We start from the raw sequence: 57,671 nt of genomic DNA, 5'->3' as shown, positions 1-57,671 counted from the left end.
CCGCGGCGACGGCCAGGTCAAGGTGCGCGGCTTCCGCATCGAGACGGCCGAGGTCGAGGCGGCGCTGACCGCCCACCCCGGCATCAGCGAGGCCGTGGTCGTCGCCCGCGAGGTCCCCCAGGGCGGCAAGCGGCTCGTCGCCTACGTCGTGCACATCGGCGAGGGCGCCGTCGGCGACGACGGCGCCGGCGGCATCGGCGACGTCGACGTGCAGGCCGGCGCCTCCGCCGCCGAACTGCGCAGGTTCGCCGCGGCCCGGCTGCCCGACTACATGGTGCCCTCCGCCTTCGTGGCCCTCGGCGCCCTGCCGCTGGGCCCCACCGGCAAGCTGGACCGGTCGGCGCTGCCCGAGCCGGAGTTCCTCGGCGAGGCCTACCGCGAGCCCCGCACCGAGGCCGAGAAGACCATCACCGCGGCCTACGCCGATGTCCTCGGCGTGGACCGCGTCGGCGTCGACGACGACTTCTTCGCGATCGGCGGCGACAGCCTCCGGTCGATCCAGGTGGTCGCCCGGGCCCGCGCCCGCGGCCTGGAGCTGACCACCCGCGCCATCTTCGAGTGCCGCACGGCCGCCCGGCTGGCCGAGGTCGCCGCCGACCGCCGCGACCGGACGCCCGTCCTCGAAGAGCTCGACGGCGGCGGCGTCGGCACGCTGCCGCTCCAGCCGGTGGCCCGGCACGTCTTCGAGCACGGCGGCGGCATCGACCGCTTCGCCATGTCGATCGTCCTCGAACTGCCCGCCGGCATCGACGAGAACGGTCTCGCCGCGACCCTGGACGCCGTCCTGGACCGCCACGACCTGCTGCGCGCCCGGCTCGTGCCCGGCGACGAACCCACCCTCCTGGTGCGCCCGAAGGGCGCCGTACGGGCCGCGGAGCTCCTCCACCGCGTCCCCGTCACCGGCGACTGGGACGACCCGGCCGTCCTGGCGGCGGCGAAGACGGAGCTGGAGGCCTCGACCGGACGGCTCGACCCCCGGGCCGGCACCATGGCCGACTTCGTCTGGTTCGCCGCCGGATCCGGCGCCGGCCGGCTCCTCGTGGTCCTGCACCACCTGGTCGTCGACGGCGTCTCCTGGCGCATCCTCATGTCGGACCTCGCCGAAGCCTGGCAGGCCGTCCGCTCCGGCGGGGAGCCCGACCTCCCCGAGGTCGGCACCTCCGCCCGCCGCTGGGCCGCCGCCCTGGAGGCCGAGGCCCTCACCTCGGAGCGGGAGGACGAGCTCGACTACTGGCGCGAGGTCCTCGAATCGCCCAACCTCCCGCTGGGCGAGCGCTCCTTCGACCCCGCCGTGGACCTGATGTCCACCCTCGACACCGTCCGCGTGCGGCTCTCCGCCGAGGTCACCGAGGCGGTCCTCACCCGGCTCCCCGCCGCGTTCCGGAGCACCGGCACCGACGTCCTGCTCGCCGCCCTCGCCCTCGCGGTGAACCGCTGGCGCGGCGACGACCGCTCCACCCTGGTCCGCCTGGAGGGCCACGGCCGCGAGGAGGAGGCCGTCCCCGGCGCCGACCTCTCCCGCACCGTCGGCTGGTTCACCAGCATGTACCCGGCCCGCGTCGACGTGCGCGACGTCGACCTCGACGAGGTCCTGGCCGGCGGCGCCGCCGCCGGACGGGCCGTCAAACTGGTCAAGGAGCAGTTGCGCGGCGTCCCCGACAAGGGCCTCGGATACGGGCTGCTGCGCCGGCTCAACCCGGAGACCGCCCCGCAGCTCGCCGACTACGCGGACCCGCAGATCGGGTTCAACTACCTCGGCCGCATCTCCGGCGCCGACGTGCCCGAGCACCTGCGCGCCGAGGGCTGGGTGCCCGCTCCCTGGTCCGCCGAGCTGGTCCCGGCGCCCGACCCGGACCTGCCCGCCCTGTCGGCCCTCGAAGTGAACTCGGTCGTCACCGACACCGAGGACGGCCCGGCCCTCCAGGCCGCCTTCATGTTCCCCACCGGCGTCCTCACCCGCGAGCGCGCCGCCGAACTGGCCGACCTGTGGGCCGAGGTGCTGCGCGGCATGGCCGCCCACGCCGCCCGCCCCGGCACCGGCGGCCTCACCCCCTCCGACGCCCCCCTGGTGAAGGTCGGCCAGGACGAGATCGAGGCCTGGGAGGAGCGCTACGGCCGGCTCGCCGAGATCTGGCCGCAGGCCCCCGGCCAGTCCGGCATCCAGTTCCAGGCGGCCCTCGCCGAGGGCACCTTCGACGTCTACCACATGCAGTTCGTCCTGCACCTGTCCGGGCACGTGGACCCGGAGCGGATGCGGGCCGCCGGACAGGCCCTCCTCGACCGGCACCCCAACCTGCGCTCCGCGTTCCTCACCGGCGCCGACGGCGAACCCGTCCAGATCGTCGCCGAACACGTCGCCGTCCCCTGGCGCCACACCGACCTCGGCGGCCTCGACGAGGCCGGGACCGACGCGGCGCTCGACCGGGCGCTCGCCGACGACCGGGCCGACCAGCTCGACCCCGCCCGCCCGCCGCTGCTCCGCCTGCACCTACTGACCTGCGGACCGGAGCGGGCCAAGCTCGTCGTCACCGCGCACCACACCCTCTTCGACGGCTGGTCGTCGCCGATGGTGATCACGGACCTCGTCCGGCTCTACTCCGACACCCGCGGCCTCCCCCCGGTCCGCAGCTACGGCGACTACCTGGGCTGGCTCTCCGCCCAGGACCAGGAGGCGTCGGCCGCCCGCTGGAAGGCCGAGCTCGACGGCTTCGAGCAGCCCACCCTGGTGGCCCCGAACGCCGCCCTGAAGGGCACCGCCTCCGCCCTCGGCCGGGTCGAGGTGCCGCTCTCCATCGACCAGGGACGCGGCCTCGCCCGCCGCGCCGCCGAACTCGGCGTCACCCTGAACACCCTCCTCCAGGGGGCCTGGGCCATCCTCCTCGCCCGGCTCACCGGACAGCGGGACGTGATCTTCGGCGCCGCCGTCAACGGCCGCCCCGCCGACCTGGTCGGCTCCGACGAGATGGTCGGACTGTTCATCAACACCCTGCCGACCCGCGTGTTCTGCCGCCCCGACGACACCATGGGCGAGGTCGTCTCCGCCCTCCAGGACCGCCAGACCGCCCTGCTCGACCACCACCACCACGGACTGGCCGACATTCAGCGCGACGTCGGACTGCCCGCCCTGTTCGACACCCTCATCGTCTTCGAGAACTACCCGATCGACCGCGAGGGCATGATCGACGCCCACGACTCGGCCGGATTCACCATCGACCGGATCCGCCCCTTCGCCGGCTCCCACTACCCGCTCACCCTCAACTCCGCCGACCCCTACCTCCGCCTCTCCCTCGACTACCAGGACAACCTCTACGACCGCGCCGAGGCCGAGGAGATCGCCGCCCGGCTCGTCCGGGTCCTCGAACAGCTCCTCGCCGACCCGGACACCCGCCTCGGCGACGTCGACGTCCTCGACGCCCGCGAACGCGACCTGCTGCTCCACGGGACCAACGCCACCGACGAGCCCACCCTCGAAGCCGGCCTGGCCGAGACCGTGCGGCGGCGCGCCGAGGCCGCCCCCGGCGCCCTCGCCGTCGCGGCCGAGGACGGCACGCTGACCTACGCCGCGCTGGAGGAGCGCGCCAACCGGCTCGCCCACTGGCTGATCGACCGCGGCGTGCGCCCCGAATCGCTCGTGGCCGTGCGGCTGCCCCGCACCGCCGAACTCGTGGTCGCCCTCCTCGCCGTCCTCAAGGCCGGCGCCGCCTACGTCCCGATCGACCCGGAGCACCCCGGCACCCGCATCGACCACATCCTGGAGGACTCCCGCCCGGCCCTCGTGCTCGACGCCGACGCGCTCGCCGCCGCCGACCTCGCCCGCCACCCGGCGACACCCCCACGGGTCGCGGTCCGCCCGGAGAACACCGCGTACGTCATCTACACCTCGGGCTCCACCGGCAGGCCGAAGGGCGTGGCCGTCCCGTACGGCGCCCTGGAGAACTTCCTCGCCTCCATGGCGCGCCGGTTCGCGCTCACCCCCGAGGACCGCCTGCTCGCCGTGACCACCGTCGCGTTCGACATCGCGGGCCTGGAGCTGTACCTCCCGCTGATCTCCGGGGCGGCCGTCGTCCTGGCCGGCAAGGAGACCGTCACCCGGCCCTCGGCCGTCGTCGAGACGGTCCGCCGCCACGGCGTCACCCTCGTCCAGGCGACCCCGGCCTTCTGGCAGATGCTCCTCATGGACGAGCCCGAGGGCGCGCGCGGCCTGCGGATCCTGGTCGGCGGCGAGGCCCTGCCCCCGCAGCTCGCCACCGCCCTGGCCGGGCAGGCCGCCGAGGTCACCAACATGTACGGCCCGACCGAGACCACCGTCTGGTCCACCACCTCCCCGGTCGCGCCCGGCTCCGGGACCCCGTCGATCGGCGCCCCCATCGGCAACACCCGGGTGTACGTGCTCGACGAACTGCTGCGCCCGGTCCCCGCCGGGGTCCGCGGAGAGCTGTACATCGCCGGCGACGGCCTGGCCCGCGGCTACCAGGGCCGGCCCGACCTGACCGCCGGACGGTTCGTCGCCTGCCCGTTCGGCGGGCCCGGGGCGCGGATGTACCGCACCGGCGACCTGGTCCGCCGGGGCCGCGACGGGCGCCTTGAGTACATCGGGCGCAGCGACTTCCAGGTGAAGGTCCGCGGCTTCCGCATCGAACTCGGCGAGATCGAGCACGTCCTCGCCGAGCACCCCGCCGTGGCGCAGGCGGTCGCCGTGGTCCGCGAGGACCGCCCCGGCGACCAGCGGCTCGTCGCCTACGCGGTGCCGAGCGGCAAGGCCGACCCGGCCTCGCTCGACCTCGCCGAGCTGACGGCGCTGCTGCGCGGGCGCCTTCCCGAGTACATGGTCCCGTCCGCCGTCGTCCCGCTCCCCGGGTTCCCGACCTCGCCGAGCGGAAAGCTCGACCGCGGCGCGCTGCCCGCGCCCGACCAGGGCGCGGCGGAGCCCGGCCGCGCGCCGGGCAGCCCCACCGAGGAGACCCTCTGCCGCCTCTTCGCCGACCTCCTCGGCCGGACCGGGGTGGGCGTCGACGACGACTTCTTCGCCTGCGGCGGGCACTCCCTCCTCGCCACCCGGCTCAGCGGCCGGATCCGCAACGAGTTCGGCGTCGACTCCAAGGTCACGATGGTCTTCCGCAACCCCACGGTCGCCCGCCTCGCCGCCCACATCGACGAGCTGACCTCCTCGAACGGCCCCCGGCGGCGGAAGGCCGCCCGCCCGCAGCTGCGTCAGATGACCGTGGAGGAGTACAGCCGATGATCCCGCTGTCGTTCGCCCAACGCCGGCTCTGGTTCCTCCACCGGCTGGAGGGCCCGTCCCCGACGTACACCATCCCGTTCGCGCTGCGCCTGGAAGGACCGCTGGACACCGCGTCCCTGGCCGCGGCCGTGAAGGACGTCGCCACCCGGCACGAGACCCTGCGCACCCTGATCGTCGAGAACGAGGACGGCACCCCCGAGCAGCGGATCCTGCCGCCGGAGGAGGCGGTCCACCCGTTCCGGGTGGTCGACGTCGCGGCGGACGCGGTGGACGCGGCCGTGCGCGAGGCCCTGCGGGAGGGGTTCCGCCTGGAGGCGGAACTCCCCCTGCGGACCACCGTCCTGCGGGTGTCCCCGCAGGAGCACGTCGTCGTGTTCGCCTTCCACCACATCGCGGTGGACGGCGCCTCGATGGCGCCCTTCCTCCAGGGCCTGGTGTCGGCCTACACCGTCCGCCGCCGGGGCACGGCGCCCGACTGGGAGCCGCTGCCGGTCCAGTACAAGGACTACACGCTGTGGCAGCGGCAGCTCCTGGGCGACGAGGACGACCCCGACAGCCTCGCCGCCCAGCAGATCGACCACTGGCGCCGCGAACTCGACGGGGTGCCGCAGCCGGTGCCGCTGCCCCTGGACCGGCCCCGCCCGACGGTCTCCGACCACCGCGGCGGCCACGTCTCCTTCACCCTCGAACCCGAACTGCTCACCGGCCTCGGCAGGCTGGCCGCCGACCACGGCGCCACCGCCCCGATGGCCGCCCAGGCCGCCCTGGCCGTGCTCCTGTACAAGCTGGGCGGCGGCCCGGACGTCACCGTCGGAAGCCCCATCGAGGGCCGCGCCGACGAACAGCTCGACGACCTGATCGGCTTCTTCGTCAACACCTGGGTGCTGCGCGCCGACCTCACCGGGAACCCGACCTTCGCCGGCCTCCTGGAGCAGGTGCGCGAGAAGGCCCTCGCCGCCTACGACAACCAGGACGTGCCCTTCGAGCGCCTGGTCGAACTCCTCGGACCGGAGCGCACCACCTCGTACCAGCCGCTGTTCCAGACCATGCTGGCCTGGCAGTTCGTCTGGCCGCGCATCGAGATGCCCGGCCTGCGGGCCACCCCCGTCGCCGCCGACACCGGCACCGCCAAGTTCGACCTGTTCCTCAACGTCGTCCCGGACGCCTCCGGAGGCGCGTACGGCCGGCTGGAGTACGCCACCGAGCTCTTCGACCACGACACGGCCGAGGGCATCGCCGAGCGCTTCGTCCGCGTCCTGCGGCAGGTCGTCGCCGACCCCGGGACGCGCCTCGCCGGGCTCGACGTCCTCAGCGGGGCCGAACGGGAGCTGCTGGCCGGGCTCGACGGCACCGCCGCGCCCGACCGGACGGCCACCGTGCACGAGCTGGTCGCCGCGCGGGCGGCCCGCACCCCCGACGCCACCGCCGTGGTCTCCGGGCGGACCGTCCTGACCTACCGCGAGCTGGAGGACCGGGCCGGACGGCTCGCCGCCGCACTCCGCGACCGGGGCGTCGGACCCGGCGTCCTGGTCGCCGTCGCCCTGCCGCGCACCGCGGACCTGGTCGTCGCCCTCCTCGGCGTCCTCAAGGCCGGCGGCGCCTACCTTCCCGTCGACCCCGGCCACCCGGCCGCCCGGATCGCCCTGCTCCTCGACGCCGCCGCCCCCGCGCTCGTCCTCACCGACCGCGCCACCGCCGCCGTCACGGCCGGGTCCGGCCGGCCCCTGCTCCACCTCGACGGACTGCCGCTCGACGGCCCCGCGCCCGCGCCGCTCCCCGGACCGGCCGCCCGGCCGGACGACCTGGCCTACGTCATGTTCACCTCCGGCTCCACCGGCACCCCCAAGGGCGTCGCCGTCACCCACACCGCCGTGGTCAACGGCCTGCGGGACCTGCGCCGGACCGTCCGGGTCGGCGAGGGCTCCCGGACGCTCGCCGCCACCTCCGTCACCTTCGACGTCTCCGTCTTCGAGATCTTCACCGCGCTCACCTCGGGGGCGAGCGTCGAGGTCGTCCGGGACGTCCTCGAACTCGCCGAGCGCGACCACTGGTCGGGCACCACCGTCAGCGCCGTCCCCACCGTCTTCGCCGCGCTGCTCGACCAGCTCGGGGACGGGGGACCCGCCGCCGACCGGCTCGACGTGGAGACCGTCGTCCTCGCCGGCGAGGCCCTCCCCGCCGACCTGGCCGCCAGGATCCGCGCCGAGCTGCCCGGCGTACGGATCGTCAACGCCTACGGGCAGACCGAGAGCTTCTACGCCACCACCCACGTCCTCCCGGAGGGGCGGGACGGCACCGGCGCGGTCCCCGTCGGCCGCCCGCTCGCCCACATGCGCGCCCGCGTCCTGGGCCCGGACCTCGCCCCGGTCCCGCCCGGCGTGACCGGCGAGCTGTACGTCGGCGGACTGACCGCCCGCGGCTACCACCGCAACGCCCCGGTCACCGCCGAGCGCTTCGTGCCCGACCCCGCGGGCCCGCCCGGTGCCCGCATGTACCGCACCGGCGACCTCGCCCGGCTCGACCGGGACGGCCACCTGGAGTACGAGGGGCGCGCCGACACCCAGGTCAAGGTGAACGGCATCCGGATCGAGCCCACCGAGATCGAGACCGCCCTCGGCCGCCACCCCGCCGTCGGCCGGGCCGTGGTCACCGTCCGCGAGGACGGCGCCGGGACCGCCCGGCTCGTCGGCTACGTGACCCCGTCCGGCGACGCCGCCCCCTCGCCGGAGGAGCTGCGGCGGTTCGCCGCCGAGCGGCTGCCGGACTACATGGTGCCCGCCGTGCTCGTGCTCCTCGACCGCCTGCCGCTGACCCCCAGCGGCAAGCTGGACCGGGCCGCCCTGCCGGAGCCGGAGTTCGCCGCGACCGCCTACCGGGCCCCGCGCGGCGGGACCGAGCGGATCCTCGCCGAGGTGTACGCGGACGTGCTCGACGCCCCGGGCATCGGCGTCGACGACGACTTCTTCGCCGCGGGCGGCGACAGCATCCGCTCCATCCAGGTCGTCGCCCGCGCCAAGGCGCGCGGCGTCCGGATCGGCACCCGGGAGGTCTTCGAGCACCGCACGGTCGCCCGCCTCGCGGAGCTGGTCGACGGCCGCCGGGACGAGGAGCCGGCGGGCCTCGCCGAGCTGCCCGGCGGCGGCGTCGGCCGCTTCCCGCTGCCGCCCACCGCCGCGCACGTCCTCGAACGCGGCGGCGGCCTCGGCCGGTTCTCCATGTCCGCGCTCCTCACCCTGCCCGAGGAGATCGACCGCGCCGGACTGCTCGCCGTCCTCCGGTCCGTACTGGACCGGCACGACGTCCTGCGCTCCCGGCTCGACCGGGAACGGCGGGAGCTCCACACCGCCCCCGCCGGGGGCGTGGACGCCGCCGCGCTGCTGCGCGAGGTCCCCCACGACGCCGACCCGCGGGCCGAGCTCGACGCCGCCGCCGACCGGCTCGACCCCGACGCGGGCGTCATGGCCCAGTTCGTACGGTTCACCTCCGAAGGCTCCGGGGCTCCCGGGACCTCCGGGACCCCTGAGGCCTCCGGCACGGGCCCCGACCGGCTGCTGATCGTCCTCCACCACCTGGTCGTCGACGGCGTGTCCTGGCGGATCCTGCTGCCCGACCTGGCCGCCGCCTGGCAGCGGGTCCGCCGGGGCCCCGCCCCGGAGCCCGCCGCCCCCGGCACCTCCCTGCGCCGCTGGACGCACGCCCTCGCCGACGAGGCCGCCGCCCCCGGCCGGGTCGCCGAACTGCCCCTGTGGCAGGGGATCCTCGAAGGCGGCGACCCCGTCCTGGGCGCCCGCGACCCCGACCCCGCCGTCGACGTCGCCGCCACCGTGGACACGGTCCGCGTCCGCGTCCCCGCCGACGTCACCGCGACCCTCCTGGACACCCTCCCCACGGTGTTCCGGGGCGGCGTCGACGACGGCCTCCTCGCCGGACTCGCCCTCGCCCTGGCCCGCTGGCACCGCGACCGGGGCCTGACCGGGGGCTCCCCCCTGGTCCGCCTGGAGGGCCACGGCCGCGAGGAGCACGTGGTGCCCGGCGCCGACCTGTCCGGCACGGTCGGATGGTTCACCGCCATGTACCCCGTGCGGCTCGACCTGGACGGCGTCGACCTGGCCGACGCCTTCGCGGGCGGCCCCGCCGCCGGCCGCGCCGTCAAGGCCGTCAAGGAACGGCTGCGGGCGGTGCCGGACAACGGCATCGGCTACGGCCTGCTGCGCCACCTCAACCCCGCGACCGCCCCCGTGCTCGCCGCGCTGCCGGAGCCCCGGATCGGCTTCAACTACCTGGGCCGCTCCTCCGCCGCCGACCTCCCCGAGGAGCTGCGCGGCCTGGGCTGGACCCCGGACCCCGACGGGCGGGACCTGATCGCCGCCCCCGACCCGGACATGCCCGCCCTCTCCGCCCTGGAGATCAACGCGGTGGCCGCCCCCGGCGCCACCGGCGAGGAGCTGACCGCCCACTTCGGCTTCCCCACCGGGATCCTCTCCCGCGAGGAGGTCACCGAACTCGCCGGACGGTGGGTCGAGGCGCTGACCGCCCTCGCCCGGCACGCCCGCACCCCCGGGGCGGGCGGCCTCACCCCCTCCGACGCGCCCCTGGCCGGGGTGGACCAGGCGGAGATCGACGGCTGGGAGGCCCGCTTCGGCCGCCTCGCCGACGTCTGGCCCGTCACCCCCGCCCAGTCCGGCATGCTCTTCCACACCCTGCTGTCCGGGACGTCGTTCGACGCCTACCACATGCAGATGGTCTTCCACCTCTCCGGCGCGGTCGACCCCGAGCGGATGCGCCGTGCCGGACGGGCCCTCCTCGCCCGGCACGCCAACCTCCGCGCGGCCTTCACCACCCGGGCCGACGGCGAGGTGGTCCAGGTGGTCCCGGAGACCGCCGAACTGCCCTGGCGCCACCTCGACCTGACCGCCGCCGGTGAGGACGGGCGCACCGAGGCCTTCGAGCGGTTCCTCGCCCGGGACCGCGCCGACCACTTCGACCGCGAGGCCCCGCCGCTGTTCCGGCTGTCGCTCGTCGTCCTCGCGCCCGACCGGGCCGAACTGGTCATGACCGCCCACCACGTCCTCTTCGACGGCTGGTCCACCCCCCTCCTCGTCCGCGACCTGCTGCTCCTCTACGGCGCCCACGGCGACCCGAAGGACCTGCCGGCCACCCGCGACTACGGCGACTTCCTCGCCTGGCGCGCCCGCCGGGACCCGGCGGAGTCGGACCGCGCCTGGGCGGCCGAACTGGCCGGCCTGGAGGAGCCGACCCTGCTCGCCCCCGGCTCCGGGGAGACCGGCGGGGAAGGGCTCGACGAGGTCGAGGTCGCCCTCCCGGCCGACCTCGCCCGCGCCCTGTCCGACACCGCCGCCCGCACGGGCGTCACCGTCAACACCCTGGTCCAGGGCGCCTGGGCGCTGCTCCTCGGCGGCCTCACCAACCGCCGGGACGTGGTGTTCGGCGCCACCGTCTCCGGCCGCCCGCCCGCCGTCGCGGACGTCGAGTCGATGGTCGGGATGTTCATCAACACCCTTCCCGTACGCGTCGAGCACGCCCCCGGCGACACCCTCGCCGAGGTCCTGCTCCGGCTCCAGGACCGGCAGGCCGCGCTCCTGGACCACCACCACCACGGGCTCACGGACATCCAGCGGGCCACCGGCCTGCCGTCCCTCTTCGACACCCTGGTCGTCTTCGAGTCCTACCCCGTCGACCGGCGGAGCCTGGGCGCCGCCACCGACGCGGCGGACGGCATCTCCTTCACCGGCCTGCGCCTGGCCACCGGCACCAACTACCCGCTGGCCCTGATGGCGCTGGTCGAACCGCACCTGCGGCTCACCCTCCAGTACGCCCCCGGGGTCTTCGACCGGGAGACGGTGCGGGAGTACGCGGACCGCCTCGCGCGCGTGCTGCGCGCGCTGGCCGACGACCCCGGCGCGAGGACCGCCGACCTCGACCTGCTGAGCCCGGACGAACGCCACCGGCTGCTCGGCGCGTTCAACGACACCGCCGTCCCGACCCCGCCGACCACCGTCGACGGCCTCGTCGCGGCCCAGGCGGCCCGCACCCCCGACGCGCTCGCCGTCGTCGCGGACGACGCCTCGCTCACCTACCGCGAACTGGACGCCCGGGCCGACCGCCTGGCGCGGGAGCTGGCCGACCGGGGCGTGGGCCCCGAGTCGCTGGTCGCGGTCTCCCTGCCGCGCACGGCCGACCTGGTCGTCGGGCTGCTCGCCGTCCTGCGGGCGGGCGGCGCCTACCTGCCGGTCGACCCCAAGTACCCCGGAGCCCGTCTCCGGGCGATCCTGGAGGAGGCCCGGCCGAGCCTGGTCCTCACCCACTCCGCGACCGCCGGGGCGCTGCCGGAGCACGACGCCCCCGACCTCCTCCTCGACGCGCTCGACCCGTCCCGGGACGTCCCCCCGCCCGCCCGGACCGCGCACCCGGGGCAGCTGGCGTACGTGATGTACACCTCCGGCTCCACCGGCAAGCCCAAGGGCGTCGCCATCACCCACGCCAACGTGGTCAACGGCGTCCTGCGGCTCGCCCCCCGCGTCGGCATGGCACCGGGCAAGCGCCTCCTCGCGGGCACCTCGGTCAACTTCGACGTCTCGGCCTTCGAGATCTTCACGACCCTCGCCTCCGGCGGCACCGTCGAAGTGGTCCGCGACGTCCTGGTCCTGGGCGAGCGGGACGGCTGGAGCGGCGCCGTCGTCTCCACCGTGCCCTCCGCTTTCGCCGAACTCCTCGACGGCATCACCGGCCGCGTCCGCGTCGAGACGGTCGTCTTCGCCGGGGAGGCCCTGCCCGCCTCGCTCGTCGAGAGGACCCGCCGGGCCTTCCCCGGCGTCCGCGTCGTCAACGCGTACGGCCAGAGCGAGTCGTTCTACGCCACCACCCACACCGCCTCCGACACCACCCCCGCCACCGCCGCCGACCGGGCCGGCAGCGCGCCCGTCGGCACCCCCCTCGGCAACATGCGCGGCTACGTCCTCGGCCCCGGCCTGGCCCCCGTGCCCCCGGGCACCACCGGCGAGCTGTACGTCGCCGGGAACGTGGGCCGCGGCTACCACGGCCGCGCCGGACTCACCGCCGAGCGCTTCGTGGCCGACCCCTTCGGCCCGCCCGGCGACCGCATGTACCGCACCGGCGACCTGGCCCGGATCAACCGGGACGGCCACCTGGAGTACGCGGGCCGGGGCGACGCCCAGGTCAAGGTGCGCGGCTTCCGCGTCGAGCCCGCCGAGGTCGAGGCCGTCCTCACCGCCCACCCCGGGATCGGCCAGTGCGCGGTCGTCGCCCGCGAGACCCCGGGAAGCGGCACGGGCAAACGGCTGGTGGCGTACGTCGTACCCGCGCAGGACGCGCGGGGCGCGGGGAGTGCGGGGGGTGCGGGGGGTGCGGGGGCCCCGACACCGAAGGAGCTCGACGCCTTCGCCGGGGAACGGCTCCCGGAGTTCATGGTCCCGTCCGCCGTCGTCGTGCTCGACCGGCTGCCGCTCGCCCCCAACGGCAAGCTCGACCGGGCCGCGCTGCCCGAACCGGAGTTCACCGGCGCCGCCTACCGGGCCCCCGGCACCCCGCGCGAGAAGGCCCTGACCGCGCTCTTCGAGGAGGTGCTCGGCGTGGACCGGGTCGGCGTCGACGACGGCTTCTTCGAACTCGGCGGGCACTCCCTGCTCGCCACCCGCCTGATCACCCGCGCCCGCACCGAGCTGGGCGTCGAGATCCCCATCCGCAAGATCTTCGACCTGCCCACGCCCGCCGCGCTGGCCGCCTGGTCCGAGGAATCGGCTGCTCCGCCCCGCCGCAGCCTGCGCCCGTTGATAGTCAAGGAGTGAAGCGATGATTCCCCTGTCCTACGCACAGCGCCGCATGTGGCTTCTGCACCAGCTCGAAGGCGGGGCGGCCACCTACAACATCTCGGCGGCGTTCCGGCTCACCGGCGACCTGGACGCGGCCGCCCTCGGCGCGGCCGTGCGCGACCTCGCCGAACGGCACGAGATCCTGCGCACCGTCTACCGCACCGACGAGCGGGGCGAACCGTACTCGGTGCTGCTCTCCCCGGAGGAGGCCGCGCCCGGCCTGCGCCTCGCCGAGGCGGCGCCCGACGACCTCGCCGCCGCCGTCGACGAGGCCGTCGCCCACCGCTTCGACCTGTCGGCCGAACTCCCCCTCAGGGCGAGCCTGCTGCGCCGCTCCGCCGAGGAGCACGTCCTCGTCCTGGTCATCCACCACATCGCCTCCGACGGCAGCTCCAGCGCGCCGATGATGCGCGACCTGATCCGGGCCTACACCGCCCGCAAGGAGGGCGCGGCACCCGACTGGGAGCCGCTGCCCGTGCAGTACAAGGACTACGCCCTCTGGCAGCGCGACGTCCTCGGCGAGGTGTCCGACCCGGAGAGCCTCGCGGCCGCCCAGGTCGAGTACTGGCGCAAGGAGCTCGACGGGGTCCCGCAGCCGATCGACCTGCCGCTCGACCGGCCCCGGCCCGCCGAGGCCGGCTCGCACGGCGACCGGGTCGGCCTCGCCGTCGGGCCCGGGGTGGCCGCCGGCCTCCAGAGGCTCGCCCAGGAGCGCGGCACCTCCCTGTCGATGGTCCTCCAGGCCGCGCTCGCCGTGCTGCTGCGCAAGCTCGGCGGCGGCGACGACGTGACGATCGGCTCGCCGATCGCCGGACGCACCGACGAGGCGCTCACCGACCTGATCGGCTGCTTCGTCAACACCCAGGTCCTGCGCGCCGACCTCTCCGGCAATCCGGTCTTCACCGAGCTGCTCGCCCAGGTCCGCGACAAGTCGCTGACGGCGTACGAGAACCAGGACGTGCCCTTCGACGTCGTCGTCGAGACCATCAACCCCGACCGCTCGGCGGCCTACCAGCCGCTGTTCCAGGTGATCTTCTCCTGGCAGAGCTACGAGAAGCCCGAGCTCGGACTCCCCGGCCTCACCATGGGCTTCGAGCAGGCCATCCCCTCCACCGCCATGGTCGACCTCACCTTCTTCATGGCCCTGGACGCCGAGGGCGCGCTGCGCGGCGACCTCCAGTACGCCACCGACCTGTTCGACCGCGAGACCGCCGAACTGATCGCCGCCCGCCTCGCCCGGGTCCTGGAGCAGCTCGCCGCCGACCCCGGCATGCGCGTCGGCGACGTCGACGTGCTGACCGCGGGGGAGCGGACGGAGCTCGAACGGGCCGCCGGGGCCGCCCCCGCCGTCCCCGACACCACCCTGGTCGAGCTCTTCGAACGGCAGGCGGCGCTGCGGCCCGCCGAGACCGCCGTCGTCTTCGAGGGCGCCTCCCTCACGTACGGCGGGCTCAACGCCCGCGCCAACCGGCTCGCCCGGCGCCTGGTCGCCCGGGGCGTGGGCCCCGAGTCCCTGGTCGGCGTCCGCCTGGAGCGCTCGGCCGACCTGGTCGTCGCCCTCCTCGCCGTGCTCAAGGCGGGCGGCGCCTACCTGCCCGTCGACCCGGACTCCCCGGCCGACCGCGTCGCCCACATCGTCGAGGACGCCCGGCCCGTCCTGTTCGTGACCACGAGCGCCGACACCGCCGCCCGGGACCTCGCCGGCGGCCTGCCCCTCGTCCACCTCGACGAGGACGAGGAGGACGACGACCCGGCCGCGTCCGGCGCCGACCTCACCGACGCCGAGCGCCGCGCGCCCCTGTCGGCCGACCACCCGGCGTACGTGATCTACACCTCCGGTTCGACCGGCCGCCCCAAGGGCGTTCTGATCCCGCACCGCAACGTCGTCGGCCTCTTCGAGGCCACCCGGGACTTCGGCTTCGGCGCGGACGACGTGTGGACCCTCTTCCACTCCTACGCCTTCGACTTCTCGGTCTGGGAGCTGTGGGGCCCGCTGCTGCACGGCGGGCGCCTGGTCGTGGTCCCGTACGACGTCTCCCGCTCCCCGGCCGACTTCCTGCGGCTGCTGGACCGCGAGCGCGTCACCGTCCTCAACCAGACGCCCTCCGCCTTCTACCAGCTCGTCCAGGCCGACGCCGAGGAGCCCGGCCGGGAACTGGCCCTGCGGTACGTGGTCTTCGGCGGCGAGGCCCTCGACCTGCACCGCCTCACCGACTGGTACGCCCGGCACCCCTCCGACGCGCCGGTCCTGGTGAACATGTACGGCATCACCGAGACCACCGTGCACGTCACCCGCGTCGACCTGGACGCGGACTTCGCCGCCCGGCACCGGGCCAGTGTGATCGGCCCGGCCGTCCCCGGGCTGCGCGCCCACGTCCTGGACGCCGACCTCAGGCCGGTGCCCGACGGCGTCACCGGGGAGCTGTACGTGGCCGGCTACGGCCTGGCCCGCGGCTACCACGGCCGCCCCGGACTGACCTCCGGGCGCTTCGTGGCCTGCCCCTTCGGCGCGCCCGGCGAGCGGATGTACCGCAGCGGCGACCTGGTCCGCCGGGCCCGGGGCGGACAGCTGGAGTACGTGGGCCGCGCCGACTCCCAGGTCAAGGTCCGCGGCTTCCGGATCGAGCTCGGCGAGATCGAGCACGCCCTGGCCGGACACCCGGGCGTGGCGCAGTCCGCGGTCCTGGTCCGCGAGAACCAGGACGGCGACAAGCGCCTCGTCGGCTACGTCGTCCCCCAGCCGGACGCCGCCTTCGACACCGCCGGGCTCGACGCCCTGACCGCGTACCTGCGCGAGCGCCTGCCGGACTACATGGTGCCGTCCGCCGTGGTCCCGCTGCCGCACATCCCGCTGACCCCGAACGGCAAGCTCGACCGGCGCGCCCTCCCCTCCGAGGACGCGCACGCCGAGGCCGGCCGGGCCCCGCGCAACGCCTACGAGAAGCGGCTGTGCGAACTCTTCGGCGAACTCCTCGGCCGCGAGAAGGTCGGCATCGACGACGGCTTCTTCGCCCTCGGCGGGCACTCGCTGCTGGCCACCCGGCTCAGCGTCCGCGTCCGCAACGAGTTCGACATCGACATCCCCATCCGGACCATCATCCGCTACCCCACGGCAGCCGAGCTGGCCGCGCTGATGCTCGCCGGCGGCGTCCCCGACGACGACGCCGACTCCTTCGCGGTCGTGCTGCCCCTGAACGCCGACCCGGGCACGGGCAAGCCCCCGGTGTGGTTCTTCCACGGCGGCGGCGGGCTCGGCTGGGCGTACTACAGCTTCGTCCTGCACCTGCCGGACCGGGCCGCCTACGCCCTGCAGTCCCGGGGCTCCGACGGCGTGGAGACGCCGGCGGCCTCGGTGCGGGAGATGGTCGAGGACTACGTCACCCAGATACTCCGGGTGCAGCCGGAGGGCCCCTACAACCTGATCGGCTGGTCCTACGGCGGCTCCGTCGTGCAGGCCGTCGCCGACGCGCTCGACCGGCGCGGCCACGAGGTCGCCCTGGTGGCGATCCTGGACGCCCAGCCCGGCGGCCACGGGTTCGCCGAGGTCCACGCCGGCAAGGACTCCTCGGACTTCCGGGCGGAGCTGGAGGACGACTTCGGCCAGTACATCCGCACCGGGAACCGGCAGGAGTTCCTCGACACCATGGCGCGGATCCTGGCCAACAACACGGCCCTGATGATGGATTACGAGTCGCCCGTCTACCGCGGCGACGTGGTGTATTTCAACGCCACGCTGGAGGACACCTCGTACGCGCACCTGTGGCGCCCGTACGTCCTCGGCTCCCTGGAGGTGCACGACGTGCGCGTCACGCACCACGAGATGCACATGCCGGCCCCGGTGGCCCAGATGTTCGAGGTCCTCGGCCGCAAACTCGCGTAGCCGCCCGGCGAACGACCGAAACGATGGAGAGAGGTGAGCCGGAATGACAGACCCCGGCAAGTCCGCGGAAGACGGGGCCCCGACGCTGCTGTGCGTGCCGTTCGCAGGGGCCGGACCGTCGTTCTTCCACCCGTGGCGCGACCTGGCCGCGGGCCGCTGGCGGGTGACGTCCGTCGAGCTGCCCGGCCGGGAGCGGCGGATCCTGGAGGAGCCGTACCGGAACGTCCAGGAGGCCGCGAAGGGCGCGATCGACGAGATCGTCGCCGACCTCGGCGAGGGCTCCCGGGCCGTGCTGTTCGGGCACAGCCTGGGCGCCGTCCTCGCCTACGAGCTCGCGCACCTGCTGGGCGCGCGCGGCGTGCGCGTCGAACGGCTGGTCGTCAGCGGCTCCCCGGGGCCGTGGACCCAGCGCGAACGGCGGGCCTCGGGCCTGGAGGACGAGGAGTTCCTCGCCCGGGTCGAGGAGTTCGCGGGCTTCCGCCACGAGGCCCTGGACCACCCGGAGATGCGCGAGCTGATCCTTCCGGTGCTCCAGGCCGACTGCGAGATGCACGAGAACTACGTCCCGACCACGGACGACCCGCTCCCCGTGCCGATCACCTCGCTGCGGGGCGCCGTCGACGGCCTGGTCACGTCCGAGGAGGCCCGCCAGTGGCACGCGGCCACCACCGCGTCCTTCGACTACGTCGAGTTCCCCGGCGACCACATGTACCTGGTCGACGCGGGGCGCGAGGTGCTGGACGCGATCGGGGCGGCTTGCGCGGGGGGTCGCTAGGGGCGGCCGGAGGCCGGAATGCCTGGACGGCACGTGGGATCGGATCCCACGTGCCGTCCAGGCACCTGTGCCGGTGCCGTCCACGGACGGCCTTCCGGCGGTCGGGCGCCCGGCCGCACTCGGCCGGGCCCCGGGTCAGCTGAGGGACTGGATGGTGTGCCAGCCGCCGCTGCCGACCTCGACGCTCGAGCCGTCGATCGGGCCGTGGATGTCGGCGCCGCCCTTGTAGAACCTCAGGGTGCCCTCGTTCGTGGTGGTCCACGTGTCGGCGACGCCGTTGCGGTCGGCGTCGGCGGCACCGGCGATCAGGGGCCGGAAGGAGGTGGTGTAGCCGCGGCCGTATTCGGTGCGCTCGCTGAAGTTCTTTCCGTCGGGCAGTCCGGCGTAGTGGTACAGGATGCCGTCACGGGTGTCGCGGGCCAGCAGGTCGACGCGGCCGTCCTTGTTGGCGTCGCCGGGCGCGGCGAGGTCCATGACGCCCCAGCCGCCGGTGCCGATGGTGATCGGGGCGGCGACGGCCGGCTTGGCGCCGCTGGTGCCGTTGTACAGGTAGAGCTTGTTGTCGTAGGCGGCGACGACGTCGGGGTGTCCGTCCTTGTTGACGTCACCGGGAACGACGATCTGGGCGCTGGTGGGCAGGGTGCCGATCTTGACCGGGGCCGCGAGGGTGCCGTCACCGCGGTTGGGGTAGACCATCAGCTCGCCGCCGACGACGGCGACGACGTCCTCCATGCCGTCGCCGGTCCAGTCACCGCGGTGCGCCACCGAGGCGCCGCTCCAGCCGCCGGTGCCGATCTGGATCCGGGCGCCGAGCGCACCGGTGCCGGTGCCGGGGTAGATGAAGAGCTTCCCGGTGTCCTCGACCGCGACGAGGTCGGGCTTGTTGTCACCGGTCATGTCACCGGGGACGAGGTTGGCGGTGCCGGTGATCCAGGTGCGGATGTCGTCGACGCGGGTGGCGACGGCCCCGGTACGGGTTTCTTCCGCCGGGGCACCCAGGCATCCCTTGTTCCAGGACTTGCTGGCGACGGCGATCAGTTCCTGGGTGGTGCCGTTGGTACGCAGGACGGGGCCTCCGCCGTCACCCTGGCAGATGCCGGTGTCGGCAGCGGGGGTGAGAGCGAGATCCGCGGTGCCGTCACCGGTGGCGTTGAACGCGCCGGCGTGCAGCTTGTTGGGGACCCACTCGGTCATCGTGCGGCCGAAACCGGCGGCGGTGACGGCCTGGCTGGCGGTCACCGGGGTGGAGGCCAGAGCGACCGGCTTCACACCGGTCACGCCGGTCGCGAGCTTGACCAGGACAAGGTCCCGGTTGGGGTGCGGAACGAGCTCGACCGCGGCCCGGGTGGCGCCGACTGTGATCTGCGCCAGGTCGGTACGGCCGACGGTGACGGTGGTGGCGATGGCGGGCTTGCCGGCCGCGGGCTTGCCGTTGGCGGCGAAGCAGGAAGCCGCGGTCAGAACCCAGCGCTGGGAGACGAGCGTTCCGGTGCAGGCGGTCTGCTCGCCGACGTTGATCTTGGCGGCGAAGGGATACGGGGCGGCGGTTCCGCCGGAGGCGGGCGCGGTTCCGCCGGGGCCGGTGACCCGGATCTCGATCAGGGTGCTGCGCGGGCCGCCCACTTGGCCCTCGCCGACGCTCGCGTAGCCGTCCTTGGCGATGGCGACGGTCTTGGAGGTGCCGTCGGCGGCGGTGAGTTCGGCGTTCAGGGGCTGATCGGCGGCGTCGATGGCGAAGACACGGTCGAGTTCCAGAGTGAGACGACCGCTGCCGGCACGGGACTCGAAGCAGTAGGTGCCCTGCCGGTTGACGCTTTCGTCCTTGACCGCCATGACACGGATCTGCTCGGCGGACGGGTCACAGTCGGCGAGGGTGATGTTGCCGTCACCGCGAACGAGCTTGATGCCCTTCTCGGCCAGGATCTGGGCGGCGTTCGGGTACGAGCCGTCCTCGAAGGTGAACGGCATGTCCGCCGTCGGAGTGTCGGCGGCGACGGCGGAACCGGCCAAGGGAGCCGTCAGAGCGGCGGCTGCCATGGTCGCGATGGCCATTCTGGTGGCACGAGAGTGCACCTGTTGAATCCTTCCAGAGGCGGCCGTGAGGCCGCAAAAACGGCTGAACACCGCTGCCTGGCCGTACCGGCAGGCGCAGATGCTCCAGAAAGATTTCTTGTTGATTGCCGCGTGTCAAATGAGGTCGAGGTGACGAGGATCACCAGCGCTTCCGTACAACCTTTCCCGGTTTCATAAACGTCCGTGCGCGGATCGAATCGGAAACGAGCGGTAGTGGTTTGGCGGGCTTACTCGACCTCTGATCACCTGTGGCAAGATGCCTGCTCGGACCGGGGGTGTGTGCGGCTGACCACCGCGCGAGAGGTCGCAACGGCCATTTCGACGAGGACGACTGACTTCTCGATGCCCGTGCTGGAACAGCCTGCACGCACTTCCTGAGAAATTCATGAACCCAGTGGCCGTATTCATGCGGCCGGATGACGAGATGAGCTGACCTTGAGGCGAAAAATTCGCCGATCAAATCCGCCACGGACGACACACGGCGTCGTCACGTCGCTCGGTCGTTCCGGGCTGATGCTGGCGCTCGTGGCGGGGCTGCTCGGCACGACACCCGCAGCGGCCGGGGCGGTGGACCTCCCCGCCGTTTCGGCCGACGGAGTTCCGGCTACGCCACGAGGCAGGGTCGTCGAGCTGTGGAAGTCCGGTGGCCCCGGACTCAAAGCCGCCGCCGAGGTGGCCCTGACCGGCACGGACACCCAAGTCCAGCGGTTCCTGGACCAGGTCGCGCCCGAGACCGCCCATCAGGACGATCGTGTGGCCACCGCCCAGATCGCCAGCGTCGGCGGCCAAAGCCTCATCGCAGCCGCGCGGAACGCCTTGGGCGGTACGTCGCAGGACCTGCGGACCTTCCTCACCGAGGGCTGGAAGGCGCCTCTGGAGCAGGACCAACGTGTCCGCGTCGCGCAGGTCATCGACACAGCCGGGCCCATTGAGCAGGAAGAGGGGCGCAAGGCCCTCAAGGGAACGATCGAGGACGTCAGGGCCTTCCTCGACAAGGGGCACTACGACTGGCAGGAGCAGGACGAGCGGGTCCAGCTCGCCCAGATCCTCAGCGTCGGAGGGACCAACGTCCGCACGGCCGGTCGGATCGCGCTCAACGGTTCCGCCGCCGACATTCACGAGTTCCTGATCGTCGGCCAGTTCGTGGCGCGCAACCGTGACCAGGAACACGCCACGGTCGCTGAACTCGCTGCCCTGGCCAAGGAAGCGGGCCGACAGGCCAGGAAGGAGACGCTCGCGGCGAAGGAGGACTCGGCTCAGGCGGTCGAGGCGTCCAAGATGGCGAAGGAGGCCGCCGCGAAGGCGGCGGCCGAGACCCAGGCCGCTCGCGACGACTCCCAGCGAGCCGCCGCTGCCGCCTCCCGCGCCGCTTCCGCAGCCACTCAGGCCGCGAAGGCGGCCGAAACCGCGATCGGTGCGGCCCGCAAGGCCAACAACTCCGCCCGCGTCGCCGCCAACGCCGCCGCCCAGGCGGCCGCCGCCGCCGCCGGGGCTTCCCAGGCCGCCTCGCGGGCGCGCGGAGCAGCCGCCGATGCGGCGACCAACGCCTCACAGGCGTCCGCGTCACGCCAAGCGGCCGAAGACGCACGCAACGCGGCCAAGGGTGCCGAGGAAGCGGCTGAGGCCGCCTATCAGGCAGGCAACGCCGCCAGCGCCGCCGGACAGGCAGCGGATGCCGCCATCAGCGCCGGTACGAACGCCAGCGCTGCGGCGAGCGCCGCCGACGACGCCAGTCGGTACGCCGACGACGCCGGTGTCCACGCGGGCGACGCCTCCGCAGCCGCCTCCCGGGCACGTAAGCAGGCCGCCGAGGCCACCCGCGCGGCCAACGCCGCCAAGGGACTCGCGACCAAGGCCGCCACCGCCGCCTACGAGGCCCGTGACGCGGCGCGCAACGCCGCCACCCACGCCCGTAACGCGGCTGCGGCAGCCGATGAAGCCGCCGAGCACGCCGGCGATTCCGCGACCGCGGCGACCCAGTCCACGGCCCACGCGAATGCCGCCACCGCGGCCGCCGACATAGCCACCGCAGCGGTGGACAAGGCCAAGAAGACCTATGAGCTCGCCCGCCAGGTCGAGACCGAGGAGCTGAACACCCGCACCAACGCCGCAGTCGAGGGCGCCGCGTTCCTCAAGGCCGACGAGGAAGCCCGCATAAAGAAGCGGACCGACCTCGTCAAGCAGGTCGCGGACCTCGAGGACGCCCAACGCCGACTGGCCGCAGAGGCGACTGTGCCCGGAGCTGACGCCGGCGTCATCGCGGCCAAGGCACGTCCGATCGCCATCACCACGATGAAGATCGGTGGTGTCTGGTCGCGTTCCGCCGCCCAGGTCGCCCTTGCTGGTACCGACGCGCAGCTGGCCGAGTACGCCCGCACCGGTTGGGCCAAGGGTGCCGAGGACGACGCCCGTACCGATGTCGAACGTCTCGCCCTGGACTCGCCGTCCGGCAAGATCCGGGCTGGGGCCGAACAGGCACTCCGGACCGGTGGCGCAGCAATGCGCGCGTTCCTCGACAAGGGCCAGTACGAGGTGGCCGCCCAAGACATGCGGGTCCACATAGCCCGGGTCGTCGACGCCGGCGGGCCCGTCGTCAAGGAACGCGGCCGCGCCGCGCTGCTGAGCGACTCCACCGACGCCTACCGCGCCTTCATCGTCGACGGCGAGCGTCTCGCCCGCCAGGAGGACGAGCGCGTTCGCGCCGCCCAGCTGCGCGACGCCGCCCAGCAGGGCGAGGAAGTGGTGGCCGCTGCGCGCGTCGCCCTCGCAGGCCCCTCGGACCTCCTGCACGCCTTCATCCAGAACGGCCAGTTCAAGGCCGATCGCCAGGAGCAGCTCGCCGCGGTGCACCGCGCCCGCGTGCAGGAGCTGATCTTCGAGGGGCAAGCCGTCGCCGCGACCGCGCGAAAGGACGCCGCCCTCGCCCGTAAGGTTGCCGCGCTCGCCCGCAAGGCCGCCGCCGAAGCGGACGAGGCCGCGCGTCAGGCCACAAACTCTGCGAGCGAAGCCTCCGGTTACGCGCAGGACGCCGCCGACTCCGCGACCGCGGCCAAGGCCTCGGCCGACAAGGCGGCTGCCTCGGCCAGAACCGCGGATCGGGCGCGCAAGGACGCACAAAGTGCCCTCGCCCGCGCGGTGTGGTCCGCCAACTCCGCCCAGGGTTCGGCCACCTATGCCCGCTACGAAGCCGAATCGGCGTGGTCGGCCGCCGACCAGGCCCGAGCGAGCGCTACCGCTGCAGGAAAGGACACCGAGGCGGCCGCTGCTGCGGCGACGGAGGCGTTCGATGTCGCGGTCAAGAAGTACCGGGAAGAAGAAGAGACCTTCCGCCAGGTCGAGAAGGAGTGGCGCGAGGCCGAGGCCGAGGCCGGGGAGCCGGAGCCCGAGGTCGATGAGGGCTGGGTGCCCGACTGGCTGCAGGAGAAGGCCAACACCGTCGGCATCTACGCCACTGAGATCTTCACCAACACCGATGTCCTGACCGGTGCCTTCGAGTCCGCCCTCAGCATCTTCGCCATGGAGGCAGGCGTCGGCGGCGTCATCGGCGGCGGAGCCGTCTGCCTCACGGGCGTGGGGTGCCTCGCCGGCGCGCCCGCCATCGCCGTCAGCAGTGGTCTCATCGTCGGCGGTGCCTTCGGCGCAGCCGACGGCATCTCTCGCATCGACGACGGTCTCAACGTCGCCCTGCGCAATGCGAGGAATCGGACTAATTCCTCCCAGAAGGTGCAGACGGGACCTGCTCCGACCCCCAAGGAGCTGCCTGCCTTCCCCGGAGCGAAGCCCGCCAAGAAGAAGACTCCCGTCCAGGGAGGCGGAGGGCTGCGCGCTCGCTGGAAGGACGCCAAGGGCAACATCTACGAGCACGACCGGCAGCACGACACGGTCGAGAAGTACGACAAGAACGGTAAGCACCTGGGCGAGTACGACTACCGCACCGGAAAGCAGACCAAGCCGCGTGACCCCACACGTAAGGTGGAGAAGTAATACCCCTGATGGCCCGGTGCCCGGCCGGAATCGTCACGAGCCGGTAGCAGGCTGATCATAGGAACGGGACCCCGCTCGCGGCCCGGTGCGTCACCCATGACGCACCGGGCCGCGTGGCGTTGTCACCCGACCGTGGAAGAAACTGTCCTGCCGAAGAGCTCGACGGCTTTTCCGGTGGAACTCCCAGCAGCCGTCATCGGACGCCCCGCGGAAAGCGGTCAGTCCGCCGCGTAGCTACCGGTCTGGTAGTCCAGCGTCGGATCAGGAGGTCCGCAGTGCAGGATCTCCTCCACTGCGGGCCAGACGGACAAGGGAACGTCATAGCCGTAGAGCATCCAGGGGTCATCCTCATCAGGAGTGATGACTTCCCGCAGACGGACGATCTGGTCCCGGCTGATGGGGTACTGCGTGCGCAAGAACTCGTCTTCCTTGCTGAATCCGTCCAGGGACCAGACGACGTCTTGAGGTTCTTCTGCGGTCATAAGAGCAGGCTAGACCCTCTGCCCCATGTGTTCGCCATGGCCCTGGAGAGCGTCTTCAAAGGTCGCATCCAGAGCATGACGGAGGCGATGGCGACAGCAGCTTGTTGGGACTCGCGCATCTTGCGAGAGCTGCAGCCCTTACGAGCCCATTGCACTACCGCTGTACAAGCGCCCGACCCGAAGAGCAGAGCACACTGCTCGCCCCACCCCGCCGGCCCGCAGCCCTCACGCCCCCTCAGCCCCGCCCCGCCGCCCCGAACCACCTCGTGAGCGCCCCCCGCAACGCGACCGTGTCCACCGGTTCCCCGGGCCCGGAGGCCCAGGCCACGTGGCCGTCGGGGCGGATCAGGAGGGCCGTGGGGGTCGGGACCTCGTCGATGACCGGGACGGGCCAGGCGTCGTCCTCGCCGCGTGCCTCGACCAGGTCGACGCGGTCGGACCAGTCCCCGGCCACCGCCGCCACCCCGGCGCCCAGGTCGAGCAGGACGGGGCGGCCCGCGTGCAGCAGCTCGTACACCCGGGTCGCGCCGCCGGCCTCCTTGATGTCCGCGTCCGGGACGCGGCGGCCCGCCAGCGGGTGGCCGCAGTCGGCCGGGTAGCGGACGTCCAGGGCGTTGAGCATCGTGCGCAGCAGCCGGTTCACGTCGTCGAAGACCATCAGCGAGCCGAAGACCTCCCGCAGCGCGTCCGTCTGCGCGCCGGGGCGGGCCAGGGCCGACTGCGCCCGGGTGTTGTGCAGCACCCGCTCACCGACCGGGTGCCGCTCGTCGTGGTACGTGTCGAGCAGGCCCTCCGGGGCCGTGCCCCGCACCACCGCGGCGAGCTTCCAGCCGAGGTTGACGGCGTCCTGCACGCCCATGTTCAGGCCCTGCCCGCCGGCCGGGAAGTGGATGTGCGCCGCGTCGCCCGCCAGCAGCACCCGGCCGCTGCGGTACCGGTCGGCCTGGCGCGCGGCGTCGTTGAAGCGGGAGATCCAGCGCGGGTTGCGCATGCCGAAGTCGGACCCCGCGAGCCGTACCAGCGAATCGCGGAGCTGCTCGAAGGTCACCGGCTCGTCGCGGTCCACGACGCGGTCGTACTCGGAGGTGATCACCCGGTGCCAGCCCGGCTCGAAGGCGATCGCCGAGTAGTCCCCGCCGACGCGGCGCCGGATCCAGACGTAGTCCTCGGGCAGGTCGGGAAGCTCGACGTCGCCGATCAGGGCCGTCATCGTCGCCTCCGTGCCGGGGAAGCCGATGCCCGCCAGCCTGCGCACCGTGCTCCGCCCGCCGTCGCAGCCCACGAGGTGGCCGGCGCGCAGCGTCGCCAGGCCCCCGTCCGAGGCGTCCAGCGCCACCGTCACCCCGGACGCGTCCTGGTCGACGCCGGTGACCGCGCAGGACCTGCGGATCCGCACGCCCAGCTCCCCGGCCCACTCCTCCAGGATCCGCTCGACGGCGGACTGCAGGATCATCAGGGGGTACGGGTGCCGGGACTCGAACTCGTCGAACTCCAGGTACAGGCCGGAGAAGTGCCCCACCGGCTGGAGTTCGCCGGCTGCCAGGAAGCGGTCCAGGACCCCCCGCTGGTCGAGCACCTCCAGGGTGCGCGAGTGCAGGCCCCCGGCCCGCGACTCGCCCGAGGGCTCCGCGAGCCGCTCGACCACCACCACGTCCACGCCCGCGAGGCGCAGCTCGCAGGCGAGCGTCAGACCGGTCGGTCCGGCGCCCGCGATCACCACGTCCGCGTCCGTGCCGCTGTGTCCCACGTCGATCCCCCTCGTTCCAGTGCGCCTCTAACGCCGCTGAATAGCCTCCACGTTCACTGAACGTGGATCAGGCCGGTCGAGCAACGCTGGTGCCGGACCGGGACGGACCCGCCGCCGGGAACACCGGCGCGGTGCGGGCGGACACCGATCCGCGCGGGACCGCCCCGGCCGTCCGGACGGCGTTTCCCGCCGGCGGGACGGCACAGGGGCCCCGGGCCCGTGTGGGTGGCGACGGCTCCGGTACGGGGCCGCGGACGACGCGAGCGGGCACTCCCGGTCGGCGGAAGAACGGAAGGCTGGCAATGGAATCGGCGACGCAGGTGGTCCACCCGACCGGTGGACGGGACGAGACGTCGGAACGACCGACCGGGGCCGGGGCCCCGGTCGCGGCATCGAGCACGGCCCCGGGCGTGAACCCGGACGCGGCATCGGGCACCGCACCGGACGCGTCCGGCTCGCGGGCGCGGGAGGTCGCCGCCCTGTGGGCGGAGGTCCTCGGCGTCCCCGAGGTCGGCGTGGAGGACGACTTCTTCGCCCTCGGCGGCAACTCCCTGTCCGGGATCAAGATCATCGAGCGGGTGGCGCAGGACCACGGCGTCCAGTTGTCCGTGCGCGACTTCTACCTCGCGCAGACCCCCGCCCGCGTCGCCGAGCTGATCGAGCGAGGGAGGGCCGAGGCGTGAGACTGACGCCGGGTCCCGCCCGCGCCGTCGACCTCGACGCCGTCGACCTGTTCGACCTGGACCTGTACTCCTCCGGGGACCCCCACCGGATCTGGGACGTCATGCGGACGGAGGCGCCCCTGCACCACCAGGTCCTGCCGGACGGCCGGGAGTTCTGGTCGGTGACGCGCTACGAGGACGTCCACCGGGTCCTCGCCGACCACCGCGCGTTCACCTCGGAGCGCGGCACGGTCCCCACCCACCTCGGGACGGACGACGCCGCGGCCGGCGTCCTGATGACCTCCACCGACCCGCCGCGCCACACCGAGGTCCGCCGGCCCCTCGGCTCCAAGCTCACCGCGCGCGCCGTGAAGTCCTGGGAGGACTCCATCCGCGCCACCGTGGCGCGCTTCCTGGAGCCCGCCCTCGACGGCGAGGTCTTCGACCTGGCCGAGCGGGCGCTGCTCCTGCCGGCGATGGTCACCGGACCGCTCCTCGGCATCCCGGAGAAGGACTGGGCCGAGCTCGTCCAGCTCACCGCCATGGTCACGGCCCCCTCCGACCCGCACTTCATGGTCGGCCACGAGGCCGCGACCCTCGCCATCTCCCACCACGAGCTCGTCACGTACGTCCGCGAGTGGGTCAGGAACCGGCGGGCGACCGGCGAGGAGGACGACAGCCTCCTGCACCACCTCATGAGCGTCCGGCCGGGCGGCGAGCCGCTGAGCGACGAGGAGATCGCCCTCGACGGCTACAGCATCCTCCTGGGCGCCAACGTCACCACCCCGCACACCGTCTCGGGCACGGTCGAGGCCCTGATCGAACGGCCCGAGCAGTACGCCAAGGCCGCCGCCGACCCCACCCTCGTGCCCAACCTGGTCGAGGAGGGCCTGCGCTGGACCTCGGCCGCCTGCAACTTCATGCGGTACGCCGTCGACGACGTCGAGATCGCCGGGGGCACGATCCCGGCCCGCGCCGCCGTCGTGGCGTGGATCGGCTCGGCCAACCGGGACGAGACCCTCTTCCCCGACCCGCACTCCTTCGACATCACCCGGGCCGGCGCCAAGCGCCAGGCCGCCTTCGGCTTCGGCACGCACTTCTGCATCGGCGCGCCGCTGGCCCGCATGACGCTGCGGATCTTCTTCGAGGAGCTGTTCCGGCGCTTCGAGTCGATCGAGCTCGCCGGCGAACCGCAGCACCTGCGGTCGTACTTCATCGCGGGCATGACCCACCTGCCCGTCGTCGCCAGGAAACGGCGGACCCCGTGACCACCACACCCACGTCCACGTCCACATCCACTCCCGCGACCACCACACCCGCACCCGTGACGACCAAGCCCAGAGCCGCGCCCTCGCCGTGGTTCGTCCGGCCGTCGTCCGGCGAGCACCCGGCCCGGCTCTTCTGCTTCCCCTTCTCCGGGTCCGGGGCCTCCGCCTTCAGCGCCTGGCCCGCCGCGATCGGCGGGGCCGAGGTCTGCCCGGTGCAGTTCCCCGGCCGCGAGAACCGGCTCGGCCACCCCCACTACGGCACGTACGAGGAGCTGGCCGACGCCCTGGCCGAGGCCCTCGCCCCCCGGCTCGACCGGCCGTACGCCTTCTTCGCGCACTGCGCGGGCGCCCTGCCCGCGTACGAGACCCTGCTGCGGCTCGCCGCGCTCGGCCTGCCGGGCCCGGAGCGGCTCTACGTCTCCGGCCAGCCCGCCCCGCACGACGCCGCGCGCGACCGGATGCTCACCCTGACCGAGCCCGAGCTCCGGGCCGAACTGGAGGGCTTCGTCCGGAGCCGGGGCATCGAGCCCCGGCCCGACATGATCGACCTGGGCATGCTCGTGCTCCTGCGCGACCACGCCGCCGCGGGCGCCTACCGGCGGACCGAACCGGCCCCGGTGGACTGCCCCGTCACCGTCCTGCACTGGAGCGACGACCCCGACGCGGGTCTCGAAGAGCTCGACGGCTGGCGCCGGTACGCCGGCTCCGTCGAGTTCCGGACGGTCGGCGGCGGCCACTACGACTTCATGGACGCCCCGCCCGAGCTGCTGGACCTGTTGACCTCCTGGCGGTGACGGCGGTGCCGTCCGCACACGCCGCGACCCGTGGGAATCCGGAAGGAACGCATATGAGTGGCACAGCCGCCGACATCGCCGTGATCGGGATGTCGTGCCGCTTCCCCGGCGTGCAGAACCCCGCCGACTTCTGGCGCCTGCTGTACGACGGCGGGACGACCGTCGGGACCTTCCCCGAGGGCCGGGCGGCCGACGCGAGCCACGGCTCCCACCCCGACGCCGCCACCCTGGACGCGGGCTCGTTCCTGGAGTCCGTCGCCGGGTTCGACGCCGGGTTCTTCGGCGTCGGCCCGGAGGAGGCCGCCGCCATGGACCCCGTCCAGCGCCTGGGCCTCGAACTGGCCTGGGAGGCCGTCGAGGACGCCGGGATCCCGGCGTCCGCGCTCGCGGGCCGCGCGATCGACGTGGTCGTCGGCGCCGGACCCTCCGGGTACGAGCGGCTGCGCGCGCGTTCCGGAAGCGACCGGGACGACCACTACGCCGCGCTCGGCTCGTCCGGCGCGCTGATCGCCAACCGGATCTCCGCCCTCCTCGACGTCCGGGGCATGAGCTTCTGCGCCGACTCCGGCCAGTCCTCCTCCCTGGTGTCGCTGGCCCTGGCCTGCGACCGGATCCGGGCCGGCGCCGTCGACACGGCGCTCGCGGGCGGCGTGCACCTGATCGTCGACCCCGAGGCGGGCACGGGCCTGGTGAACCTGGGCGCCCTGTCGCCCGAGGGCCGCTGCTTCCCCTTCGACGAGCGGGCCTGCGGCTTCGTCCGGGGCGAGGGCGGGGCCTTCGTCCTGCTCAAGCGGCTCGACCTGGCCCTCGCCGACGGCGACCACGTCTACGCGGTGGTACGCGGCTGGGGCGTCGCCACCGGCGGCGCCTCCGCCCGCATCCCCGACCCCAGCCCGAGCGGGCAGGCGGCGGCCGTCCTCGCCGCCCTCGACCGCGCGGGCCTCCCCTTCGACGACGTCGACTACGTCGAGGCCCACGGCACCGGCACCCGCAGGGGCGACCCCGCCGAACTCGCCGGACTGCGCGAGGCGGCCCGCGTCTCCGGCCGCACCCGCCCCCTGGTGATCGGCTCGGCGAAGGCCAACGTCGGACACCTGGAACCCGCCGCCGGCCTGGTCGGCCTCGTCAAGGCCGCCCTCTGCGTGGACCGGGGACACCTGGTCCCGAGCCCGGACTTCCGCGCCCCGAACCCCGAGGTCGCCGACTTCCACCAGGACTTCGAGGTGCTGCGGGCCCCGCGCCCCTGGCCGGGCGGCCCCGACCGGCCGCGCCGGGCCGGGGTGTCGGCCTTCGGCATGGGCGGCACCAACGCCCACGTCGTCCTCGAACAGGCCCCCGAGCCGCCCCGTACGACGACGGCCGACGCAACCGGCATCGCGACGGACGACACCGCGACCGACGCGACCGACGCGACGGACGGGGCGGACGCGACGGACGCGACGGACGCGACGGACGGGGCGAACGACACGACCGGCACCGCGACCGACACGACAGACGGCGCGACCGCCGCCCCCCGCACCCTGCCCTGGGTGCTCTCCGCCCGCTCCGAGCCCGCCCTGCGCGCGCAGGCCGCGCGGCTGCGCGACCTGGTGGCCGCCGACCCCGCCCTCGTACCGGCCGACGTCGGGCACTCGCTGGTCTCGACCCGGGCGGTCCTCGACCACCGGGCGGTCGTCCTGGCCGACGGCCGGGAGGAGGCGCTGGCCGGTCTCGGACTCCTCGCCGCGGGCGGCGACTCGGCCCGGGTGGTGCGCGGGAGGACCGCCGAAGGCCCCTCGGGACCGGTGGTCTTCGTCTTCCCCGGCCAGGGCTCCCAGTGGCTCGCCATGGGGAAGCGGCTGTACGCCGGGTCGGAGGTCTTCGCCCGGTCCGTCGACGCCTGCGAACGGGCCCTGGCCCCGTACGTCGACTGGTCCCTGGTGGACGTCCTGACCGGCGCGGAGACGGCCGCCTCCCTCGACCGGGTGGACGTGGTCCAGCCGGCCCTGTTCTCGATGATGGTCTCGCTGGCCCGGGTCTGGCGGTCCCTGGGGGTGGTCCCCGACGCCGTCGTGGGCCACTCGCAGGGCGAGATCGCCGCGGCCTGCGCGGCCGGCGCCCTCAGCCTGGACGACGCGGCGCGGATCGTCGCCCTGCGCAGCCGGGCCGTGGTCGAACTGCTCGGCCGGGACGGCGGGATGAGCGCCGTGGCCGCGCCCGCCGACCGGGTCGGGGAACTGCTCGCGCCCTGGTCGGGGCGGATCTCCGTGGCCGCCGTCAACGGCCCCTCGTCTGTGGTGGTCGCCGGGGACGGCGCGGCGCTCGACGCGTTCGGCGCCGCCGCCGAGGCCGCGGGCGTCCGGGTCCGGCGGGTCAAGGTCGACTACGCCTCGCACTCCCACCACGTCGAACGCCTCCGCGAACGCGTCCTGGAGGTCACCGAGGGGATCGCGCCGCGCGAGACGGCGGTGCGGTTCCACTCCACGGTCACCGGCGGCCCGCTCGACACGCGGTCCCTCGACGGCGCGTACTGGTACGCCAACCTGCGCTCGATGGTGCGCTTCGGCGAGGTCGTCGAGGACCTGATGCGCGTGCCCGGGGCCGTGTTCGTCGAGGTCAGCCCGCACCCGGTGCTCCAGGTCGCGATGGAGGAGGCCGCCGACGCGCTGCCCGTCCCGCCCCCGGTGGTCCACAGCCTGAGCCGGCACGACGGCGGCGCGGGCGAGGTCCTGGCCTCCCTGGCCGGACTCCACGTGCGGGGCGTGCCGGTGGACTGGGGCGCGGTGTTCGCCCCGTACCGGCCGCGCCGCGTCGCCCTGCCGACGTACGCCTTCCAGCGGGAACGCCACTGGCCGACCGCCCCCGGCGGCACCGGTCAGGCGGACCGGGAGGCCGTGGAGCGGGCGACCGCGCCCGGGATCCCCGGCCCCGTCTCGGCCGAGGCGGTCCTCGCCCTCGTCTGCGCCGAGACGGCGGCCCTGCTGAGCGCCGGGAACACGTCCCTGACCGGCGCCGACCTCGCGACGAGGGCGGACGACTCCTTCAAGAGCCTGGGCTTCGACTCCTCGATGGCCGTGGGACTGCGCAACCGGATCGGCGCCGCCGCCGGAGTGCGGCTGCCGGCCACCGTCGTCTTCACCCGCCCCACGCCGCGGGCGCTCGCCGACCACGTCCTCTCCCTGCTCGCGCCGGAGGAGCACGGGGCCGAGCAGGCCGTGGTGGCGGCCGTGGCGGAGGCGCCGGTCCCGGAGCACCACAGCGACGACGACCTGTACGCACTGATCGACCGCGGATACGTGTAGCCGCACGCCCCGTATCCGTTCACGGACCCGTGCAGCCGCACGCCCGCACCCGTTCGCGGACCCGTGCGACCGCACGCCCGCACCCGTTCTTCGAAGCAATCGTTTGGGGGAGGCCCTGGTGGAGGATGTCGACAAGCTCCGGTCCTACTTGCGACGCGCCGTCGGCGACGCGCGGGAGCTGCGCGAGCGCGTGCGCGAGCTGGAGGACGCCGCCCGCGAGCCCGTCGCGGTCGTGGGCGTGGCGTGTCGCTTCCCGGGCGGCGTGGCGTCCCCCGAGGACCTGTGGAGGATCGTCTCCGACGGCGTGGACGCCATGGGGGAGTTCCCGGAGGACCGGGGATGGGACCTGGACACCCTCTACGACCCGGACCCCGAGGCGCAGGGCAGGACGTACACCCGCTCGGGCGGGTTCCTGTCCGGCCTCGCGGAGTTCGACGCGCCGTTCTTCGGCATCAGCCCGCGCGAGGCCCTGGCCATGGACCCGCAGCAGCGGCTGATGCTCGAGACCTCCTGGGAGGCCCTGGAGCGGGCGGGCATCGACCCGACCGGCCTGAAGGGCTCGGCCACCGGCGTCTTCACCGGGCTCTACGCCACCGATTACGGCCCGAGGATGGGCGGCGGCGCGGCCGGCGAGGTCGAGGGCTTCGCCATGACGGGCCTGTACAACAGCGTGGCCTCCGGCCGGGTGGCGTACGTCCTCGGCCTGGAGGGCCCGGCGGTCTCCACCGACACCGCCTGCTCCTCCTCCCTGGTCGCCGTCCACCAGGCCGTGCGGTCCCTGCGCTCCGGCGAGTGCGCGCTCGCCCTGGCCGGCGGCGTGACGACCATGCCCACCCCGGGCATGTTCGTGGAACTCGCCCGGCAGCGCGGCCTGTCGGCCGACGGCCGCTGCAAGGCCTTCGCCGACGCCGCCGACGGCACCGGATTCTCCGAGGGCGCGGGCGTCCTGGTCCTGGAGCGGCTCTCGGACGCGCGGCGCAACGGCCACCGCGTCTGGGCCGTGATCCGGGGCTCCGCGATCAACCAGGACGGCGCCTCCAACGGCCTGACCGCGCCCAACGGGCTCGCCCAGCAGCGGGTGATCCGCGCGGCCCTGGCCGACGCCGGGCTCGCCGCCGGAGCCGTCGACGCCGTGGAGGCCCACGGCACCGGCACCCGGCTGGGCGACCCGCTGGAGGCCGAGGCGCTGCTCGCCACGTACGGGCAGGGCCGCGACGCCGACGGCCCGCTGTGGCTGGGCTCGCTGAAGTCGAACATCGGCCACACCCAGGCCGCCGCCGGAGTCGGCGGAATCATCAAGATGATCATGGCGATGCGGTACGAGGTGCTGCCGCGGACCCTGCACGTGGACCGCCCGTCGGAGCACGTGGACTGGTCGGCCGGAGCGGTCGAACTCCTCACCGAACCCCGCCCCTGGCCCGCCGCCCCCGACCGTCCCCGCCGCGCCGGAGTCTCCTCCTTCGGCATCAGCGGCACCAACGCGCACGTGATCCTGGAGGAACCCCCGGCCGCCGACGGGCCGGTCACCGACACCGGTGGCACCACCGAGGGGACGAGCACCGCTCCCGGGGACTCCGGTGCCGCTCCCGGGGACGCCGACACCGTCTTCGGCGGCGCGGACGCCCCCGTCCCCTGGATCCTGTCGGCCCGCTCCGCCGAGGCCCTGCGCGAGCAGGCGCGGCGGCTGGCCGACGCCGTCGCCGCCGACGCGGACCTGTCGCCCGCGGGCGTCGGCCACGCGCTCCTGGACACCCGGTCGCTCTTCGACCACCGCCAGGTCGTCGTCGGCGCCGACCGCGCGACCCTCCTCGCCGGTCTGGCCGCCGCGGCCTCCGGCGACGAGAGCGCCCCCGCCACCGTCTCCGGAACCGCCCGGCCGACGGGCCGCACCGTCTTCGTCTTCCCCGGCCAGGGCGGCCAGTGGACCGCGATGGGCCGCGAACTCTACGCGGCCTCCCCGGTCTTCGCCGAGCGGCTGCGCGCCTGCGCCCGCGCCCTGGAGCCCTGGACGTCCTGGCCGCTGGTCGAGACCGTCTGCGGCGGCCCCGGCGCCGCCGACCTGGAGGACATCGACGTCGTCCAGCCCGCGCTGTTCGCCGTCATGGTGTCGCTGGCCGAGGTCTGGCGCGCCCTCGGCGTCACCCCGGACGTGGTCGTCGGACACTCCCAGGGCGAGATCGCCGCCGCCTGCGTCGCGGGCGTCCTCACCCTGGAGGACGCCGCCCGGATCGTCGCCCTGCGGTCCCGGCTGCTGGCCTCCGCCGCCGGCGAGGGGAGCATGGCCGCGATCCTGCTGCCCGAGGAGCGCGTACGGGAGCTGCTGCCGCGCTGGGACGGCCGGGTCGGCGTCGCCGCCGTCAACGGCCCTGGCTCCACGACCGTCTCGGGCGAGACCGACGCGGTCGAGGCGCTGGTCGCGGCCTGCGAGGCCGAGGGCGCCCGCGCCCGGATGATCAAGTCGAGCGTCCCCGGCCACTCCGCCCTGATGGACCGGTTCGAGGGCCCCCTCAAGGAGGGCCTGGGCACGATCACCCCCGCGCCCTCGCCCGTGACGGTCTACTCCACGGTCACCGGCGGGCCCGTCGACCCCTCCGCGCTCGACGCCGACCACTGGTTCCGCAACCTGCGCGAACCGGTCCGGTTCGCCACCGCCATGCGGCGCATCGCCGAGGCCGAGCCCCACGCCACCGTCATCGAGGTCGGCCCGCACCCCCTGCTCACCATGAGCGTCCAGGAGCTGTACGACTCCGTCCCCGGCGCCACCGGCTCCGCCCTGGGCACGCTGCGCCGCGACGAGGGCGGGCCCGGCCGCTTCCTCCTGTCCGCGGCCGAGGCCTTCACCGCCGGCCTCCCGGTCGCCTGGCGCGCGGCCCTGCCCGCGTACGAGGGGCCCAGGGCCGACCTGCCCACGTACGCCTTCCAGCGCCGGCGCTACTGGCTCGACGCACCCGGCGAGTCCACCGCCCGCAGCACCTCGGACCACCCGCTGCTCGACACCGTGGTCGAGCTGCCCGAGGACGGCGGACACCGGGGGGTCGTGGCCGGCGGACGCCTCTCGCCGGAGCGCCACCCGTGGCTCGCCGAGCACGTGGTCCACGGCGCCGCCCTGGTGCCGGCCGCGGTCCTGGCCGAACTCGCCGCCTGGGCGGCGGAGAAGGCGGGCTGCGGGGGCGTCGGGGAACTCGCCCTGGAGACCCCGCTGGTCCTCTCCCGGACGGCCGAGCGCGAGATACGGGTCGTCCTCGACGCCGGACGGAGGATCACCGTGCACTCGCGCGGCGACGGCGAGGCGGGGTGGACCCGCAACGCCGTCGGCACCGCCGTCGCCGACGTCCCGGCCCCGGCGGACGGGGACCTCCGGTCCTGGCCCCCGGCGGGCGCGTCCCCGGTCCCCGCCGACGACGCGTACGCCCGGCTCGCCGCCCTCGGATTCGCCCACGGGCCCCTGTTCCGGGGCCTCACCCGGCTCTGGGACCGCGACGGCACCCTGTTCGCGGAGGTGGAACCGCCCGGCGACGAAGGGGTCTCGGGCGGCTTCCGGATCCACCCGGCGCTGCTCCAGACCGCGCTGCTTCCGACCGCGCTGCCTCCGGCCGGGTCCCTCCCGGCCGAGGGCCGGCTGCCGCACCGCTGGACGGGCCTGCGCCTGGACCGGACCGGGCCGTCCGCGCCGTCCGGGCCGTCCGCGCTGCGCGTGCGCCTCGCGCCCGCAGGGGAGGACGCGGTGTCCGTGACCCTCGCCGACCGGACGGGAGCGCCCGTCGGCTCGATCGCCTCGCTCGGCCTGCGGCCCGTGGACGCCGCCGAACTGGCCGCGCTGGGCTTCGACCACCGGGACTCGCTCTTCCGGACCGCGTGGGTGCCGGTGCCGGTGCCGGCGTCCGGGGACGACCGGCCCCACGCCGTCGTCGGGACGCCCGGCGGTCCCGAGGGACCCGCCGAACTCGCCGCCTCCGGAGCGGAGATCCCCGCCGTCGTCGTGGCCGTCCTGGACGCCGTGGGCTCTGTGGACTCAGTGGGCACAGACGCGGGCGCGGACCCCCTCGCCGCCACCGGCCGCAACCTCCACCGCGTCCTGCGCTGGACCCGGGAATGGCTCGCCGACGACCGCTTCGCCGACTCCCGGCTGGTGTTCGTGACGCGGAACGCCTGCCCCGACGGGCCGTCGGACCGCACCGACCCCGCCGCCGCCGCCGTCTGGGGCTTCGTCCGCACCGCCCAGACCGAGAACCCCGGCCGTTTCGTCCTCGTGGACACCGACGGCCGGGACGCCTCCCTCGCCCTCGTCACGGCGGCCGCCGCCACCGGCGAGGCCCAGCTCCGCGTCCGCGCCGGACACGCCGCCGTCCCCCGCCTGACCCGCGCCGACCTCACCGCGAAAACGACCGCGGAAACGGCTGTGGAGACACCGGACGCACCGGCGTTCGGCACCGGCACCGTCCTCATCACCGGCGGCACCACCGGCCTCGGGGCGCTGCTCGCCCGGCACCTCGTCGCGCACCACGGCGTCCGCAGCCTGCTCCTCACCAGCCGGCGCGGCCCGGCGGCCCCCGCCGCCGCGACCCTCCGCGAGGAGCTGACGGCGGCGGGGGCCCGCGTCGACATCGCGGCCTGCGACGTCGGCGACCGCGCCGCGGTCGCCGCGCTGCTCGCCGCCGTGCCCGCCGAGCACCCGCTGACCGCCGTGGTCCACTGCGCGGCCGTCCTCGACGACGGGGTCGTCGAGGCCCTCACCGAGGACCGCGTGGACGCCGTGCTCGCGCCCAAGGCGCACGGCGCCTGGCACCTGCACGAGCTGACCCGGCACCTGGACCTGTCCGCGTTCGTGCTCTTCTCGTCCGTCGCCGGTGTGCTCGGCACGGCCGGACAGGCCAACTACGCGGCGGCCAACGCCTTCCTCGACGGCCTCGCGCGGGCCCGGCACGCCGCCGGGCTGCCCGCCCTCGCCCTCTGCTGGGGCTTCTGGGGCGAGCGCAGCGAGATGAGCGCCGACCTCGTCGACGCCGACGTCGTCCGCCTGCGGCGCCAGGGCGTCCTGCCCCTGTCCTCGCGGGAGGGCCTCGCGCTCTTCGACGCGGCCGTCCCGGCACCGGACCCCGTCCTGGTGCCCACCCGCCTCGACCCGTCCGTGCCGGGTGCGCTCCGGGCCGACGGCGCCATGGGATCACCGCTGCTGCGCGACCTGGCCGGCCCGTCCGCACCCGGCGCCCCCGACGGCGCGCCGGCCCCGGACGGCGGCCTCGCGGAACGGGTGGCCGCGCTGCCGCCGGCCGCCGCCGAGGCGCTGCTGCTCGACGCCGTCCGCACCCGGACCGCGCTCGTCCTCGGCCACCCCGACACCACGGCGATCGGCCCGGAGACGGCCTTCAAGAAGCTCGGGATCGACTCGCTCACCGCGCTGGAGCTGCGCAACAAGCTCGCGGCGGCGACCGGCCTGAAACTGCCCGCCACGCTCGTGTTCGACCACCCGAACCCGAACGCCCTCGTGCGGTTCCTCGGGGAGCGCCTCGCACCGGCCGCCGCCACCGCGCCGCCGTCCCCGGCCGCCCACCTCGTCAAGGAGATCGAGGGCCTGGGCGCGCTCCTGGAGGACGCCTTCCGCGAACTCGCGGACGACGACAAGGACACCGTGTCCGCCCTGCTCGGCGCGTTGCAGGGCCGGGTCCGCTCGATGGCGACCGCCGGGGCCCCGGCCGGAATCGTCGACCAGATCAGTTCGGCCTCGGCGGGAGAGCTCCTCTCCCTCCTGGACAAAGAGCTCGGCTAGGGGAGAGCGATGACGAAAGACGACAACGCCGAGGTCCTCGCGTACCTCAAGCGGACCTCCATCGAGCTCCTGGAGACGCGCAAGCGCCTGAAGGAGCTGACGGACGCCGCCGGCGAACCGATCGCCGTGGTGGGCGTCGCCTGCCGGTTCCCCGGCGGGGCGGCGTCCCCGGAGGCCCTGTGGGACTTGGTGCGGACGGGCACCGACGCCGTGTCGGACTTCCCGGCGGACCGCGACTGGGACCTGGACGCCCTCTACGACCCGGACCCGGACCGGCCGAACACCTGCTACACCCGCTCGGGCGGCTTCCTGTACGACGCGGGCGACTTCGACGCCGAGTTCTTCGGGATCAACCCGCGCGAGGCGCTCTCCGCCGACCCGCAGCAGCGGCTGCTCCTGGAGACCTCCTGGGAGGCCCTGGAGCGGGCCGGGATCGACCCGCACACCCTGCGCGGCAGCGCCACCGGCGTCTTCGCGGGCATCGCGTACTTCGGCTACGGCAACCACCACTTCACCTCCGAGGCCGTCTCGGGGTACGCGCAGACCGGCTCCCTGCTGAGCGTGGCCTCCGGCCGGGTGGCGTACGCGCTCGGCCTGGAGGGCCCGGCGATCTCCACCGACACCGCCTGCTCCTCCTCGCTCGTCGCCGTCCACCAGGCCGTGCAGTCACTGCGCCGGGGCGAGACCGCGCTCGCCCTCGCCGGCGGCGTCACCGTCATGGCCACGCACCAGGTGCTGCGCGAGATGTCCCGGCTCCGGGGCCTGTCGGCCGACGGCCGCTGCAAGGCCTTCGCCGACGCCGCCGACGGCACCGGCTTCGCCGAGGGCGTCGGCATGCTCGTCCTGGAACGCCTCTCGGACGCCCGGCGCAACGGCCACGACGTCTGGGCCGTGATCCGGGGCTCCGCGATCAACCAGGACGGCGCCTCCAACGGCCTGACCGCCCCCAACGGCCCCGCGCAGCAGCGGGTGATCCGCGCGGCCCTCGCCGACGCGAAGGTACGGGCGGACGACGTGGACGTCGTCGAGGCGCACGGCACCGGCACCACCCTGGGCGACCCCATCGAGGCGCAGGCCCTGCTCGCCACGTACGGGCAGGACCGGGAGGCGGACAGCCCGCTGTGGCTGGGCTCGCTGAAGTCGAACATCGGCCACACCCAGGCCGCCGCCGGAGTCGGCGGAATCATCAAGATGATCATGGCGATGCGGCACGGCGTGCTGCCCCGGACCCTGCACGTGGACCGGCCCTCTACCCACGTGGACTGGTCGGCCGGAGCGGTCGAACTCCTCACCGAACCCCGCCCCTGGCCCGCCGCCCCCGACCGCCCCCGCCGCGCCGGAATCTCCTCCTTCGGCGCCAGCGGCACCAACGCGCACCTGATCCTGGAGGAGCCCCCGGCTCCGGAACCCGAGGACCCCGACGGCACCGGGGCCGACACGCCGGGCACGGCGAGTACGCCGGGTACTGCGGGCACGTCCCGTACAGCAGGCACAGCGAGTACGGCGGGCACCTCCGGCATACCGGTCCCCTGGACCGTGTCGGCCCGCACCGCCGAGGCGCTGCGCGCCCAGGCCGCGAGGCTCCGCGCGTTCGCCGCCGCCGACGGCGCCCCGGACCCCGCCGACATCGGCTGGTCGCTGGCCACCGGCCGGGCGCGGCTCGACCACCGCGCGGTGGTCCTCGGACACGACCGGGAGACCCTCCTCGCCGCCCTGGACGCGCTGGCCGAGGGCGCGGAGTCGCCCGCCGCCGTCCGAGGCACGGCGGGCGAACCCGGCCGCACCGCCTTCCTCTTCCCCGGCCAGGGCTCCCCGTGGGCGGGCGTCGCGGGCCCCCTGTACGAGGCGTTCCCCGTCTTCGCGCGGGCCCTCGACGAGGTCTGCGCCCACTTCGACGCCCACCTGCCCTTCGCCCTCAAGCCGCTGCTCCTGGCCGGCGGACCCGCCGACCCCGAGCGCACCGACATCGCGCAGCCCGCGCTGTTCGCTCTCCAGGTCGCCCTGTACCGGCTCGTCGCGCGGTACGGCCCCCGACCGGACCTCCTCGTCGGCCACTCCGTCGGCGAGATCGCCGCCGCCCACGTCTCCGGGGTCCTCGACCTCGACGGCGCGACCCGCCTGGTGGCCGCCCGGGGCCGCGTCATGCAGACGGTCCGCGAACCCGGCGCCATGCTCGCCGTGCGCCTCACCGAGGCCGAGGCCGTCGAACTGACCGCCCCGTACGACCGGGTCGGCATCGCCGCGGTCAACGGACCCGCGTCGGTCGTCCTGTCGGGCCTGCGCGAGCAGGTCCACGCGATCCGCGACCGGCTCGTCGCCGACCGCAGGCCCGCCAAGCTCCTCCCGGTCGACCACGCCTTCCACTCCCCGCTCATGGAGCCGGTCCTCGCCGAATTCGCGGAGGCGATCCGCGGACTGAGCGCGGGCGAGGCGGAGATCCCAATCGTCTCGACCCTGCTGGGCCGCGAGGCCACGCACCGGGAGCTTGCGTCGGCCGGCCACTGGGTGGACCACGTCCGCGAGCCCGTCCGCTTCCACGCGGCCGTCGAGAGCGCCCGCGCCGCCGGCGTCGGCACCTTCCTCGAAGTCGGGCCCGGCGCCACCCTCACGGGCATCGTCAAGGAGTCCTTCGCCGCGCAGGACGTCACCGGCCCGCTGGTCCTGTCCGCCTCCCGGCGCGACCGGAGCCCGGCGGAGGCGCTGACCGCCGCCCTGGCCGAACTCCACGCGCACGGCGCCGCCGTGGACTGGCCGGCCCTGTTCGGCCCCCGCCGCCGCGTCGACCTGCCCACGTACGCCTTCCAGCGGCAGCGCTACTGGCTCGACCTGCTCGCCGGCACGGGCGGCTCCCCGGACGTGGCCTCCGCGGGCCTCTCCGCCGCCCGGCATCCGCTGCTGGGCGCCGCCGTCGAGCACCCCGGCACCGGCGAGACGGTCTTCACCGACCTGTGGTCCCTGCGCACCCACGAATGGCTCGCCGACCACACCGTGTTCGGCGCGGCCGTCGTACCCGCCACCGCCCACCTCGACCTGGCCCTGTCGGTCGCCGCCCACGTCGGCGCCGGAACCGTCGAGGAACTCTCCCTCGAAGCGCCCCTGATCCTGCCCGAGCGGGGCGAGACGCAGGTACGGATCGTCGCCGGCGCCGCCGACGAGAGCGGGCGCCGCTCCCTGGACGTCTACGCGCGCCCCGCCCCGGACGGCCCCGACGCCCCGGACGCGGGCGGCTGGACCCGGCACGTCCTGGGCACCCTGACCGCCGAGGTCCCGGAGGCGGCGGACCGCCCGCTCACCGCCCGGCCGCCCGCCGGCGCCGACCGGCTCCCGCTCGACGGCCTCTACGACTCCCTGGCGGACGGGGGCTTCGACTACGGCCCCGGGTTCCGGGGGCTGCGCGAGGTGTGGCGCGACGGGGACGACCTCCTCGCCCTCGCCACGCTGCCCGAGGACTCCGCCGCCGCCACGGCCGGGCCGGGCTTCGGCCTGCACCCCGCGCTGCTCGACACCGTGCTCCACGCGGTGGTGGTCGGCGGGATCATCGAAGTGACCGGCGAGCGGGGCTGGATGCCCTTCTCGTGGTCCGGAGTCCACCTGGTCCGGCCCTGCGGCCCGACCGCCCGGGTCCGGATCACCCCGGTCGGCGAGGGCGCCGTCTCGGTGACCGTCGCCGACGAACGGGGCGCCGCCGTCGCCCGGATCGACCGGCTGACCTTCCGTCCGGCCACCGCCGAACAGGTGCGCGGCGGCCGGGACCTCCCGCTGTACGAACTCGCCTGGCGACCGGTCCGCGAGGCCGGGCGGACCGCCGCCCGCGCCCCGTACGCCGTGCTCGGCACCGCCGACGGCCTGGCCGGCCGGTTCGCGGGGGCCGGCGGCCCCGCCGTCGTACGCCACGCCTCCCTGGAGGAGGCCGCCGAGGCCTTCGAGACCGCCGGAGCGGCGACGCCGGGACACCTCGTCCTGTGCCTCGACGACTTCCTCACCGAACAGACCGAACAGGTGGAACAGACCGAGCAGACCGAGCAGACCGAACAGGCAGAGCGGACCGAACAGACCGCCCCCCTCACCGAAGTCGCCACGGCGACCCAGCACGTCCTGGCCACCCTCCAACGCTTCCTCGCCACCGAGCGGTTCGCCGGTACCACCCTGGTCGTGCTCACCCGCCGCGCCCAGGCCACCGCCCCCGGCGAGGGCGCGCGCAGCCTGCCCGGCGCCTCCGTCTGGGGCCTGCTCCGGTCCGCGCAGAACGAGCACCCCGGCAGGTTCCGCCTGGTCGACACCGACGACGACCAGGCGCCCCCGGCCCGCCTCGCCGACGCGCTCGCCCTCCCCGAGGACCAGCTCGCCCTGCGCGGCGGCACGCTCCTGGCCCCCCGGATGGTCCCGGCCGAGCCCGTGGAACGGCGGCTCGGTCCGCCGCCCAGCGGCCCCCACCGGCTCGGCATCCCGGACAAGGGCACCCTGGAGAACCTGACCTGGATCCCCTGCCCCGAGGTGGAGGCCCCGCTGGAGAGCGGACAGGTCCGCATCGCCGTCCGGGCCGCCGGGCTCAACTTCCGCGACGTCACCCTCGCCCTCGGGCTCATCGACCGGACCGCCATCGACGCCGGCCTCGGCAGCGAGGGCGCCGGAACGGTCCTCGAAGTCGCCGACGACGTCACGGGCCTCGCGCCCGGCGACCGGGTGACCGGCATCTTCACCGGCGCCTTCGGCCGCACGGCGATCGCCGACCACCGGCTGCTCACCCACGTCCCCGACGGCTGGACCTTCGCCGAGGCGGCGTCCGTGCCGAGCACCTTCCTCACCGCGTACCACGCCCTCTTCCACGTGACGAGGCTGGAGAAGGGGGACAAGGTCCTCGTCCACGCCGCGGCGGGCGGCGTCGGCATGGCCGCCGTGCAGCTCGCCGCGTACGCCGGGGCCGAGGTCTACGGCACCGCCGGACCGGCCAAGTGGCCCGCCCTGCGCGCCCTCGGCCTGGACGACGCCCATCTGTCCTCCTCCCGCGACCTGGACTTCGTGCGGAAGTTCCTGGACGCCACCGGCGGCCGGGGCGTGGACGTCGTGCTCAACTCCCTCGCCCACGAGTTCGTCGACGCCTCGCTGGAGCTGCTGCCCGGCGGCGGCCGCTTCGTCGAGATGGGCAAGACCGACGTCCGCGACCCCCGGCGGGTCGCCGCCGACCACCCCGGGGTCGCCTACCGGGCCTTCGACCTCTACGAGGCGGGCCCGGACGCGATCCGCGCCATGTTCCGGGAGGTCATGCGGCTCTTCGCCGACGGGCACGTACGGCTCAACCCGCTGTCCGTACGGGACGTCCGCGACGCGCGCGCCGTCTTCCGCGACATGAGCCGGGGCCGGCACACCGGCAAGCTCGTCCTCGACGTCGGCGGCGGCTTCGGCGGCGGCACCGTCCTGATCACCGGCGGCACCGGCGGCGTGGGCTCCGCCGTCGCCCGCCACCTCGTCGCCGAACACGGCGTGCGCAGCCTGCTCCTGGCCGGCCGCCGGGGGCCGTCGGCCGACGGCGCCCCCGAGCTGGTCGCCGAACTCGAACGGGCCGGCGCGACCGTCCGGGTCGAGGCCTGCGACGTCGCCGACCGGGCCGCCGTGGCGGAACTGCTCACCCGGACGCCCCCGGACAGCCCGCTGACGGCGGTCGTGCACGCGGCGGGCGTGCTCGCCGACGGCACCGTCGAGGCGCTCACGCCGGAGGACCTGGACCGCGTCCTGGCCGCCAAGGCCGGCGGCGCGCTCCACCTGCACGAACTGACCCGGGACCGCCCGCTGTCGGCCTTCGTCCAGTTCTCCGCCCTCGCCGGCACGCTCGGCACCGCCGGGCAGGCGAACTACGCCGCCGCCAACGCCGTCCTGGACGCCCTGGCGGACCGGCGCGCGGCCGAGGGCCTGCCCGGCTCCTCGCTCTGCTGGGGCTGGTGGGAGGAGACCGGCGGCATGACCGGCGACCTGGACCGGGCCGACCTGTCCCGGCTGCGCCGGGCGGGCGTCGGCCCCATGCCGACCGCAAAGGCCCTGGCCCTGTTCGACGCGGCGCACGCGTCCGGCAGGCCGGTCCTGATCCCCGCCCGCCTCGACCTCGCCGCCCTGCGCGGCCGGCCCGCCGACGAGGTGCCGCCGCCGCTGCGCGAGCTCGTCGGCCGGGGCCGCCCCCGCCGCGACCGCACGGCCGGAGGAACGAACTCCGCCGGACCGGTCGCCGGGCTCGCCGCCCTGGCGCCGCACGAGGCGGCGGAAGCCGTCCTGGAGTGGCTGCGCGAACAGGCCGCGGTGGTGCTCGGACACCCGTCCGCCGCCGCCGTCGACGCCGACCAGGCCTTCACCCAGCTCGGCTTCGACTCGCTGACCGCCGTCGAGCTGTGCAACCGCCTGTCCGCCGCCACCGGCCTGCGCCTGGCCTCCACGCTCGTCTTCAGCTACCCGACCCCGCGCGAGCTGGGCGGCCACCTCACCGGGCTGCTGCGCCCGGCGGAACCCGGGGCGAGTCCCGCGGGCACGGCCCCGGACACGGACGCCGGGATCAGGGACATCCTGCGGACCGTCCCGCTCGACGCCCTGCGCGACGCCGGCCTCCTCGACCGGATCCTGGCCTGCGCCGCCGAGGCCCGGACCGGCACGGGGGCGGACGCGGCGGACGCGCCGGGCGGGGGAGCGGCGGACCCCGCCGGCCCCGTGGAGGAACTGTCGGACCTGGGCCTCGACGCACTGCTCGACCTGGCCCTGGAGGAGAAGAGGTGAACGGCATGACCAACTCCGCGGACCACCCGGCGGAGGGCGCGGACCGGGTCCAGCGGGCGCTGCGCGCGCTCCTGGAGGAGCGCGACCGCCTCCGCAGGGAGAACGACGCCCTCAGGGCCGGCCGCGACGAACCGATCGCCGTGGTCTCCATGGCCTGCCGCTACCCGGGAGGCGTCTCCTCGCCCGAGGAGCTGTGGGACGTCGTCCGCGAGGGCCGCGACGTCGTCGGGGAGTTCCCCGCCGACCGAGGCTGGCGCGACGTGTACGACCCGGACCCCGACGCCACCGGCGCCGCGTACGTGCGCCACGGCGGGTTCCTGACGGACCCGGGCGGCTTCGACGCCGAGTTCTTCGGCATCAGCCCGCGCGAGGCGCTGGCCACCGACCCGCAGCAGCGGCTGCTCCTGGAGACCTCCTGGGAGGCCTTCGAACGGGCCGGGATCGTCCCGGCCGACGTCCGGGGCTCCGAGGTCGGCGTCTTCGCCGGGATCAGCTCGACCGAGTACGGCTGGCGGTTCCTGGAGTCGGGCCGCAGCGACCTGGAGGGCTACCTCCTCCACGGCAGCTCCCTCAGCGTCGCCTCCGGCCGGGTGGCGTACGAACTCGGCCTGACCGGCCCGGCGGTGTCCGTGGACACGGCCTGCTCCTCCTCCCTGGTCTCCCTGCACCTGGCCGTGCGGGCGCTGCGCGCGGGGGAGTGCTCCCTCGCCCTGGCCGGCGGGGCGCTGGTCATGTCGACGCCCGCCGCCTTCGTGGAGTTCGCCCGGCAGGGCGCCCTGTCGCCCGACGGCCGGTGCAAGGCCTTCGCCGACGGCGCCGACGGCACCGGCTGGGCCGAGGGCGTCGGCGTCCTGCTCCTGGAGCGGCTCTCCGACGCCCGCCGCAACGGCCACCCGGTCCTCGCCCTCGTCCGGGGCTCCGCCGTCAACCAGGACGGCGCCAGCAACGGCCTGACCGCACCCAACGGCCTCGCCCAGGAGAAGGTGATCCGCAAGGCCCTGGCCGACGCGGGGGTCGCCGCCGCCGACGTGGACCTGGTCGAGGCCCACGGCACCGGCACCCGGCTCGGCGACCCCATCGAGGCTCAGGCCCTGCTCGCCACGTACGGACAGGGCCGCGACGCGGACAGCCCGCTGTGGCTGGGCTCGCTCAAGTCGAACATGGGCCACGCCCAGGCCGCCGCGGGCGTCGCCGGGATCATCAAGACCGTCATGGCCCTGCGCCACCGCTACCTGCCGGGGACCCTGCACGCCGACGCGCCCTCGCGGCACGTCGACTGGTCCTCCGGCGCCGTCGAAATCCTGTCGCGGGGACGCGAGTGGACCCGGGAGCGCGGACCCCGGCGGGCGGGCGTCTCCTCCTTCGGCGTCAGCGGCACCAACGCGCACGTCGTCCTGGAGGAGGCCCCGCCGCAGGAGCCCGCCGAGGACACCGCCCCGGAGACCGGCACCGGCGCGCCCGTGCCGTGGCTCCTCTCCGCCAAGACCCCGGCGGCCCTGGAAGGACAGGCCGCCCGGCTGCGCGACGCCGTGGCCGCCGGTGCCGCCCCCGCCCCCGACCCCGCCGCCGTCGGCTGGTCGCTGGCCTCGGGCCGTACGCACTTCGAGCACCGCGCGGTGGTCCTCGGCGGCGACCGCGACGCGCTGCTCGACGGCCTGGACGCGCTCGCCCGCGGTGCCGAGTCCCCCGCCGTGGTGCGCGGCGCCGCCGGGAAGCCCGGCGCCACCGCCTTCGTCTTCCCCGGCCAGGGATCGCAGTGGGCCGGCATGGGCCGGGAGCTGTACGAGGCCTTCCCCGTCTTCGCCCGCAGCCTCGACGCCTGCGCGGCCGCCCTGTCCGAGTGGGTCGACTGGGACCTGGTCGACGTCGTGCGCGGCGCCGAGGGGGCGCCGGGCCTCGACCGGGTGGACGTGGTCCAGCCCGCCCTGTTCTCGGTGATGGTCTCCACGGCCGCCCTGTGGCGGTCCTGGGGCGTGGAGCCCTCTGCGGTGATCGGCCACAGCCAGGGCGAGATCGCCGCCGCGTACGTGGGCGGCGCGCTGTCCCTGCGGGACGCCGCCAAGGTCGTGGCGCTGCGCAGCAAGGCCCTGGTCGACCTCATCGGGTACGGCGGGATGGCCTCGGTCGCGGAGTCCGCGGACACCGTGGCGGAACGCCTCGCCCCCTGGGGCGACCGGGTGGGCGTCGCCGTGGTCAACGGCCCCCGCTCCGTCGTCGTCTCCGGCGAGCCGGACGCCCTGGACGAGTTCGTCGAGAAGATGCGGGCCGACGGCTCCCAGGCCCGCCGCATCTCCGTGGACTACGCCTCGCACTCCCCCCACGTGGCCCGGGTCCGCGAGCGCGTCCTCGACGCCCTCGCCGACGTCCGCCCGAAGAGCTCGGACCTGCCCTTCTACTCGACCCTGTACGGGGAGGCGATCGACACCGCGCGGCTCGACGGGACCTACTGGTACGAGAACCTGCGCGAGAAGGTCCTCTTCGAGACCTCCGTGCGCCGGCTGGCCGGGGACGGCTTCCGGGTCTTCGTCGAGATGAGTCCCCACCCCGTCCTGGCCGTCCCCGTCCAGGAGACCGCCGAGGAGGTCCTCGGGGAGGACGAGGAGGCCCTCGTCCTGTCCTCGGGCCGCCGCGACCGGGGCGAGGCGGAGACCGTACTCGGCTCCCTCGCCCAGCTCCACACCCACGGCGGGACCGTCGACTGGCCGGCCCTGTTCCCCGTCCGCCGCCGGGTCGACCTGCCCACGTACGCCTTCCGGCGGCAGCGGTACTGGCTGGACTCCGCGCCGGCCGCCCCGGCCGCCCCGGTCGCACCGGCACCCGAGGAGCTCCCGGCCGGGGAGCCGGACGTCCCGCTGGCGGAACGGATCTCCCTGCTGCCCGCCGAGGAGGCGGGGGAACTGGCCCTCGCCCACGTCCTGGAGAAGGTCGCCGTGGTCCTCGGCCACGCGTCCGCCGACGCCGTCGACCCCGACCAGGAGTTCAAGGAGATCGGTTTCGACTCCCTGCTGTCGGTGGAGCTGAGCAAGCGGCTCAAGGCCTCCACCGGCCTCGGTCTGAAGGCGAACCTCGTGCTGCGGCACCCGTCCCCGCGACGGATCGCCGGGCACATCGTGTCCTCGATCACCAAGCATTCTTCACTGAGAGGTTGATCCGTATGCGTTCGTTCGGTGCGTCTTCCGCGCACAAGGGCATGTGGCGGGCGCAGCGCATGGCGGCCGACACGCCGAACCATGCGCTGACCATGTGGGACGTGGCCGGCGCGCTGGACGCGTCGGCCGTGGAGGCCGCGTTCCTGCACGTCATGGAGGAGGCGGAGGTACTGCGCGTCACCTTCTCCGACGAGAGCGGCGAACTGCGCCTCACCCCCCGCGAACTGGGGGACTGGCGGCCCTTCCACCTCGACCTGAGCGCCGAGCCCGACCCCGGACAGGCGGCCCGCGACGCGCTCGCCGACCTGGTCCGCCGCCCCTTCGACCTGGGCCGGGACCTGCTGTTCCGGCTCGGCGTCGTCACCCTCGCGCCGGACCGCTCCCTCCTGGTGATCGCGTACCACCACCTGATCTCGGACGGCTTCGGAGCCGGCGGGCTGCTCTCGCGGCGCCTCGCCGAGGTCTACACGGCCCTGGTCCGCGGCGAGCCGGTCCCGGAACCGGCGCACCCGTGGGACGCCGGGTCCTTCGCCGCCGAGGCCGTCGACTACCTCGCCTCCGAGAGGTTCACCGAGGACTCCGCCTTCTGGCGCGACTACCTCGCCGACGCCCCGCCGCCCGCCCAGGTCCCGCGCCTCGACCTCCCCGAACCCCTGCGCACCGCGCTCGCCGAACCGCTGGGCGACGCCGACCGCTGGTCCGAGGTGGCCGGCACCATCGGCATGGTGAGCCGGACCCTGACCGTCCCGCGCGCCGAGGCCGACGCCTGGACCGAGACCGCCCGGGACATGGGCGTGTGGCTGTCGCAGCTGGTCACCGCCGCCGCCGCGGTCCACCTCCGCCACGCCTGCGACCGCCCCGAGTTCCTCCTCTCGCTGGCCGTCGGCAACCGCGTCGGCGTCGCCGCCCGGACCCCCGGCCTCGCCGTCAACGTGGTCCCGGTCCGCGTGAAGGTCCCGCTCGGCGCGACCTTCGCCGAGGTCGCCGAGGCCATCGCCGACGAGACGTACGAGATCTTCGACCACGCCGGCTGCCACTACTCCGACATCCAGCGCGCCGCCGGCACCGCCCTGAGCGGCCGGGGCAGCTTCGGCACCGTCGTGAACGTCGTGGAGTTCGCGGAGCGGCTCCACTTCGGCGACAGCCCGGCCCGCTACTCCGGCGCGACCACCGGCACCTTCGAGGAGCTGTCCATCGGCGTCTACACCGACGGCGGCCCCGACAGCGACCTCTTCATCCGCCTCGACGCCCCCGCGAACCTGTACCACCGCGCGGAACTGCGCTTCATCGGCGAGTCCCTGATCGCGTACGTGCGGGCTGCGGTCGCCGACGCCGACCGGCCGGTCGGCACCCTCCGGACGGTGACCGGCGCCGCGCGCGAGCAGCTCCTGACCGCCCCGAACGCCACCGCCGTCGAGGTCCCGGAGCTCACGGTCCCGGAGCTGTTCGCCCGGCAGGCCGCGCGCACCCCCGAGGCCGTCGCCGTCGTCGACGGGGACACCGTCCTCTCGTACCGCGAACTCGACGCGCGCGCCGACCGCCTGGCCCGCGCCCTGCGCCGGCGCGGCACCGGCCCCGAGACCGTCGTCGCGGTGGCCCTGCCCCGCTCGGCGGACCTGGTCACCGCCCTGCTCGCGGTGGCGAAGGCCGGCGGCGCGTACCTGCCGCTCGACCCCGCCCTGCCGGCCGACCTGGTCGCCGGCACGACCGCCGACGCCCCGGCCCGCCTCCTGCTCACCGACGGCACCGGAGCCGTGTCGGCGCCCCCGGGACTCGCCACGGCCGTCCTGTCCGACCTGCTCGCCGAACACACCGAGCACGTCGACGGTACGGAGGGCACCGGCGGCGCCCCGGACGGGCCCGCCCTCCCGGCCGTCCACCAGGACGGCCTGCTCGCCCTCGCCCACGGCTCCGCCCCGGGCGCCCTGACCGCCCTGACCCACCGCAACCTGCGCCGCTTCGCCCTGGACCGCCGGTGGCGGGAGTCCGGTCCCGGCACCGTGCTCTGGCACGCGCCCGTCACCTCCGAGGCCCTCGCCCTCGACGTGTGGGTGACCCTCCTGCACGGCGGCCGCCTCGTCGTCGCCCCCGAGGAGGTGCGCGGCGCCGAGGCCCTGGCCGCGGCGGGCGCCGCGCACGGGATCACCGCCGTGTGGCTGCCCGCCGGGCCGTTCTCGGCCGTCGCGGCGGAACGCCCCGAGGCCCTCGCGGGCCTGCGCGAGGTCCGCACCGGCGGCGACCGCGTCCCGGCGGCGGCCCTGCGCCGGGTCCGCGAGGCCTGCCCCGGACTGACGGTCGTCCACGGCCACGGGTCCCCGGAGACCGCCGTGTTCGCCGCGAGCCACCGCCTCGCGTCCGACCGGCCCGCCGAACGGGCGGGCGCGGTCGGCCGCCCGCTGGACAACACCGCCCTGTACGTCCTCGGGCCGGGCCTGGAGCCCGTCGCCGCCGGCGTCCCGGGGGAGCTGTACGTGGCGGGCGACGGCGTGGCGCGCGGCTACGCCGGGCGGCCCGCGGCGACCGCCGAACGGTTCGTGCCCTGCCCCTTCGGCCCGGCCGGCGCGGTCATGTACCGGACCGGGGACCGGGTGCGGTGGAACACCGACGGCAGCCTCGACCCCGTGGGCCGTCCCGGCACCCGGGCCGACGTGCGCGGCGTCCGCGTCGAACTGACCGAGGCCGAGGAGCTGCTGTCCGCCCACGACGGGCTCGCGCAGGCCGTCGTGGCCGTGAAGCGGGACGGCGCCGGGACGGAGCGCCCGGTCGCGTACGTCGTCCCGGCGGCGGGCCGCGAGGTGTCCGCCGACGAGCTGCGCCGCTTCGCCGCGGGCCTGCTCCCGGAGTCCCTGGTGCCGTCGGTGTTCACGGTCCTGGACCGTCTGCCGGTGACGCCGGCCGGCCGGACCGACCGGGCCGCGCTGCCCGAGCCCGCCTTCGAGGACGGGACGTACAAGGCGCCGCGCAACGACACCGAGCGGATCCTCGCCGCCGCCTTCGCCGAGGTCCTCGAACTGGACCGGGTCGGCATCGACCAGGACTTCTTCGACCTCGGCGGCAACTCGCTGCGGGCGATCCGGCTCGTCGGCCTGATCCGCCAGGAGCTCAAGCAGGAGGTGACGATCCGCAGGCTGTTCGCGGCCCGCACGGTCATCGGCCTCTCCGACATGTGGAACGACCTCACCCGCTCCAGCCGCCCGAGCCTGCGGCGGCGCACCAAGGAGGGCGCGGTCCTCTAGCAGACGCCCGGAGGCCCGGCCGACGAGAGTCGGCCGGGCCTCCGTCGTTCCCGGCCGTCAGGCGCGGCCCGTGAGGGCGGGCAGCCCGCCGGTGACGGCCCCGGCCACCCCGGCGAGGTGGTCGTTGAGGTAGAAGTGGCCGCCGGTGAAGACCTTCAGGTCGAACGCGCCGGTCGTGTGGGCCCGCCAGGCCTCCGCGTCCGCCACCGACACCATCGGGTCGTCGTCCCCGATCAGCGCGGTCACCGGGACGGGCAGCGGCTCGCCGCCCTCCCAGGCGTACGCGCTCAGGGCCCGGTAGTCGGCCCGCAGCGCCGGCAGCACCATCTCCAGGACCTCGGGGTTGTCGAGCATGGACGGCGCGGTGCCGTTCAGCCGGCGCACCTCCGCCAGGACGTCGGCGTCGTCGAAGGTGCCGGTGAACGGGCTGGGCCGGGTCTCCGGGGCGCCCCGCCCGGACAGGAACAGCCGCTCGGGGGCGGGGACGCCGTCGCGGGCGAGCAGCCGGGCCGTCTCGAAGGCCACGAGCGCGCCCATGCTGTGCCCGAACAGGGCGTACGGCCGGTCCGGCTCGGCGGCGACGCCCCGGGCCAGCTCCCCGGCCACGGCCTCGACGAGCGGGGCCAGGGCCGTGAACGGCTCCTCTCGGTACCGGTCCTGGCGTCCGGGGTACTGCACGGCCACCACGTCCAGGTCGGCGGGCAGCGTCCGCGCGAGCTGCGCGTACGCCGTCGCGGCGCCCCCGGCGTGCGGGAAGCACACGAGCCGGGGGCCGTCGCCCACGGTCTTGGTGAAGCGCCGGAACCACGTGCTGTTCATCCTGGTGTCCCTTCGTCTGCGCGGAGCGGGCCTCCCCGGCCCGGACACGGCGAAGGCCGCCGGTGCCCCGGGGGGATGGGGACGCCGGCGGCCGGTTTCGCCGCTCCGCGGGGGTCTGAGCCCGTCCGTGCCGGAGCTCGCCACCCGAGCATCGCGCTCCGCCCTCGACACGCGCTCGCGAGGCGGTCGAGGGCGGGGCGGATGCCGGGGGACTACTTCGGGTCGCGGTCGAACTGGGACTTGGACCAGCGGTAGCCGAGCGCGGTCAGGGCCAGGCACCAGCCGACGGCGATCCAGCCGCTGTTGCCGATCTCGGTGCCGAGGAGCAGGCCGCGGAGGGTCTCGATGGCGGGGGTGAAGGGCTGGTACTCGGCGATCGGCTGGAACCAGCCCGGCATCGACTCGATCGGCACGAAGGCGCTGGAGATCAGCGGCAGCAGGATCAGCGGCGTGGCGCTGTTGCTGGCGGCCTCCGCGTTCGGGCTGCCCAGGCCCATGCCGACCGCGATCCAGGTGAACGCCAGGGCGAACAGGGCGAGCAGGCCGAGCGCCGCGACCCACTCGACGAAGCTCGCGTCGGTGGACCGGAAGCCGATGGCCACGCCGACCGCGCCGACCAGGACGACGGCGAGGATCGCCTGGAGCACGCTGCCGGCGACGTGCCCGAAGAGCACGGACCCGCGGTGGATGGCCATGGTGCGGAAGCGGGCGATGATGCCCTCGTTCATGTCGGTGGCGACGGACACGGCGGTGCCGACCAGGGTGGAGCCGATCGTCATCAGCAGCACGCCGGGGACGACGTACGCGATGTAGGCGTCGCGGCCCGCTCCCTCGCCGAGCCCCGAGCCCATCGCGTCGCCGAAGATGTAGACGAAGAGCAGGAGCAGCATGATCGGCGTGAGCAGCAGGTTGAGCGTGAGGGACGGGTAGCGCCGGGCGTGCAGGAGGTTGCGGCGCAGCATCGTGGTCGAGTCGCGCACGGCGAGGGACAGGGAGCTCATCGGGCAGCCTCCTTCGGCTGGTTCGCCTGGGCGGGGACGTCGGCGCCGGTGAGGGCGAAGAAGACGTCGTCGAGGTCGGGGGTGTGGACGGTGAGCTCGTCGGCCTCGATGCCGGCGGAGTCCAGCCGGTCGAGGATGGCGCGCAGGTCGCGCTGGCTGCCGTCGCTCAGGATCTGGAGGGACAGCGACTCCTCCTCCCGGGCCGCCTCGCGCAGCGTGTCGGCGGCGCTGCGGTAGGCGGCGGGGTCGGTGAAGCGGAGCCGGACGTGCCCGCCGGGGATGAGCCGCTTGAGCTCCTCGGCGGTGCCCTCGGCGGCGATCCTGCCGTTGTTGAGGACGGCGATGCGGTCGGCGAGCTGGTCGGCCTCCTCCAGGTACTGGGTGGTGAGGAAGACGGTGACGCCGCCGGCGACGAGCTCGCGGACGATCTGCCACATGTCGTGGCGGGAGCGCGGGTCGAGGCCGGTGGTGGGCTCGTCGAGGAAGATGATCCTGGGGCCGCCGACCAGGGTCATGGCGATGTCGAGGCGGCGCTTCATGCCGCCGGAGTAGGTGGAGGCCGGCTTCTTCGCGGCCTCCACGAGGTCGAAGCGCTCCAGGAGTTCGGCGGTGACCCGGCGGCCCTCCTCCTTGGACAGGTGGTGCAGGTCGGCCATGAGGAGCATGTTCTCCTCGCCCGTGATCAGGCCGTCGACGGCGGAGAACTGCCCCGTGACGCCGATCGCGGCGCGGACCTTCTGCGCGTCGGAGGCCAGGTCGTGGCCGCCGACGGCGGCCTGGCCGCCGTCGGCTCCGATCAGGGTGGACAGGATCTTCACGACGGTTGTCTTGCCGGCCCCGTTCGGTCCGAGCAGGGAGAAGACGGTACCGGTGGGAACGGTCAGGTCGACGCCGTCGAGGACGGTCTTGTCGCCGTACGACTTGCGCAGTCCGTGCGCCGCGATCGCCAGGTCGGACATGGGCGTGTGCTCCTCGGAGAGTGGGGGCGCGGTCAGTTGCTGTGGGCGGTGATGTCGCCGTGGGCGGTGGTGGCGCGGATGGTGAGGCCGGCTCCGGTGCCCTCGGCGTTGCGGAGGGAGTTGGAGACCCGGCCGTGGGTGGTGCCGGCGTCGAGGGTGGCGGAGACCCCGGGGGCCGCGCCGACGGTGATGGAACCGGACTGGGTGGCCAGGACAAGCTGCCCGCCCAGGGCCTCGACGATGCGCAGGTCGCCCCGCGCGGTGGTGAGTTCGGCGGAGCCGTCCAGGCGGCCGACGGTGATGTCGCCGTCCTGGAGGATCAGGCGGACGCTCGCGGCCTCGTCGAGCTCGACCGGGCCCTGGGCGCTGTCGAAGGAGACGTCGCCGAGCCGGCCGGTGCCCCGCAGGTCCGCGGCGGCGGCCTTGGCCTCGACGCGGGAGCCGGCCGGGAGCTGGACGGTGACCTCGACGGAGCCGGTGGAGCCGAGGATCTTGTTCTTGGCCTCGGGGGCCTCGATCCGCAGGACACCGTCGGCGAAGGCGACCGTGGTCTCCTCCGCCGCCTTCACGTCCTTGCTCTTGGAGGCGACGGCCGGGCGGACCTCGACCGTGGTGTCGGCGCGGTCGGCGGCGACGAGACGGATGTGACCGGCCGGGATCTCGACGACGGCGGTGATCGCTGCGGGGGTCTGGAAGGTCTGCATGGTGTCTGCTCCTGAAGTCGTTCCCGACGGTGTCCTCGTTGTTTCTGACACTGGAAAAGCTACGTTGCGTTCACATCTCTGGCAACACCTTCGTTGCGCATTATCGGTAAAACCGCAGGTGGTTGACGTGAAATCATTGCGACGACCTCAAAGCTAACGCAATGACTGGCACCTCGTTTATTGCAATGAGCTGAGGGTGAACGCTATGGAGCCGCCCTGGGGCGCACACGGCGGAGAGCCCGCGGGGGCCGGGGCCCTCCGCCGTGTCCGGTGCACCGGATCAGTGCGCCGGCTCGTGCTCGCGCCGGGGGCCCGGCACCCCGGCCCGGTCGCCGTCGGCCGGCCGGCCGCCCAGCCCCTCGCCCTCGACGTCCAGGTTCGGCAGGACCCGGTCGAGCCACTTCGGCAGCCACCAGGCGGAGGCGCCCAGCAGGGCGAACAGGGCGGGGACGATGGCCATGCGGACCACGAACGCGTCGAAGAGGACGGCCGACGCGAGGGCGAAGCCGATCATCTTGATCAGGTCGTTCTGCTCCGTGATGAAGCCGGAGAAGACGCTGATCATGATGATCGCGGCCGCGCCGACCACGCGTCCGCCGTGACGGAAGCCGGTGACGACCGCCTCGCCGGGCTCCGCCCCGTGGACGTACGCCTCGCGCATCCGGCTGACCAGGAACACCTCGTAGTCCATCGCGAGGCCGAACACCACGCCGATCATGATGATCGGCATCGTGCTCATCACCGGACCGGCCTCCTTGACGCCGAACACGTCGGCGAGCCAGCCCCACTGGAAGACGGCGACCACGGCCCCGAGGGCCGCGCCGACCGACAGCAGGAAGCCGAGCGCGGCCTTGAGCGGCACCAGGACCGACCGGAAGACGAGCACCAGGAGCAGGAAGGCCAGGCCGACCACGAGCGCGAGGTACGGCACCAGGGCGTCGTCCAGCGTCTTGGAGAAGTCGATGAACACCGCGGTCTGGCCGGTGACGAGGACCTCGCTCGCGCCGGTGGCGCTCTCGATGCCGCCCAGCCCGGCGCGGATCGTGCGGACCAGCTCCTCGGTGGCGTGGTCGTTGGGCCCGGTGCTCGGCACCAGGTTCAGGATCGCGGTGTCGTTCCCCGCGTTGGGCACGGGCGGCGAGACGGAGACGACCCCGTCGACCTCGGCCAGCTCCTTCCCGACGCCGCCCGCCGCGGCCGCGGCGTCCTCGGCGCTCACGGTGATCATCAGCGGTCCGTTGAAGCCGGGGCCGAACGACTCCGACAGCATGTCGTACGCCTTGCGCTGGGTGGTCTCGGTGGCCATGGTGCCCTCGCCGGGCAGGCCCAGCTCCAGACTGGCGGCGGGCACGGCGACCGTGCCGAGGCCGACCACGCCGACGAGCAGGACGGCCACCGGGTGGCGCAGCACGTAACCGGCCCAGCGCGTGCCCAGGTTGGGCTTGGTCCGCGCGGCCTCCTTGGCGGCCTTCCGCTCCTGCCGGGCGGAGAGCGGCTTGCCCGTGATCGCCTTGCGGTCGATCCGGCGCAGCACCTTGACCGGCGCGAAGCCGAGCAGGGCGGGGACGAGGGTGACCGCGACGAGCACGGCGACGGCGACGGTGCCCGCCGCGGACAGGCCCATCTTGGTGAGCACGGGCACGTTCACCACGGCGAGGCCGGCGAGCGCGATGATGACGGTGAGCCCCGCGAAGACGACCGCCGAGCCGGCGGTGCCGACGGCACGCCCGGCGGCCTCCCGGCGCTCGTGGCCCTCGGCGATCTCGGAGCGGTAGCGGGAGATGATGAACAGGGCGTAGTCGATGCCGACGGCGAGGCCGATCATCATGGCCAGCGTCGAGGTGTTCGTGGACAGGCCGAACGTGCTGCCGAGCGCGGTGATGCCGCTGATGCCGACGCCGACGCCGATGAGGGCGGTCAGCAGGGGCATGCCGGCGGCGATCAGCGAGCCGAAGGTGACCAGCAGGACCACGGCGGAGATGAGGACGCCGACGATCTCGGCACCGCCCATCGCGGTCTCGATCTTGACGGCGTCACCGCCCGCCTCGACGGTCAGGCCCTTGGCCCGGGCGTTCTCGAACGCCTTCGCCTGCGCCGCGTGCTCCTCCTCGGTCAGCTGGAGACCGGGGACCTTGTACGAGACGACCGCGTACGCGGTACCGGCGTCCTTGCTGACGCCCCCGGTCCGGTACGGGTCGGTGACCCCGACGACCCCCGGGGCCTTCTTCAGCTCGGCGAGGAGTCCGGAGACGGCCGGCTTGTGCCGCGGACCGGAGACGTCCTGGCCCTCGGGCGCGCGGATCACCACCCGGGCGCTGGCCCCTTCGGCGCCGGCGGCCGGGAACTTCTCCTTGAGCAGGTCGAAGGCCTTCTGCGACTCCGTGCCGGGCATGGAGAAGGTGTCGGCCGGGGGCGGAGGGGCCGAGGAGGCCGCGACCCCTCCGCCCACGAAGACCAGCAGCCACAACAGCACTGTCAGGCCGCGCCTTCGGAACGCGAAGCGTCCCAGTCTGTGGAGGAACGTTGCCATGGTGGGGGGACTCCCGTCGGGTCAGTGGCAGCAAGCCCGGGAAGATTAACAAACCGCGCGTACGGTTTTATGTGGACGCGATGCGTTTCCGCCACCCCGGAACCCCTCCTGGGGCATGACGGAGCCACGCGCCACCCGACCTGGCCCCGCGCGCCGCTCCTCGCTCCGGAACGCATGACGGCGGAACCCGCGCGCGCCCGGACCGGGGAACCGGCACGTCGTCAGGGTGGGGCGGCGCGCTAGAGGATCGATCGACTCTCGATCGACTTCGCGGGGACCGGCCGGCGCCACCCGGACGGACGGGGCGACGGGCGGCCGAACAGGCCCCTAAACCTCGGGAGGCCGACAAAAATAAACCAACCTAGCGGTTTTTTATGGCCGAAAATATCCCCCGGAAGGGGAGATTCCTCGCCCTGCCGGACGTCCGCGCGAGCGCCTCTCTATCGGCGGTGCCTACTCTCCGGGCGGCAGATGACCTTGCACCGACCGCCTGTCCGCCGACGTTCTGCGTCTCCACCCGCGGACCAGCACCGACGGGAGCCGACACACGCATGTCCGTGGAAACCACCGCCCCTGCCACCACAGGGGCGCGCGACAAAGAAGTCCGCCGCCTGGACCGGGTGATCATTCGTTTTGCGGGTGATTCGGGTGATGGTATGCAGCTCACGGGGGATCGGTTCACGTCGGAGACGGCGTCGTTCGGGAATGATCT

The 57,671-nt window shown here is 74.6% G+C and carries 21 protein-coding genes (1 of these 21 running past the window's edge); 13 read left to right on the top strand and 8 right to left on the bottom strand.

Annotated elements, in window-relative coordinates:
* The 4 genes in view from AB0398_RS28505 to AB0398_RS28490 are tightly spaced (at most 43 nt apart) and all read left to right on the top strand, a layout consistent with a single transcriptional unit that may run on beyond the window.
* Positions 1–5,242, top strand: partial view of an amino acid adenylation domain-containing protein gene (locus tag AB0398_RS28505; RefSeq protein WP_366378506.1) — the 3' portion only. 2,558 nt of this gene lie to the left of the window's left edge; only the last 5,242 of its 7,800 coding nucleotides appear in the window; its start codon lies beyond the left edge, outside the window; the stop codon is at positions 5,240–5,242.
* Positions 5,239–13,068 carry an amino acid adenylation domain-containing protein gene (locus AB0398_RS28500; protein ID WP_366378505.1) on the top strand — a complete coding sequence of 2,610 codons (7,830 nt, stop codon included), beginning with the start codon at positions 5,239–5,241 and terminating at the stop codon, positions 13,066–13,068. The genes AB0398_RS28505 and AB0398_RS28500 overlap by 4 nt, the downstream gene beginning before the upstream one ends.
* A 4-nt stretch (positions 13,069–13,072) precedes the next feature.
* Positions 13,073–16,972, top strand: a complete 3,900-nt coding sequence (locus AB0398_RS28495; RefSeq protein WP_366378504.1) for an amino acid adenylation domain-containing protein — start codon at positions 13,073–13,075, stop codon at positions 16,970–16,972.
* Positions 16,973–17,015: 43 nt separating this feature from the next.
* The gene (locus tag AB0398_RS28490) at positions 17,016–17,747 is read left to right on the top strand and encodes an alpha/beta fold hydrolase (RefSeq protein ID WP_366378503.1); all 732 of its coding nucleotides are present in this window, start codon (positions 17,016–17,018) and stop codon (positions 17,745–17,747) included.
* A gap of 135 nt (positions 17,748–17,882) precedes the next feature.
* Here the strand turns inward: AB0398_RS28490 and AB0398_RS28485 are convergent, their stop codons facing one another.
* On the bottom strand, positions 17,883–19,784 hold the full coding sequence (locus tag AB0398_RS28485) for an FG-GAP-like repeat-containing protein (RefSeq protein ID WP_366378502.1): 1,902 nt from the start codon (positions 19,782–19,784) through the stop codon (positions 17,883–17,885).
* Positions 19,785–20,333: 549 nt separating this feature from the next.
* Here AB0398_RS28485 and AB0398_RS28480 point away from each other — a divergent pair.
* Entirely contained in the window at positions 20,334–23,804 is a 3,471-nt protein-coding gene (locus AB0398_RS28480; RefSeq protein ID WP_366378501.1) for a colicin E3/pyocin S6 family cytotoxin, read from the top strand.
* 218 nt (positions 23,805–24,022) lie between these two features.
* On the opposite strand, the gene AB0398_RS28475 is transcribed toward AB0398_RS28480, so the two are convergent.
* Both AB0398_RS28475 and AB0398_RS28470 read right to left on the bottom strand, forming a co-directional pair.
* On the bottom strand, positions 24,023–24,286 hold the full coding sequence (locus AB0398_RS28475; protein WP_366378500.1) for a hypothetical protein: 264 nt from the start codon (positions 24,284–24,286) through the stop codon (positions 24,023–24,025).
* 235 nt (positions 24,287–24,521) lie between these two features.
* Positions 24,522–26,033, bottom strand: coding sequence for an FAD-dependent monooxygenase (locus AB0398_RS28470; protein ID WP_366378499.1), 1,512 nt, complete (start codon positions 26,031–26,033; stop codon positions 24,522–24,524).
* Between the two features lie 302 nt (positions 26,034–26,335).
* On the opposite strand from AB0398_RS28470, the gene AB0398_RS28465 reads away from it, so the two are divergent.
* From AB0398_RS28465 to AB0398_RS28430, 8 genes are all read left to right on the top strand, one after another.
* Positions 26,336–26,716, top strand: coding sequence for a phosphopantetheine-binding protein (locus AB0398_RS28465; protein WP_366378498.1), 381 nt, complete (start codon positions 26,336–26,338; stop codon positions 26,714–26,716).
* Positions 26,713–27,963, top strand: coding sequence for a cytochrome P450 (locus AB0398_RS28460; protein ID WP_366378497.1), 1,251 nt, complete (start codon positions 26,713–26,715; stop codon positions 27,961–27,963). Before AB0398_RS28465 ends, AB0398_RS28460 begins: the two co-directional genes overlap by 4 nt.
* Positions 27,964–28,019: 56 nt before the next feature.
* Positions 28,020–28,757, top strand: coding sequence for a thioesterase domain-containing protein (locus AB0398_RS28455; RefSeq protein ID WP_366378496.1), 738 nt, complete (start codon positions 28,020–28,022; stop codon positions 28,755–28,757).
* 53 nt (positions 28,758–28,810) lie between these two features.
* Positions 28,811–32,038 carry an acyltransferase domain-containing protein gene (locus tag AB0398_RS28450; protein ID WP_366378495.1) on the top strand — a complete coding sequence of 1,076 codons (3,228 nt, stop codon included), beginning with the start codon at positions 28,811–28,813 and terminating at the stop codon, positions 32,036–32,038.
* 118 nt (positions 32,039–32,156) lie between these two features.
* Positions 32,157–37,805 carry an SDR family NAD(P)-dependent oxidoreductase gene (locus tag AB0398_RS28445; protein ID WP_366378494.1) on the top strand — a complete coding sequence of 1,883 codons (5,649 nt, stop codon included), beginning with the start codon at positions 32,157–32,159 and terminating at the stop codon, positions 37,803–37,805.
* Between the two features lie 9 nt (positions 37,806–37,814).
* Positions 37,815–44,561 carry a type I polyketide synthase gene (locus tag AB0398_RS28440; RefSeq protein WP_366378493.1) on the top strand — a complete coding sequence of 2,249 codons (6,747 nt, stop codon included), beginning with the start codon at positions 37,815–37,817 and terminating at the stop codon, positions 44,559–44,561.
* Positions 44,562–44,566: 5 nt separating this feature from the next.
* Complete coding sequence (locus tag AB0398_RS28435; RefSeq protein ID WP_366378492.1) at positions 44,567–47,710, top strand: type I polyketide synthase; 3,144 nt, start codon at positions 44,567–44,569, stop codon at positions 47,708–47,710.
* A gap of 5 nt (positions 47,711–47,715) precedes the next feature.
* Complete coding sequence (locus tag AB0398_RS28430; protein WP_366378491.1) at positions 47,716–50,946, top strand: AMP-binding protein; 3,231 nt, start codon at positions 47,716–47,718, stop codon at positions 50,944–50,946.
* Between the two features lie 57 nt (positions 50,947–51,003).
* On the opposite strand, the gene AB0398_RS28425 is transcribed toward AB0398_RS28430, so the two are convergent.
* From AB0398_RS28425 to AB0398_RS28405, 5 genes are all read right to left on the bottom strand, one after another.
* Positions 51,004–51,765: an alpha/beta fold hydrolase gene (locus AB0398_RS28425; protein ID WP_366378490.1), complete on the bottom strand. Its 762-nt coding sequence runs from the start codon at positions 51,763–51,765 to the stop codon at positions 51,004–51,006.
* Between the two features lie 212 nt (positions 51,766–51,977).
* Positions 51,978–52,766: an ABC transporter permease gene (locus tag AB0398_RS28420; protein ID WP_366378489.1), complete on the bottom strand. Its 789-nt coding sequence runs from the start codon at positions 52,764–52,766 to the stop codon at positions 51,978–51,980.
* Entirely contained in the window at positions 52,763–53,725 is a 963-nt protein-coding gene (locus tag AB0398_RS28415) for an ATP-binding cassette domain-containing protein (RefSeq protein ID WP_366378488.1), read from the bottom strand. The genes AB0398_RS28420 and AB0398_RS28415 overlap by 4 nt, the downstream gene beginning before the upstream one ends.
* A 32-nt stretch (positions 53,726–53,757) precedes the next feature.
* Complete coding sequence (locus tag AB0398_RS28410) at positions 53,758–54,429, bottom strand: DUF4097 family beta strand repeat-containing protein (protein ID WP_366378487.1); 672 nt, start codon at positions 54,427–54,429, stop codon at positions 53,758–53,760.
* 280 nt (positions 54,430–54,709) lie between these two features.
* The gene (locus AB0398_RS28405) at positions 54,710–56,959 is read right to left on the bottom strand and encodes an MMPL family transporter (protein WP_366378486.1); all 2,250 of its coding nucleotides are present in this window, start codon (positions 56,957–56,959) and stop codon (positions 54,710–54,712) included.
* Positions 56,960–57,671 lie beyond the last annotated feature (712 nt).

This window comes from Streptomyces sp. NPDC086147, assembly GCF_040702165.1.
In the GTDB taxonomy this organism is placed as follows: Bacteria; Actinomycetota; Actinomycetes; order Streptomycetales; family Streptomycetaceae; genus Streptomyces.
Note: the sequence above shows the minus strand (reverse complement) of the source record. Positions and strands in the feature narration are given on the sequence as shown.

What these genes read in the sequence shown, in the direction of transcription:
- AB0398_RS28430 (WP_366378491.1), top strand. Translation starts at nt 47,716, where the DNA reads ATGCGTTCGTTCGGTGCGTCTTCCGCGCACAAGGGCATGTGGCGGGCG.
- AB0398_RS28490 (WP_366378503.1), top strand. Translation starts at nt 17,016, where the DNA reads ATGACAGACCCCGGCAAGTCCGCGGAAGACGGGGCCCCGACGCTGCTG.
- AB0398_RS28435 (WP_366378492.1), top strand. Translation starts at nt 44,567, where the DNA reads ATGACCAACTCCGCGGACCACCCGGCGGAGGGCGCGGACCGGGTCCAG.
- AB0398_RS28480 (WP_366378501.1), top strand. Translation starts at nt 20,334, where the DNA reads ATGCTGGCGCTCGTGGCGGGGCTGCTCGGCACGACACCCGCAGCGGCC.
- AB0398_RS28425 (WP_366378490.1), bottom strand. Translation starts at nt 51,765, where the DNA reads ATGAACAGCACGTGGTTCCGGCGCTTCACCAAGACCGTGGGCGACGGC.
- AB0398_RS28495 (WP_366378504.1), top strand. Translation starts at nt 13,073, where the DNA reads ATGATTCCCCTGTCCTACGCACAGCGCCGCATGTGGCTTCTGCACCAG.
- AB0398_RS28405 (WP_366378486.1), bottom strand. Translation starts at nt 56,959, where the DNA reads ATGGCAACGTTCCTCCACAGACTGGGACGCTTCGCGTTCCGAAGGCGC.
- AB0398_RS28500 (WP_366378505.1), top strand. Translation starts at nt 5,239, where the DNA reads ATGATCCCGCTGTCGTTCGCCCAACGCCGGCTCTGGTTCCTCCACCGG.
- AB0398_RS28450 (WP_366378495.1), top strand. Translation starts at nt 28,811, where the DNA reads ATGAGTGGCACAGCCGCCGACATCGCCGTGATCGGGATGTCGTGCCGC.
- AB0398_RS28465 (WP_366378498.1), top strand. Translation starts at nt 26,336, where the DNA reads ATGGAATCGGCGACGCAGGTGGTCCACCCGACCGGTGGACGGGACGAG.
- AB0398_RS28485 (WP_366378502.1), bottom strand. Translation starts at nt 19,784, where the DNA reads ATGGCAGCCGCCGCTCTGACGGCTCCCTTGGCCGGTTCCGCCGTCGCC.
- AB0398_RS28475 (WP_366378500.1), bottom strand. Translation starts at nt 24,286, where the DNA reads ATGACCGCAGAAGAACCTCAAGACGTCGTCTGGTCCCTGGACGGATTC.
- AB0398_RS28410 (WP_366378487.1), bottom strand. Translation starts at nt 54,429, where the DNA reads ATGCAGACCTTCCAGACCCCCGCAGCGATCACCGCCGTCGTCGAGATC.
- AB0398_RS28440 (WP_366378493.1), top strand. Translation starts at nt 37,815, where the DNA reads ATGACGAAAGACGACAACGCCGAGGTCCTCGCGTACCTCAAGCGGACC.
- AB0398_RS28415 (WP_366378488.1), bottom strand. Translation starts at nt 53,725, where the DNA reads ATGTCCGACCTGGCGATCGCGGCGCACGGACTGCGCAAGTCGTACGGC.
- AB0398_RS28420 (WP_366378489.1), bottom strand. Translation starts at nt 52,766, where the DNA reads ATGAGCTCCCTGTCCCTCGCCGTGCGCGACTCGACCACGATGCTGCGC.